Raw genomic sequence first — 57,671 nt, 5'->3', positions numbered from 1 at the left:
GTTTGCACTTGCTTTTCCGAAAAACCCAGCTGCTGCCATTCTGTGGCGCTTAATTCATTTGGATTAAAGTCCGAAAGCGAAGATTTCGTGTCGCTTCTGATTTCAGAAAATGTGTCAGGCGCATTTTCTGTAGCCTGCGTGTTGTTGAAATAAAATAAACCGGCGACCAGAAAAACGCCGGAAGTCGCGAAACCAAGAATATAGTTTTTCGCGGAAGAAAATTGTATTTGTAATCTCATTGGGTATTTTTGGTAAAAATATTATGTTAAATGAATTGCCATACTGCGAGATTCACTTAATTTTTACCGGTGAAAACACCCAATTATTCGGGTTTGTCCGCGAGAGAGTCTTTGAGTTTTATTAATTCTGCTTTTACAAAATTCAGTCGGTCGATCATCGAAACTGTTTCCGAGATCTTGGAATTGGTTGCCAGCGCAACGCGCGCGCCGTCCAGCGTATAACCTTTTTCTTTTACTAAATGATAAATTATCTGCAGATTTTTAATGTCTTCCGGCGTGAAATATCGGTTTCCTTTTTTGTTTTTTTTGGGTTTAATGATCGGAAATTCCTGCTCCCAGTAGCGGATCAGAGAAGCGTTGACATCAAAAGCTTTGGCAACTTCGCCAATGGAATAGTAGAGTTTATCTGGTAAATTAAGTTTCATTTTTCGCTGGTTACCGAGCAAATTTACATAAAATAACGCCGAAAAAATATGCTGAAAATCAGCAATTAATACGCGATTTCTATTTTCAGTTTTTTGTTTTTCAGCCTTTGATTTTCTAAAGTTTTTAAAAGAGCCACCATTTTTTGGCGGTTCACCGCAACGTAAGAAGTTGTGTCTTTCACTTCAATCAAGCCGATATCGTCTTTTTCCAAACCGCCTTTTTTAATCAGAAAACCGACGATATCCACTTTATTCACTTTGTCTTTTTTTCCAGCGCTGATGTAAAGCGTGAGAAACGGCGTTCGCGCGGGCAGTTTGTAGTCTTGCGTAAGTTTTTCTTCGGCAACGGTCTTTTTAATGAAAGGAAAATTTTCGTCTTCGGTCATTATTAAATAGACGAAACCTTTCGCGTTCATTCGCGCGGTTCGTCCGTTTCGGTGAATAAAAGCATCTTCTTTCGGTGGTAACTGGTAATGCACAATCGATTCCACTTCCGGAATATCCAAACCGCGTGAGGCCAGATCGGTGGTGATTAAAATTCGCGAAGAATCATTTTTAAATTTCAGCAGGGCGCGTTCTCTTTCGTCCTGTTCCATGCCGCCGTGAAAGGTTTCGCGCGAAATTCCTTTCTCCTTTAATAAAGCAGAAATCCGGTCCACAGCATCGCGGTGATTACAGAAAATTAAGGTCCTTTTGTTGCCAATTTTACAGAGCAGATGAAATAATGTGTCGAGCTTTTCCTCCGATGTCGTCATCACTTTCCGAAGTTGAAAATCCGGTTTTGATTCCTGAACTTTCAGAAAATCTATTTTTTCCGCGTTTTCAATTCCGGTGAACTTTGGAATTTCTGCCATCGCGGTTGCGGAAGTCAAAATTCTTTGGGAAAGATTCGGCATCGCTTCGATGATGTAACTCATATCATCATGAAAACCGAATTCCAAAGCCTTATCAAATTCATCAAGCACCAAATTTTCGATGCTCGAAGGATCAAAATTTTCATTTTTTAAATGATAGGCTATTCTTCCGGGCGTGCCGATTAAAACCGCGGGTGCTTCGACGAGATTGTTCATCTCAATCTTTTTATCGTGGCCGCCGTAACACACGGTAACTTTAAAATCGCTGCCGATGCTTTTAAAAACCTGTTCGATCTGTAACGCCAGTTCGCGAGACGGAACCAAAATCATCGCCTGAATTTCCGATCTGTTTTTACTTAAATTCCGAAGGACAGGAAGCAAAAAAGCCAATGTTTTTCCGGAGCCTGTGGGCGAGAGCAAAATGATGTCTTTGCTTTTTTCTGCGGCTTTATAGGTGGTTTTCTGCATTTGATTCATGTCCTGAATCTGCAGGTTTTCGTAAATTTTCTGTAAGTCCATTTTGCAAAGTTAAGAGAAAGCTTTGCTAAAAGTGTTTTTTAATTAAAATTGGTGAAGAATTTTACAGGTAAATAAGGCAAATTATCAATATTTGTCGTAATTTTGCACCACTTTTTGTGGAAGCCTTTGGCGAAGTTAAAACATTAACAACTAACATCTTCTGTATTTTTCAATATCCCACATTAAGCCATTGATTGAAATTACAGGATACAAATTTTTTTATTATGTCAGAAACGACAACAAAAGAAGAGGTTCTAATGAACCAAAACGTAGCTCCGGAACAATTCGACTGGGATTCATTTGAATCTGGACTTGATGCTGAATCAAGAAAAGAAAAAAGTGATTTGGAAGAAATTTACAACGGATCGCTGAACAATCTTCAGGACAACGACGTGCTGATCGGAAAAGTTGTAAGACTTACCGACAAAGAAGCGATTGTTGACATCAACTTTAAGTCTGAAGGAGTTATTTCTTTAAACGAATTCCGTTACAACCAAGGCCTTGCAGTAGGTGATGAAGTTGAGGTAATGGTTGACAGGAGAGAAGATAAATCAGGTCAGTTACAATTGTCTCACAAAAAAGCAAGAACGCTTAAAGCTTGGGATAGAGTAAATGAACTTCACGAAACCGGCGAAATCGTAAATGGTTTTGTAAAATCAAGAACCAAAGGTGGTATGATCGTAGATGTTTTAGGCATCGAAGCATTCTTACCAGGTTCACAAATTGATGTGAAACCAATCAAAGATTACGATCAGTTTGTAGGTAAAACAATGGAATTCAAAGTTGTGAAAATCAATCCTGAATTTAAAAACGTTGTAGTATCGCACAAAGCATTGATCGAAGCAGATATCGAAGGTCAGAAAAAAGAGATCATCGCACAGTTAGAAAAAGGTCAGGTATTGGAAGGTACTGTTAAGAACATTACTTCTTACGGTGTATTCGTAGATCTTGGTGGTGTTGATGGTTTGATTCACATTACCGATCTTTCTTGGAGCCGTGTAAACCATCCATCAGAAATCTTAGAAGATGGTCAGGTTGTAAAAGTGGTTATCCTTGATTTCGATGACGAGAAAACAAGAATCCAATTAGGTATGAAACAGTTGGAAGCTCATCCATGGGATGCACTTTCTGCTGATATGAAAATTGGCGACAGAGTAAAAGGTAAAGTAGTTGTACTTGCAGATTACGGTGCGTTTGTAGAAGTTGCGCCAGGAGTTGAAGGTTTAATTCACGTTTCAGAGATGTCTTGGTCAACACACTTAAGAAGTGCAGGTGATTTCGTAAAAGTAGGAGACGAAGTTGAAGCTGAGGTTTTAACTTTAGACAGAGAAGACCGTAAGATCTCTTTGGGTATGAAACAGCTTAGCCAGGATCCTTGGTCTAACATTGAAACTAAATATCCGGTAGGTTCAGAGCACACAGGAATTGTAAGAAACTTTACAAACTTCGGTGTATTCGTAGAATTGGAAGAAGGTATTGATGGTTTGATCTATATCTCTGATCTTTCTTGGACTAAAAAAATCAAGCATCCATCAGAATTCTGTGCAGTTGGCGATAAATTGAAAGTTGTAGTTCTTGAGTTGGATACAGCAGCAAGAAGACTTTCTTTAGGTCACAAACAATTGCAGGAAAATCCTTGGGATAAATTTGAAACCAAATATGCTGAAGGAACTGTACATGCAGGAACAGCAACAGAAGTATTCGACAAAGGAGCTCAGGTTCAGTTCGAGGATGCAGAAGTTGAAGCTTTCTGTCCGTCAAGATTATTAGAGAAAGAAGACGGCTCTAAAATCAAAAAAGGCGACAGCGCAGAGTTCAAAGTGATCGAGTTCAACAAAGAATTCAAAAGAGTAGTAGTATCTCACACCGGCATCTTCAGAGACGAAGAGAAGAAAAACGTGAGAGAAAACACTTCCAACAATAACTCTAATAAATCTACAGGATCTTCAAACAACGAAGAAAAATCCACATTAGGAGATTTAGACGTATTGGCAGAATTGAAAAAGAAAATGGAAGGTAAATAAGCCTTTTCCAAATTCTATATACAGAGCGCCTCATTTTTATGAGGCGTTTTTTTTTGGGCAGCTATTTCCGCCTTCCACTCCCGCTTTTTTGCTCCGCTTCGCTGCGCAAAAAGAGCTCCGTTCAAGTCGGGCTGCAACATCACACCGCAAAAATTCGCCGCTAAAACCATCATTTTTTCCACTTTAACCCAAACACCTTTCATGAACTCTCACCTCCAAAAAGCCTGCTCCTTTGATTAATCTTTTGTGGTTAAAACATTTTCTCCTGGGAAAAAATTCCGCGCTAAAACAACCATTTTTTTCATTTTTACCCAAACACCTTTAATGAACTTTTACCTCCAAAAAGCCTTCTCCTTTGATTAATCTTTTGTGGTTAAAACATTTTCTCCTGGGAAAAAATTCGCCGCTAAAACCATCAAAAATCTCATTTCAACAACAAGTCGTAAATGTAAAGACATTCCCTTAAAAAAAACGCAACAAACCTCCGCCGAACCAAATTATTCACTAATTTTGAAAGCGAAATCCAACAATTATGACAAAAAAATTACTCTCAACATTATTAATATGTTTTGTACTGTTGCTCTTCGGTCAAAAAGTGCCGGAAAATGCAATGCCGGGGAAAGTATTTCCACTCAACACCACAGAGTTTTCTGCGCAAGTTAAAAGCGCAAATTCAGCTAAAGGCAAATCTGATCTTACCATCAAATTGCCGCTGAAAGACGGACGTTTAGAAACTTTTACACTTACCCAAAACGACCTTACGAAAAACACCAGCCTTTCCATCAAAACTTTTGACGGAATTTCAAAAGACGGAAAAACCACATTAAAACTTTCCTTTTTCGGAGATAAAATCAATGCGATTATAAAATCTGCCGACGGATATTTTATGCTGGAGCCGTACGAAACCAAAGCCAACGAATACCGCCTGTACAATATGTTTGATGACCTCGGCGGAAAAGTGAGCTGCGGCATCGATCAAAGTTTGGAGCTGAAAAGCGAGTTTGAGGAAATCAAAAAACAGGCAAGTGTTTTAAAATTAGCTTCTGCGCCTTATTTTCCGTACGGAAATACTTTAAGGAAATTCCGCATGGCGATTGCGACCACGGGAGAATTCACTCAGAAATTCGGAAGTCAGGATAATGCTTTAGCCGAAGCGTTGAATATGCTGAATCTTATCAATCTTGTTTACGAAACAGAATTATCAGTGTCTTTTGTGGCGATTGCGGAAACTTTAAACAAAACTTTAATCTTCCCGAATCCTACTACCGATCCGTTTACCGTGAGTTCTACTTTTGCGAGCGCCAACAATTCGCAGGCAGGTTTTACCACGATGAACAACAACGCAACTTTGCCGTATTCAAAATACGATATTGGGCACACTTTCAATATTATGGAGAGTTCCGAAAGAACTGCGCAGGGGCAGGCCGGTCCGAATCCTTGTACTCCCGGTTCCAGCGCGCGCGCCTGGAGCCAATGGACGGTTTCTATGCCGCGCGGTGCTACTGCCAACCTCATTATTCACGAAATGGGGCACCAGTTTTCAGCCTGGCATACATATAATGCCGTGGGCGGAACTGTAGGTTCAGAAACTTTCTGTACAAACGGTTGGGACAGTACTTCCGCTGTAGAGCCGGGCTCCGGAACCACGATTATGAGCTACGCGAGCAACTGTAAAGTACCGGTAGACCAAACCAATTCCGGCAAAAACCAGCTTAATTATTTCAATGCTAAAAGTTTAGACCAAATCCTCTATTCTTTAGCAAACAGAGCTACCTGTTTCACCACTACACCAACCGGAAATACACCACCAACTGCCAATGCTGGAGTGGATATTGTAATTCCGAAAAATACACCGTTTAAACTAAAAGGTGCAGCCAGCGATAAAGATGGAAACGTTTTAAGTTATACCTGGGAACAGGCGGACGTGGCAACTGCTTCAGACAAAGGTGCTTTTGGTTATACTGTTGTGGGCGTAGGTGGATACACGGCCGTAAACAGTACAACTGCACCGCTTTTCCGTAGTGAACAGACTTTGGAAAGCACCGAGCGAACTTTTCCGAAAATTACGTATATCATCAATAACAATAATATCGCGCCGGATACCGATGCAGAAGCTTTGCCACAAGTAGCGAGAAATATGAAATTTCGCTTTACGGTTCGTGATAACCAAATCGGTGGCGGCGGTGTGGATTCAGATGAAATGGTTGTCCGTGTAGATGCTTCAGGTCCGCTAAAAGTAACTTCGCAAGGCACCGCTTCAACCACTGCTGCGAATAGCGCGATCAACGTAACGTGGGACGTTAACAATACGCAAACCATCAAAGACCAGGTGAATATTTTACTTTCGGTTGATGGTGGCTACACTTTTCCTTATATGTTGAAACAGAATACGGCAAATGACGGTGCGGAATCCGTAACAATTCCAAACGTACCGGGAACCGATAAAGCAAGAATTAAAGTTACCGCGCTAGTAGGTGGCGGTGCCGAATTTTTCGATGTTTCAGCAGCTAATTTTACTGTTACCAATGCGGCGTGCAGCGCCCAGTCAACACTGATCAGTCCAACAACAACGGTAAATACCACAACCGGAAATACCTTTGCTAATTTAAATATGACCGCGCCAACGGTAGGAAACCTGGGGTATTTTGCAACTTCGGCAATAAATGTTTCTACAACCACGGTGGTGCGTACAAGATTGGTGACATATACCGACGAAAGCATGACCACGCCGAAATATCTCGGAAGTGCAAATTCTGTTTTGAAAAGAGTACGCGTTACGAAAACCGGTCAGTACACCATTACAAACAGCGGCAGTTTCCTTATTATGTCGATTTACAATGCTGATCCAACTTCTGCAGTGCGAACCAGTACAGAAGCTTTGGCAAGTTTTGTAGCTTCCAACGCTTACGAAACTACCACGCCGAATACCTACAGCGCATTCAACACCTTAACTGTTACGCTGAACGAAGGTGTGGATTACTACATCACTTTTAATAATTTTTCAAGTGGTGATCCTGCAGCAACTTATAATCTGTCTTTCAGCGGCGACGGTTCTTTCTATGAAGTTACCGATTTTGCGACCACAAGCAACGCGTACACTTTCATCGCGGTGGATGCAAATAACAAAATTGTCGCGCAAAGCCCAACAGCAGATTTCAGAACACTAGTAGGTGGAACGTACACCATTTATGGTCTGTCTTACCTGAAAACCGAAGATCCGAAAACCTTTGTCGGAAAAACCAAAGATGAGGTCTTGATGAATTGCGCCTTAACCAGTGATAACAGTAGAACATTAGTCTTAAGCTGTACCGCGCCGGCAATTACACAACAACCCGTTTCGGTTACCGGAAATATCGGTTCCAAACAGACGTTCACTGTAATCGCAAGCGGACCTGCAACTTACCAGTGGTATAAAGACGGCGTTGCGCTTGCAAACCAAACTAGCAGTACATTAACCATCAACAGCGTTCAGAAAACAGATGAAGGTTCTTATTACGTTGTGGTTTCCAACGCGACCTGTACCGTAACTTCGGATACTGTAAAACTTACGCTCGCGAACATGGGAACCGTAGATCCTGATCAGGCTGAAGATTTTGTGCTGTACCCGAATCCGGTAAAAGATGTTTTGTACATTAAAACATCCAAACCGGCGGACCGAATCGAGATTTACGACATGGCTGGCAGACTTGTAAATGCGCAGGTTCTTTCGTCCGAGAGTATTTCTGTGACGGGGCTGCAGCGCGGCGTATACGTGGTGAAAATCCTGCATAAAAACGAAACGGTGAAAATGCAGAAAATAATTAAAGAATAGTCTAACCCAGAGCCACAGCACGTGGCTCTTTTTTTGTTTATGAACTGAAATGAAAATACTTTTTATCAATTTTTTCCTGCTTTTTTTAACATCCTGCGCAACCGCGCAAAAAACTGAAGATATGCAGATTGTCAAGGAATTTTCTTTTTCAGGTGAAAATTTGTTCAGGGAAATTGAGAAAAAAGCGGCAAAAGTAGAGCAAATAAAAGACATCAAAATAACTTTACCGACGCCGGCTGGCGAGGAAGAGTTTAAGCTGATGGAATACAATCTTGGCGAAAAAAGAGTTCCGGGATTTTATACCTTTCGCGGTGCTTCTGCGGACGGACAGAAAATCCTCACTTTAACCGTAAAACCGAAATCGATGAGCGGGATGATCAGATATAACGCTGAAAATTTCTACATCGAAAAGGTGAAAAACGCTAAAAACAAATACCAGCTTTATTTACCAAAACCGGTTAAAAATCAGGAAAATGACGCTTTGAAATAATTTAAAAAAAAAGTTGCCGTTTTAGCGGCATTTTTTTTTAATAAACTTTGACGTGGCGCCTTTGTAAAAATGAAAAAATTTGGCTGTTTTTGCGGGATTTTTTTTGCGGCGTGATATTGCAGCCAGACTTGAACGAGTTGTTTTTGCGCAGTATAGCGCACAAAAAAACGGGAGTGCAGGCATAAATGAGCTAAAAGCAAAGGCTTTTATCAAAATTTACGAACGTAGTTCAAAGCTGCCTAAATTAATCAGTAAAAGTATTTTCAAAAAAAAGGTGCAAATAGCAGGTAATTTTTTGAAATAAACTTTGGGGTGGAGTTTTGCTAAAATGATTTAGAATTTTTCACCATTGCTATTTAGGAATTTTTAAGGGCTTTAAGGCGGTAATTTCTTTTTTCATCGATAACAGAATTTCTTTAATTCCAATCATATCCAACGGACTTTGGTCGGGTTCTTCGGTATTGATGCTGCATGCATACTCCCAGATTTCTAGGATTTGTGAAAGCTTGATTTCGTACGGTTCATAAAAATCATTATCCGAACTTACCATAATATTTTTTCCGGTTTTTTTGCCCAATCTTTTATAAACCACTCCTTCATTTCGGGTAATGAAAATATAAGTTTTGTTGTTTTTAAGATCATTGATGTTTTCTACATATTTCCCCACGATGAAAGTTCCGTCCTTAAAAGGCGGCATGGAATCTCCGCTTGCCGGAAAAGCGCGGAATTTTCCATTGCGCAGAAAAGGCAGGGAAATGGTCTGAAGTTTCTCAATATATTCCGGGTCGCTGTATCCTTGCAAATAGCCCATTTTGGCTTTTTCTGAGATAATTTCTATCTTATTTTCACCTTTTTCGTCTACGGTAATCGGCAGGATAATCCGGTTGTCTGGCAATTTCATCATTTTTTCCAAAGGGTACTTCCGCAAATCTGTGCCCACCAATAAATCAATGCTTACGCCGTAATATTTCGACACGCGTATCAGGATTTCTATGGGTGGTTCTGTACCGCCATCTTCATATTTAGCGTAGCGCCCGCGCGTGATAAGAAGGGCATCCGCGATCTTCTGTTGCGAATATTTCTGCTGACCTCTCAAATACCGCATATTTTCTGATAAAATTGACATTGCTATAAATTATAGCAACAAATATACATAAATTAGATATAAATTATACTAATTTTGAACCCATGGAAAGAGCGATTGTACATATGGACTTAGACACTTTTTTTGTCTCCTGTGAAAGGTTACAGGAATCTAAACTTCAAGGAATTCCTGTAATCATCGGTGGTGGCGAGCGTGGCGTGGTGGCTTCGTGTTCCTATGAAGCACGTTATTTCGGCGTACGTTCTGCCATGCCCATCAAGATGGCAATGAAGTTATGCCCTGACGCGAAAATCATCCGTGGTGACTACGAACGTTACTCCAAATTCTCCCGCGAGGTCACCGAAATCATTCAGGAAAAAGTTCCGGTTTTAGAAAAAGCCAGTATTGATGAATATTATTTGGATCTTTCAGGCATGGACCGGTTTTTCGGCTGTTACCAATGGACGCAGGAAATTGCCGAAGCCGTCACCAAAAATACCGGTTTGCCCATCAGTTTTGCTTTGTCTACTAATAAAACCGTTTCTAAAATCGGTACCGGCGAAGCCAAACCGCTTGGCAGGTTTGAAATTCCCGCCCACAATGTACATTCTTTTCTCAATCCGCTTTCTGTAAGGAAAATTCCTATGGTTGGCGACGCTACTTTTCAGCTGCTTTCTCGCGTGGGAATTCGTACTATTCAAACTTTAGCAGAAATGCCCGTGCTGGTTTTGCAGCAAATGATGGGTAAAAACGGCAGCGAGCTCTGGAAAAAAGCCAACGGAATTGATTTGACGCCCGTGGTTCCGTATTCCGAAAGAAAATCTGTATCCAGTGAACATACTTTTACCAATGATACGATGGATATTTTCGAGGTGAAAAGAATAATTTCGGGAATGGCAGAAGCTTTAGCATACCAACTTCGCCAGGAGAAATGGCTGACTTCTACGGTAGTTTTGAAGATCCGCTACGCCAATTTCGATACAGAAACCAAACAGTGTAAGATTTCTTATACCTCTATTGATCATACTTTAGCAAGGGTTGCGCTGGATTTATTTGATAAATTGTATAAACGCAGAATGCGCCTGCGCCTCATCGGTTTGCGTTTTACCAATCTGGTGCACGGGACCTATCAGATGAATTTATTTGAAGACAGCGAAGAGTTGATGAATCTCTATCAGGCCATGGACCGCATGAAAAACCGTTTTGGCGAAAATGCACTAGGCCGTGCCTCGGGATTTAAACTAATGTCTTAAAAGAACACCATTTTTTTCATCAAAGGATTTCAAAAAACCTGAAAAAGCCCCGAAAATTTGTTCATCATGTTAGTTCTTGAATCTTGGTTCCACACCAACCTCTAAAATCTAAAACCGTGTTTCTCAATTCCCACACTTATCATAGTTTACGTTACGGCACGCTTTCCGTTGAAGAACTTGTGAAGCAAGCCGCCGAAGCCGGCGTGAAAGAATTGGTTTTAACTGACATCAACACGGTCACCGCGATCTATGATTTTAAAAAAGAATGCGAAAAAGCCGGCATTAAACCTATTGTAGGTGTAGAAATTCGGAAAGAAAAACGTTTGCTTTATATTACCATCGCGAAAGATGAAACCGGGATTGCTGAAATCAACCGTTTGCTTACCAACCACAATTGCGAAGGAGCGGAATTGCCCGAATTTTCGCCGCATTTTGACCAGGTTTTTGTGATTTATACTTTAAGCAATTTCCCAGAAACACTCAATGAAAATGAATTTATCGGCGTTCGGGCAGAAGAACTGAATTTTTTAATCCGGCCGGAATTGAAAAAATTTTCAGAAAAAATAGTCATTTTGCACCCAATAACTTTCAAGACAAAAAAGGAGTTCAATCTGCACCGGATTCTACGAGCGATTGACCAAAATACCTTGATTTCTAAACTTGCTAAAAACGATTGTTGTTCCCGGAATGAAGTTTTTGAACCGGTTTCCACGCTTTTGGAAAAGTTTAAAAGATATCCGAAAATCATTCAGAACACCCGGAATATTTTAGATGTCTGCGTCTTTAATTTTGATTTTAAAACACCGAAAAACAAAATTTGCTTTACCACGGATAAAAAATCGGATGATGTGCTTTTAAGAAAATTGGCTTATAAAGGCCTGAAAAAACGATATCCGGAAAAATCACAAATCGTTCTGGACCGTATGGAAAAAGAATTGCAAGTCGTCAGCGAAATGAGTTTTTCGGGTTATTTCCTCATTACTTTAGATATTGTTAAATACAGTATGAGCCGTGGTTTTTTGCATGTTGGGCGCGGCAGTGGCGCCAACAGCATCATCAGTTATTGTCTGGGAATTACAGAAATTTGCCCCATTGAGCTTAATCTTTATTTTGAGAGATTTCTGAATAAACACCGGAATAATCCGCCGGATTTTGATATTGACTGGAGTTGGCGCGAGCGGGACGAGATTATACAGTATATTTTAGATCGATACGGAAGGGAGCATGTGGCTTTTTGTGGTACCAATGTCGAATTTAAATACCGTTCTATCTTTCGGGAAGTGGGGAAAGCTTTTGGTTTGCCGAAAGAAGAACTGGATGTTTTGGCAAAAAATCCTATGGAGATGCACGACGATAATAAAGTGGTGAAACTTATACAAAAATACGGCGTTTTGCTCGAAAAATTTCCAAACCAGCGCAGCATGCATTCCTGCGGAATAATTATTTCTGAAGAACCTATTACCAATTACAGTGCTTTGGAAATGCCCCCAAAAGGTTTTCCGATGGTGCAGTTTGATATGAATGTGGCGGAAGATATCGGTTTTGAAAAATTTGATATTCTATCTCAGCGCGGTCTTGGAACCATAAATGATACGCTGAAACTCGTGCACAAAAACAGAGGAATCACTATTGATATTCACAACACGCATCTTTTTAAAAATGATAAAAGCTGTAATGATTTTTTAAGCATCGGGAAAACCATCGGCTGTTTTTATATTGAAAGTCCTGCGATGCGCGGATTATTGCGCCGTTTGAAATGTCAGGACTATATCACTTTGGTAGCGGCTTCGTCCATTATTCGCCCCGGCGTGGCGAAAAGCGGCATGATGAAAGAATATATTTTCCGGCACAACAATCCCACGAAATTCGAATATTTTCATGAGGTTTTTGAAGAACAGCTCGGTGAAACGTATGGGATTATGGTTTATCAGGAAGATGTGATTAAGATTGCACTGCATTTCGGTGGCGTATCTGCCAATGACGGTGATGTTTTGCGGCGAGCCATGAGTGGCAAAAGCCGCTCGTTGAAAAAACTGCAGCAAGTAAGAGATAATTTTTTTGAATCCTGCGCCCAAAAAGGTCATCCGGAGCAATTGTCGCAGGAAGTTTACCGCCAGATAGAGTCATTTGCAGGTTATTCTTTCTGCAAAGCACATTCCGCGTCCTATGCGGTGGAAAGCTACCAAAGTTTATATTTAAAGGTGCATTATCCGATTGAATTTATGGTTTCCGCCATCAATAACGGTGGCGGTTTTTACCGTACCGAAGTGTATGTGCATGAATGTAGAATGGGCGGCGGAAAAATTCATAATCCGTGCGTGAACCGAAGTTTATTTGAAACCACGGTTTTTGGTGACGATGTTTTTTTAGGTTTTATGCACATTGAAAAGCTGGAAAGCCGCATTGCGGATTTTATCCCGGAAGAAAGGGCGAAAAATGGTGATTTTACGTCGCTGGAAAATTTTATCAAACGCGTTCCGGTGGGAATTGAAACTTTGCAGACGTTGATTTTTGTGGGTGCTTTCCGCTTTACCGGAAAACCAAAAAATGAGTTGCTGATTGAAGGCAGATTGTTGATGATCCACTTCCAGCCGGAATATCGCCTGCCCGCTTTTTTTGAGACGCCCGTGCCGGAATATCAACTTCCGCAACTAAACCGCAATAAGTTTGAAGATGCTTTTGATGAAATAGAAATTTTGGGATTTGCCGTTTCCTGTAGCCCGTTCGATCTGTTACAGACCAAATTCCGGGGAAAAATAATGGCGACAGATTTAGTGAAATTTCATAAAAAACAGGTGAAAATGCTGGCCTACCTGATTTCGCGCAAACACGTTCCCACCAAGAAAGGAACGATGTTTTTCGGAACCTGGATTGATGTTGAAGGAAACTTTTTCGATACGGCACATTTCCCAGATAATTTACAGAAATATCCTTTTCAGGGTGGCGGCTGCTATTTGTTATTGGGCCAGGTGGAAGTGGATTTTCATTTTCCCACGATTACGGTTTTCAAAATGGCAAAAATGCCCTTTATCCCGGATCCGCGGTATGCAGAAGACAAGGAAAAAAGCTATGAAGTGCACAAAAAAATCAACGAAGATGTAAGTATGACGTGGAGAAAACCTTACCCGCAGGAACATGAAATTGGTTTGCCACGAAATAAAATGGTTTTGAAATAATCTAGAAAAATAAAAAATTGGCCGTTTTAGCGGCAAATTTTTCCTTGAGGAATTTATTAACCACAAAAGATTGTCAAAAGATTGGTTTTTTTGGAAGTAAAAGTTCATTAAAGTTGTTTGGTTAAAAATGAAAAATTTGGCTGTTTTTGCGGCATTTTTTTTCAAAAATAATAAGCTCAAACTAAAAACCAAAAAAATTCCCTTTTAAGCACGAAAAAACCCATCAAAACGAATTGATGGGTTTTTGTATTGTAACCGAAATTACTTTTTGTAAGAAGCGTCTTTAATTCTCGCTTTTTTACCTCTAAGGTTTTTAAAGTAGTAGATTCTTGCTCTTCTAACTTTACCTCTTCGGTCGATTTCAATTTTTTGCAAAGCAGGCAAATTCATTGGGAAAACTCTTTGTACACCTACATCACCACTCATTTTTCGGATGGTAAAAGTTTTGGTAGCTCCAGTTCCTCTGATTTGTAGCACTACACCTTTAAAGAACTGAGTTCTTGTTTTAGCGCCCTCTTTAATCTCGTAGTACACGGTGATTGTATCACCGGCTTTGAATTTTGGGAATTCTTTTTTTGCAATGTACTTGTCTTGCACGTACTGTAATAAATCCATTTTTCTTGTAAAAAAATTTGTTTTGTCAAGCTAAGCAACGTTCACGCCCTTCGTCAGAGGTTGGTTAACAGGCTGCAAAAATACTATAAATATTACTTTCTGCCAACACTTTAGCAAAAAAATCTACACCAGAAAAATTCCCGGTTATTTTGCCATTTTTTTCATTCTCCGCACTTCCTACTTTTTACTTCATTCGTCATCCGTCATCATTCATCCTTTATTCTCTCAACTATCCACTGTTTACAGCGTGTCCCTTACTCGGTCATTACGCGCTCGCTACGCTCGCGCTCCATTCCCTCATTCGGGCCGGGCTCTCCGCTCTATCTTTTTTTTCCGGGTTTTACCCGGCAAAAAAAGGATGCCGCTTCTATCCCTCACGCGGGCAGCACCGCGGTAAATTTCCGCATTTCTGCACCAGGTCTGGGGGAATTCCAAAAAAAAGCGTAAATTTCTACCACAAATTTTCATACTTTCTCATGATCGATAAAAGAGTAAAAAATGTGCAGGAAGCCATTGCCGGAATTAATGATGGTATGACGGTAATCGTGGGTGGCTTTGGCCTGTGCGGTATCCCGGAAAATTCCATTAATGCTTTGGCAGACAGCGATGTTACAGATTTAACCTGCATTTCCAATAATGCGGGTGTGGACGATTTCGGACTCGGATTGCTATTACAGAAAAAACAAATCAAGAAAATGATCGCTTCATACGTCGGCGAAAATGCGGAGTTTGAGCGCCAAATGCTTTCCGGCGAACTTGAGGTGGAACTCACGCCACAGGGAACTTTAGCTGAAAAATGTCGCGCGGCACAGGCTGGGATTCCGGCTTTTTATACACCAGCAGGTTACGGTACTGAAGTCGCTGAAGGTAAAGAAACCAAAGATTTCGACGGTAAAATGCATATTTTAGAACACGCTTTCAAAGCCGATTTTTCCATCGTAAAAGCCTGGAAAGGCGACCATGCCGGAAACCTTATTTTCAAAGGCACGGCGCGCAATTTCAATGCACCGATGGCCGGCGCAGGAAAAATCACCATTGCCGAAGTTGAAGAATTGGTAGAACCGGGCGAACTTGATCCAAACGAAATTCACATTCCGGGAATTATGGTCCAGAGGATTTTCCAGGGTGAAAAATTCGAAAAAAGAATTGAGCAACGCACGGTTAGAAAAAGAGATAATTAAATCAATAAAAATAACGGGCTTTTTGCCCGTTTTTTTTGGTTTTAACCAATTGTACTAACTTTCCTTTCCCCAATCTGCTGTCGCCACATCGCGTAATACAAACCTTTTAAATCTAACAGATTTTCATGCGAACCGGTTTCAATGACTTTTCCGCGTTCTAAAACGTAAATTCGGTCCGCGTGCATAATTGTGCTGAGACGGTGAGCGATCAAAACCGTTATTTGCTCCTTCTGATCAGAAATTTCCCGGATTGTCCTTGTAATTTCTTCTTCTGTAATGCTGTCCAGCGCAGAAGTCGCTTCATCGAAAATCAACAAATGTGGCTTTCGCAGCAAAGCTCTCGCAATAGCAATTCGCTGCTTTTCTCCGCCGCTTAATTTTAATCCACCTTCACCAATCACTGTATTGATACCATTTTCAGCTCTTTCAATCAGCGCCGTGGCGCTGGATTTTTTCAAAGCCATTTCCAAATCTGCTTCGCTCGCGCCCGGACTTACAAACAGCAGATTTTCTTTAATTGTTCCCGCAAAAAGCTGCGTATCCTGTGTTACAAAACCGATTTGGTTCCGCAGCTCATCGAAATCAAATTCATTTCCGTTGATATTGTTGTAATAGATCGCGCCTTCTTTCGGGCGGTAGAGGCCAACAAGCAGTTTCACCAAGGTACTTTTTCCGGCGCCGCTTGGTCCCACAAAAGCGATGGTTTCACCATTTTTTACTTCAAAGGAAATATCATTAAGCGCCTTATAAGTCGCGGATTGATGCTGAAAAGACACTTTATCAAACTTCAGTCTCTCAATTGCCCCAATTTCTTTCGGCAGTTGTGGTTTTTCTTCCGCAGGTTTTTTCATTAAAGTATCGAAATTGTGCAGTGATGCCTGAGCTTCGCGGTAAGAAATAATAATGTTCCCGATTTCCTGCATCGGTCCGAAAATAAAAAAACCGTAAAACATTAAGGACAAATATTGTCCCGGCGTCACGATATTTTTAAAGATCAGATAAAGCAAAGTGAACGTAATCATCTGCTGCAGAAAATTCACCATCGTGCCCTGAATAAAACTCAGCGAACGGATGCTTTTCACTTTCCGCAGTTCCAGACCTAAAATTTTATACGTATTGCTGTTCAAGCGTTTCACTTCCTGTTTCGTAAGTCCCAGACTTTTTACGATTTCTATATTTCTTAAACTTTCGGTCGTGCTTCCAGCTAAAGTATTGGTTTCAGCAACAATGGTTTTCTGGATATTTTTAATCCTTTTACTTAATAAATTGGTGATGAACGAAATAATGAAAATTCCCACGACATAAACCGGCATAATAGACCAATGTAGCTGTATCGCGTAAATGGAGACGAAAATAATGCTGACTAAAATTCCGAAAAATATATTGATAAAGTTGGTAATAAATTTTACCGAATCTTCGCGGACTTTCGTTAAAATAGATAAAGTCTCACCACTTCGCTGATCTTCAAATTCCTGAAAAGGCAGCGCCATGGAATGCTGCAAACCATCGGTGAAAATATTCGCACCGAATTTCTGCGTGATCACATTCACCACATAATCCTGAAAAGCTTTCGCAATTCTACTCACCATCGCAGTTCCGATGAGCAAACCCAAAAAATAAAAAACGCCGTGGTAAACATCGGTGCCGTACAGATAGTCGTTCAGGCTGCGAGCAAGCAGTTTTTCTTTATCGAAAAAGTTCGGGTGCGTCACGAGTTGATCCAGAATATTTCCCGTAATCGCCGGACCAAACAAAGAAAAAACCTGGTTTACAGTCGCCAGAAATAACGATAAAATGAGCAACCACTTGTGCGGTTTTAAATATTTTAAAAGTGTTTTCATCAAAAAATTTGTAGTGCAAAATTAGAGTTATTTATGGATTTGTTTTGGTCACACCATAGATTGTCGCTATACCATTTGTACAACCAACGAAAAAGCAATAAATTGCAGTTCAACTTAAAAACTATGCTCACAAAAGAACAGATCGCCCACAGAATTTCCAAAGAAGTGAAAGAAGGATATTACGTAAACCTCGGCATCGGCATTCCGACTTTGGTTGCAAACTTCGTGTCGCACGACCTTTCGGTAGAATTTCAAAGTGAAAATGGCGTGCTTGGCATGGGACCTTTTCCTTTCGAAGGCGAAGAAGATCCGGATTTGATAAACGCCGGAAAACAGACAATTACCACGCTTCCGGGCGCTTCATTTTTCGATTCAGCTTTTAGTTTCGGCATGATCAGAAGCCAGAAAGTGGATTTAACCATTCTCGGTGCGATGGAAGTTTCCGAAAACGGCGATATTGCCAACTGGAAGATTCCGGGAAAAATGGTGAAGGGAATGGGCGGCGCGATGGATCTTGTGGCTTCCGCCGAAAATATCATAGTTGCGATGATGCACGTAAACAGAGCCGGTGAAAGTAAAATCCTGAAAAAATGCACCTTGCCGCTGACCGGTGTGGGTTGTGTGAAAAAAGTTGTTACCGAACTGGCGGTTCTGGAAGTTACACCACAAGGTTTTAAGCTTCTGGAAAGAGCGCCAGGCGTTTCGGTTGAAGACATTAAAAAAGCCACCGAAGCCGATTTAATCATCGAAGGTGAAATCCCGGAAATGCAATTTTAATCAAATCATTTTGCAATAAAAAAATCCTTCTCAATTTTGAAAAGGATTTTTTTTGGCTTTAAAACGAGGTTTTTTTCGGTTTTAACTCAATTGAATTTTCTGGAAAATCTGCTTAAAAAGGCGGAAAAATTTCAATTATTAATTTTGAAAAAATTTGCCGTTTTATGCCCGAATTTTTTTAATTTAAAACTATTTTAAAATTTCTTTTAAAAACATCAAAGTGTGCTCCCAGGCTCTTTTCGCCATCACCGGATTGTAATCTGCTGATGCCGGATTGGTAAAAGTGTGTTTGGAGTTTGCGTATGTAATAATTTGCCAGTCAGCTTTTCCATCGCGAAGTTCCTGGACCAGCTGTGCGTAATCTTCAGCAGAAACACTTTCGTCTTCTGCGGGATGTTCAACCAAAATTTTCGCCGTTATCGGACCGTTTTTTCTGGTTTTATCTTTCCCGATTCCCCCGTGAATGGAAATCGCGCCAACAACAGGTAAATTTCCGCGGGCGGCTTCCAGCGCGCCGCTACCACCGAAGCAATAACCAATCACCGCAATTTTTTCCGGGTTTGCGCCACTCTTTTTCAATTCCTCCAGAGCAAGCATAATTCGTTTTTGGTACGCTTCGTAATTTTGCTTATAATAACCCGCAGTTTTTGCGGCAGAAGCGTTGTCCGTTGGGATATTTCCTTCACCATAAATATCTGCGATAAAGGCGATGTAACCTTCTTTTTCCAACTCGGCTGCTGCCATTTTTGCTTCGTCGTCAATACCTTTCCAGGCTGGTAAAATCAGCACGCCGGGAAGTTTTTTACCGGCGTTCGAAGTCACCAAACCGTTTAATTTCTGCGCGCCGTCTTTGTACGCAACTTTTTTTAAATCCTGGCTGTACATTTTTCCTGAAATCATAAATAATCCTGCTAATAAGAGTGATCGTATCATAATGGTAAATTTTGTTGAGGATAAAATTACACACAAACTTCCTTTTGTGAGTTGACAATCATCGAAATTGATAAATCTGATGAGAAACATCCCGAAAGTTTTCGGTTTCGTGGTTTAAATTTAAAGCTAATTTTTTAAAATATTTGTAATTTTAAATTCAATTTAAAATCATGGCAAAATATAAAATCCAGAAATCACCGTTCGTCGTTCCAACCACCGACGGGAAACTCATCGAAGAAGTTTGGGGCAATTCCACCGGAAATTCCGGAATTTCCATCGCGCACATGGTGGCGCCGCCAAACTGGAGCGAACCTTTTCAAACGCCAGACTTCGATGAATTTACGTACATCATTAAAGGTAAAAAGCAGTTTGAAATCGATGGCGAAACACTGGTATTGGAAAGCGGACAAAGCATTTTAATTGAAAAGGGCGCGCGCGTTCGTTACAGCAATCCGTTTGAAAATCCGTGCGATTATATCGCGATTTGTCTGCCGGCTTTTTCAATGGAGCTGGTGAACCGCGAAGAATAATTTTTAATTATTAATTATTAATGGTTAATTATTTCCAAAGCTGGTTTTTTTCGAATACAGAATATATAAAATGGTGAAAATCACCAGAATATGCAGGTAATAGGAGTTGAAAACCAAGTCGGTATACTGAATCTGGAATTTGCTTAAAGAAATTAAAATCAAGATTTGCGCGCCGTACGGAATTAAACCCTGAATATAGCAGGAAAAAATGTCCAGCACCGACGCTGAAGCTTTCGGTGAAAGTTCGTATTTATCGGTGATTTCTTTGGCAATTTTTCCGGAAATTAAAATCGAAATCGTGTTGTTGGCGACACAAAGATTTGCGGCGCTCACCAAACCGCCGATGCCGAGCAGCGCGGTTTTCTTCGAAGAAATAATCTTGCTGATTTTATTCAAAAGGAAATTAATGCCGCCGTAATGTTCCACCAAAGCCGCCAGACCGCCCGTAAGCAGCGAAAGAAAGAAGATTTCGGTCATGCTGGTGAAACCTTCGTAAGCGAGTTTTGAAAAACCCATCACATCGAAATTTCCTAAAAAAATGCCCATAATACCGGCAAAAATTGTCCCCGCGAACAAAGTAACAAAAACGTTGACGCCAACCACTGCCAGAACAATTACGAATAAATACGGGACAATCAGTAAGACATTAATTTCACCACTTGGTTGAAAAGACGTCGCTTGAGTTTCGGTATTTAATCCGATAGCAAGCAAAATGATTAAACTGAGCACCGCCGCGGGAATTGCTATTTTAAAGTTTTCGCGGAATTTATCCTTCATTTCACAGCCCAAACTTTGTGTCGCGGCAATCGTCGTATCGGAAATAATGGAAAGGTTATCGCCAAACATCGAACCGGTAAGCAGCGCAGCACCGATTAAACCTAAGGGTGAATTGCTTTTTTCCGCCAGATCGATGACAATTGGCGCCAGCGTGACGATTGAGCCCACCGAAGTTCCGGAGGCAAAAGACAGAAAACACGCGACCAGAAAAACGCCGGCCGGAAAATATTGCGGTGAAAGGTAGGTAAGGCCCAGATTTACAATCGCATCAACACTTCCCGAAGCTTTTGAAACCGTAGCAAAAGCGCCAGCCAAAAGATAAATAATGCACATGGTGAGGATTTTCCCATCGCCACAACCTTTCAGGAAAATATCGGTTTTATCATGAATTTTTCCTTTAAAAATGATAAACGCCGCCGCAATGCCCACCATCGCTGCAATAGGCGAGGGAAAGGCGTAAAAATCATTGTTGTAAATGCCGAAACCGAGGAAACAAGCAACAAAAACAAGCAGTGGCAAAATAGAAATAAAAGAAGCGTTTTTCATTAAAAATTAAAAAGTTGCAGGTGAAAATTGGTAGTGATTATCGGCAAATTTCGCAAAAATATGTTGAATGCCGTTGCTTAAGATAATTTCTTCTGCCCCGATAATGGAATTGTAGCGCGCGGTCTGCTCAAATGTTTTTTCGGTTAACTTGATGTGCGGCGCTTTGCATTCCACCAAAATTTTAGCAACCGTTTTTTCAGTGACGAGCAAATCAATTCTTTTCGTGGTTCCGTTTAAAACCAGCTTTTTTTCCAGAATTAGTGATGACAAATTCCGGCCTTTAATGATGTGGAAATAATGCAGCCAATGTTGTCGTACCCATTCTTCCGGCGTTAGCAGAAGCCAGGATTTGCGCGCCAAATCATAAATAAAAAACTTATCTTTGTCTCTCCTGATTTCAAAGTCAAAGGTGTTTTCAAAACTCAGTTTCGGCAGGTCCATTTATGAAAGAATTAGATTTAATCCTCAAAAATATCAAAAATAAAGAGCTTTTGCCGATTTATTTTTTCCATGGCGAAGAACCTTTTTTCATAGATGTTGCCCTGAAAGCTTTTGAAAACGAGGTGCTTTCGGAAGACGAAAAAGCTTTTAACCAGACCGTCGTTTACGGCAAAGACACCACGTTCAGCGAAGTGCTTTCGCTGGCGCGCCAGTTCCCGATGATGGGCGACAAACAGGTAATTATTTTAAAGGAAGCACAGGAAATAAAACTCACTGAAGCCGAAGCGACAGCTTTAAAATTATACAGCGAAAATCCCGTAGAATCAACACTTTTGGTGATTGGTTACAAATACAAAAAAGTGGATTCGCGCAAAGCTTTTAGCAAAGTGCTGAATCAGAAAAAAATGCTGTTTTTAAGCGAAAAAATTAAAGATTACCACATCCCGAACTGGATTGAAACGGAGTTGCGCTCTTTAAACCTAAAGTCAAAACCAAATATCCCGACTTTGCTTTCGCAATACTTAGGCACCGATCTTTCGCGGATTTCAAACGAACTTCAGAAGCTGAAAATGATTTTGAAAAACGGCGAGATTCTGGACGAAAAAACCATCGAAACGCACATTGGTATCAGCAAAGATTTCAATATTTTCGAGCTCATCAAATCTTTAGGCAAAAAAGATGCGGTGCAGTCGTATAGAATCGCGCATTTTCTGGGGAAATCGGCAAAACAAAATCCCTTTCCGATGATGATGGGAAATTTGTATAATTTCTTTTCCAACCTTATTATTTTCCACACCATGAAAGGTGAAGCACCGCAAAACCAGGCCGCTGCTATGGGAATAAATCCATATTTCATCAAGGATTTTGGCGAAGCTGCACGGTTTTACAACCTGAAAAGCGCCACGCGTATTATTTCGGTTCTGCGCGAAATGGACTTGAAAAGCAAAGGTCTGGGCGCCATCAACATGACCGAAAATGAACTGCTGAAAGAACTGGTTTACAAAATTCTGCACGTGGATCAATACAAGGTGAAATTGTAGTAAAGTATTTTTCGGGCGACTTTATCCGCGCTCCGTTCCCGCTTTTTTGCTCCGCTTCGCTCCGCAAAAGAGCTCCACTCAGCTCGGGTCGCAAAGCCGTCTTTTTTAAAAATATCGGCATAAAACGACAAATTTTTCAGTTTTAGCAAAAGCCGCAATTTTTTAATCATTGAAAAAATTCATCGGTAAATAATTCGGTAACCGAAAATAAATCACGATTTTTGAAACTTTAAAAATTCTACCTCAACCTTAACTTTTATTAATGGAAGAAAATATTTTAGATTGCGTAATTGTAGGTTCCGGGCCTTCCGGTTTTACCGCGGCAATTTACGCTGCCAGAGCAGATTTAAAACCCCAATTATATACCGGCCTCGAACCAGGCGGCCAGCTTACCACAACTACTGAAGTGGATAATTTCCCGGGTTATGCCGACGGCGTTACCGGTCCGCAGATGATGATGGACCTGCAAAAGCAGGCTGAAAGATTCGACACCAAAGTTATCTACGAGATGATTACCAAAGCTGAATTTTCTACGGAGGTTGGCGGCGTACACAAACTTTGGGCAGGTAAAAAAGAAATTCTGGCACGAACCGTAATTATTTCTACTGGCGCAACTGCGAAATATTTGGGTTTAGATGACGAAAAAAAATATTCCGGCGGCGGTCTTTCTGCCTGTGCAACCTGCGACGGATTTTTCTATAAAGGTAAAGACGTCATCGTGGTGGGTGCCGGCGATACCGCAGCTGAAGAAGCGACTTACCTCGCAAAACTGACCAATAAAGTAACGCTGTTGGTTCGTAAAGACCATTTCCGCGCTTCAAAAGCGATGATACACCGTGTGAGCAACACCCCAAATATCGAAGTGAAATTCAACCACGAACTCATCGGAATTCAAGGTGAAAATAACTTAGTAGAAAGGGGAGTGGTGATCAATAATCTTACTCAGGAAAAATCTACGATTGATGTTCACGGAATTTTTATCGCGATCGGTCACAAACCGAACACCGAAATTTTCGCGGGGCAAATCAACCTCGACGAAAACGGTTACATCAATACCATTCCGGGCACAACTTTAACCAATCTTCCCGGAGTTTTTGCAGCGGGTGACGTTCAGGACAGCCATTACCGTCAGGCGATTACAGCGGCTGGAAGCGGCTGTATGGCTGCGATGGATGCGGAGAAATACTTAGCCGGTTTGGAATAAATTTTAGCCGGTAAAAGCAATGAAAAACCTATTTTACATATTCATAGGTGGCGGATTAGGAAGCGTTTTGCGCTTCCTAATTTCGAATTATACCCAAAAGCTGGGGAATTTCAACTCATTTCCGCTCGGAACATTTGTGGTAAATATCGTCGGGTGTTTTTTAATCGGTGTTCTAGCTTCTTACTTTCTGAAAGTTGACAATTACCTCAAATTTCTTTTAATCACCGGTTTTTGTGGTGGTTTTACCACATTTTCTGCTTTTTCTGCTGAAAATTATTCTTTATGGCAAAGCGGAAATTATTCGATGCTGCTGATCTATATTTTTGTGAGTGTGGCGTTGGGATTATTGGCGGTTTTCCTGGGTTTTCAGGTAGCTAAAAATTAATTTTTTCCTTTGACGGTGAGGTGTTTACCACTTTTTTCAATAAAAAATTTGGTCACAAGGGAAAAGCTAATTATATTTGCACCACTGAAAATGAGAAATCACTTTCACTGGAGGAATGGCAGAGTGGTCGATTGCGGCAGTCTTGAAAACTGTTGACTGTAACAGGTCCTGGGGTTCGAATCCCTATTCCTCCGCTGGTTGAGAAACTAGAATACATCAAAAGCCTTTAAATACTAGTGTTTAAAGGCTTTTTTGTATTTAAGGAGGTATCAAATAATACCAAATTAATACAAATCAAAAGGGAGTACCGAGGGGAGTACTTGCAAAATGTAACGAGGTACTCACCGCTCTTTTGCAAATTTATTTAGTACATTCCTTGAAAGTTTACGACCAAAATATTGAAACCTTCAGCTATCTTTTAAACAACAGAAAAACATTACGTGCGAAACGCTGATGAACAAGTTTAAAGTATTGAAGAGCGGACGGTAACCTTAATTTAAGGCTTTACAGATTTTTTTAGTTACCAGTGGGTTTCATCAAGAAGCATAGCGCTTGGTCTGTGCAATTTAATATTGTTTAACTCAGTAATATACGCGTCCTTTCATGATTTTTATTACGTTGTCCGCTTCCATCTTTTTAAAAGTCCGTATTACAGTTTCAATCCGCAGTCCGGTTAAATGTGCTATTTCTTTTCTGGTATAAGGTATTCGGTATGAGTATCTTTTTGTGTTTTCGGGACCCTTTAGATGTTCCAGCAGATTCAGCAGCTGTTGAGTGGCATCTTTAGTGGTTAAACTGTTTAGAACGAGGTAGCTTTGATAAGTGTTTTCTGCAAGATATCGAAGAAACCGAAGCTGTATTTCGAAATTGGATTTTAAAAGCTGCACAAATTGGGCTGTTGGCAGCCTAAATACAGAACATTCTTCCATGGCTACAGCGTTTACAACGTATGCGCCATTAGAAAACAAAAATATTTCACCCACAGAATCCCCTCCAGCATGAATCTTTTGAATAAACTCGCGCTGATCTTACTAAATCAACAGCATGAATAATTATTTGTACAACCCGCGAATTTTACCGGATTATGATATTATAGTTTTTTGCCATTTGCGGTGGGATTTTGTATATCAGAGGCCGCAGCATATTATCAGCCGCCTAGCTGAAACATTTAAAATTCTTGTTGTAGAAGAACCCGTGGAGGTGTACAGCAAAGATAAATCCTATATCACCATTTTTAAAATCCATGAAAACATACACATCTGCAAGCCGCTTGTAAAAGATCTGGGCGATTTGGGTTCATATCTTAAAAAGCATCTGCGTACGACTAACCATCCGGTGGGATGGTTTTATTCACCTGCTTTTGTATCTGTTCTGGAGTCGGTGGACTTTGATATTGTGGTGTACGACTGCATGGATGAACTTAGTCTGTTCAAAGGAGCCTCACCTCATCTAATAAATCAGGAAAAGACACTTCTGGCTGCTGCTGACATCGTGTACGCAGGCGGGAAATCGCTGTACGACGTTAAAGCGACAAATCATCATAATGTGTTTTGTTTTCCAAGTTCTGTAGATGTAGGCCATTTTTCAAATGCAACCGCAGAGAAATTCAATAAACCATTTGACCTTCAACGGATTGGAGAGCCTATAATAGGTTACTACGGCGTCATCGACGAACGTATCGATCTGGACCTTATTCGGAAAACCGCGGCCAGAAAGCCGGAATTTGCCTTTGTAATGATTGGCCCGCTTTGTAAAATTGAAACCAGTGATCTGCCGCAGGCAGACAATATATATTATTTGGGAATGAAAACATACGATGAGTTGCCCCGGTACTTGCATTTTTTTGATTTTGCGATGATGCCTTTCGCCTTAAATGAAGCCACAAGGTATATCAGTCCTACCAAAACCTTGGAGTATATGGCTGCAAATAAACCAATCATTTCGACAAAAATAAAAGATGTAGTTCGCGATTTCAGTTCCTGTATAAATCTGGTATCCGATGAAGCGTACTTTTGCAACGCAATCGACAATCCGGTTTCGGGCTTCGAAAACGCTTATCGTGAGATTCTGGAAAAAACTTCCTGGGATAATACGGTAGAAAAAATGTCTCACATTATTAATAAAGTTTTAGCATGAAAAATTTTGATATTGTAATTATTGGTGCCGGTATCTCCGGAGCTGTGCTGGCAGAGCGGTATGCTGCTCTGGGCAAAAGAGTTTTAATCATTGAGAAGAGAGATCATATCGCCGGAAATTGTTACGACTTTGTAGATCAGAACGGCATTTTAACCTCAAAATATGGAGCCCATTTGTTCCATACCAATGATGAAGACGTGTGGGATTATGTGAACCAATTTTCAGAATGGTATTCATGGCAGCACCGCGTAATTGCAAGAGTGGAGGGTAAAACAGTTCCTATTCTAGTAAATATCACTACAGTGAATACACTGTTTAACCTTCATATGCGAGAGGAAGAAGAAATGCGAACCTGGCTAGAATCCCACCGCATACCTGTTGACGAACCCTCAAACGGCGAGGAGGCAGTACTGAATAAGGTCGGCTGCGTATTATACGAAAAAATGTTCAGGCACTACACCAAAAAGCAATGGGATAAATACCCCGAGGAGCTGCACGCATCAGTACTGGATAGTATTCCAGTTCGTGATAATTTCGATGACCGTTATTTTTCAGACAAGTATCAGGCTCTTCCAAAAGGCGGCTATACCCAGCTTTTTGAAAGAATGCTGAATAATCCTAACATAATGGTGTTACTAAATACAGATTATTTTGAGGTGGAAGACCAGTTGGGCGACTATGACAAACTTTTTTATACAGGTCCGATTGACCGGTTTTTCCGGTTTAAATCTGATTTAACTCAGAAATTAGAATACCGATCTATTAATTTCGTAACAGAACAACTGGATCAGGAGTACTTCCAGGAAAACTCAGTGGTCAATTATCCCGGACCTGAAGTGGAATATACCAGAATTGTAGAATATAAACATTTTGGTAATCAACAGTCAGAGAAAACCTGTATCGTCAAGGAATTTACAGTTGATGAAGGTGAACCTTATTATCCGGTGCCTAACGATAAAAACCAGGAAATTTACGAACAGTATAAGGCAGAAGCAGATAAACTCACCGATGTTTTCTTTGTCGGTCGCCTCGCCAACTATAAGTATTTTAATATGGACCAGGCTTTCAGGAACGCTCTGGACCTGTTTTTTCAACTTGAACGTAAAGATGTTTTGAAACCGGCCAATGTCGCATCAGCGAAATAAGCTATATGGATCTGAAAAGCTCTTTTTCCTTTCTCCTGTTTAAACTTGTTTTATGATTTTGATTTTTTTAAACTGAAGGCAATTTTACATATTGTTACCAAAGTCGGGAAATGGAGCGCCCGCCTCCTTTTTTTATCATGTGATGTAAGTCTCCGGTGGCTGTCTTCAGAAAATTTGCCGTCTTAGAGGCCTATTTTTCAATTTTCCCTTTCCTCGAATTTCCCTAAATTCGTTTTTTACATCAAAAACATGAATGAAAATATTTTAGGTCTCGTCGCCGGCGGCATTACTTCCGTGGCAATGCTGCCCCAACTTCTCAAAGTACTGAAAGAAAAAAATGTAGAAGATATTTCTTTAATGATGATCGCCGTGCTCATAATCGGCCTCTCGCTCTGGGTTTGGTACGGATTTCTGAAAGACGAGCTCCCGATAATTTTGTCCAACGCATTTGCCGTTTTGGTAAATCTTGCCCTTTTAGCGGCTTATTTCCGGTATCGCCAGAAATAGTTTTTACTTATTATTTGGGCAGCTTTATCCGCCTTCCACTCCCGCTTTTTTGCTCCGCTGCGCTACGCAAAAAGAGCTCCGTTCAAGTCGGGCTGCAACCTCGCGCCGCTAAAAATTCCCGCTAAAACAGCCAAAATTCTCATTTTTAACCAAACACCTTTGTTGAACTTTATTTCTCAAAAAAGACCTCTGCTTTGTTTTCTTTTGTGGTTAACAAATTTGGTTCAGGCAAAAATTTCCCGCTAAAATCACCAATTTTTTAGTTTTAGCAAAGCGCCGCAGTGAACCCGTAAATTGCAAATCGAAATCTGAAAATTAAAACATATATTTAGACTTCAAAAAAATAAACATGAAAAAATCCAGCTATTTTATTCTGCCGCTCGCCTTGGCGCTTTTCCAAAGCTGCGCGGTGAATATGTCTTATTCCGGTTCGGCGTTTAAGAAATCCTTCAACTCCATCACCGCCGATGAACTGAAAACTCACCTTTACGTAGTTGCCGGCGACGAAATGGAAGGCCGCGACACGGGAAGTGAAGGCCAGAAAAAAGCCGGCCGCTATCTCATCGGCGAATATCAAAAAATGGATATTTCGCACCCGAAATCCATGACGTCTTTCTATCAGCCGCTTTCCTCGGAAGCGTTGAAAGGACGACGTGTCGCTTTGCCGCCGTCTGACAATATTTTGGCTTTTATTGAAGGCACCGAAAAACCTTCGGAAGTTATCGTGATTTCTGCGCATTACGATCATGTCGGAATGAAGAACGGCGAAATCTATAACGGCGCTGATGACGACGGCAGCGGAACGGTGGCGCTTCTGGAACTGGCGGAAGCTTTTCAAATCGCAAAAAAAGCCGGTAATGGTCCGGAACGTTCAATCTTGTTTCTTCACGTTACAGGAGAGGAACACGGACTTTTAGGCTCGAAATTTTATGCTGAAAACCCGGTTTTTCCTTTAGCAAATACCGTGGCCGACCTTAACATTGATATGATTGGCAGATGCGATGCAGAAAATTGTGGTAAAGATTACGTGTATGTCATCGGCTCTGAGATGCTAAGTACAGAACTCAAAAAAATAAATGAAAAAGCCAATAACGAAACGGTAAAACTGGAACTGAATTACAAATACGACGATCCAAATGATAAAAACCGTTTGTACTACCGCTCCGACCATTATAATTTCGCGAAAAACGGGGTTCCAGTAGCGTTTTATTTTGACGGTATTCACGAAGATTATCACAAACCAAGTGACACACCGGACAAAATTGATTACCAAGCTTTGCAGAAACGGGCGCAGCTGGTTTTTGCAACCGCGTGGGAATTGGCAAACAGAAAAGACAGGATTGTCGTAGATAAAAAATAAAAAAACCTTGAAATAACCGGTAAAAACTGGAAAAATTTCCTGCTTTTTACCGGTTTTTTTAAAAATAGCTTCACCGGGAATCGAACCCGGATCTAAAGTTTAGGAAACTCTTGTTCTATCCGTTGAACTATGAAGCTGAAAATATTGCCGCTTAAAAGCGGCTTTTTTTTGCTTTTGCTTAATATTAAGCACGCCTAAACTTTGCGGCACAAGCGGCGGTGCGACCTTTTAACAGCAGCTTAAAATTTGCTATTGCAGCTTTTCCAGCAAATATTTTCCGGTAAAAGATTGCCTATTTTTCACCAAATCTTCCGGTGTGCCGACGAAAACAATTTCACCGCCATATTTTCCGGCTTCCGGGCCGATGTCGATAATATAATCGGCGGTTTTTATAATATCCGGCTGATGCTCAATCACAATCACCGAATGTCCGAGTTCTATTAATGCCTGCAGCGATTTCAGAAGTTTATTGATGTCATGAAAATGCAGTCCGGTAGAAGGTTCATCAAATATAAACAGCGTTTTATCCGTCGTTACGCCTTTCACCAAAAACGAAGCTAATTTCACGCGCTGCGCTTCACCGCCGGAAAGGGTAGAAGAGCTTTGGCCAAGTTGAAGATAACCGAGACCAACTTCCTGCAGAGGTTTTAATTTGGTAACGATTTTATGTTGATCATTATCGGTGAAAAATTCCAAAGCTTCGTCCACAGTCATGTGCAGCACATCTGAAATATTTTTTTCATCGAATCTAATTTCCAGAATTTCGTTTTTAAAACGCGTGCCATGGCAGGTTTCACATTCAAGATCGATGTCTGCCATAAACTGCATGGAGACGGTGATTACGCCTTCACCTTTGCATTCTTCGCAACGCCCGCCATCTACATTAAACGAAAAATGTTTTGGCATTAAACCCTGCATTTTTGCCAGTTTTTGCTTCGAAAATAAATCGCGGATGTCGTCGTAAGCTTTTAAGTAGGTTACAGGATTCGAGCGCGAAGATTTTCCAATCGGATTTTGGTCGATAAGCTCGATATTTTTAATGAGTTTCGGTGGAAATTCTACTGAGTCATAATCACCTTTTTTACCGCCCATTCCGAGCTGAATCTGAATGTCGGTGGTCAGAATTTCTTTCATTAAAGTTGATTTTCCGCTGCCGGAAACGCCCGTAATCACCGCCAGACATTCAAGCGGAATATCTACATCAATATTTTTAAGGTTATTTTGCCGTGCACCTTTAATGTGAATCCATTCTTTTGGTTTACGGCGCTTTTCCGGAACTTTTATTTCCAGTCTTCCGGTAAGGTATTTCGAGGTTAAAGTATCAGCACTTTCAAGCTCCGTAAAATCACCGGCAAATACCAAATCACCGCCTAGAAACCCGGCTTCAGGTCCGATGTCGATGATGTAATCAGCAGCTTTCATCACATCTTCATCATGTTCTACCACAATAACGGTATTTCCCAAATCACGCAGATTTTTCAATACTTCAATTAAATTTTCGGTGTCGCGCGAGTGTAAACCTATAGAAGGCTCATCTAAAATATAAATAGAGCCAACGAGTGAACTTCCCAGCGAAGTTGCCAGGTTAATTCGCTGACTTTCGCCGCCGGACAAGGTATTTGAAGTTCGGTTAATGGTGAGATATCCTAAGCCAACCTTATCTAAAAATTCCAGCCGCGTGGTAATTTCGTAAAGCAGTCTTTTTGCAATTTCCGCGTCGTGTTTGTTCAGTTTGATGGACTTGATCAATGGTAAAAATTCATCCAAAGGCAGTTCAATCATTGACTGAATGCTGTATCCATCGATTTTTACCCATTTTGTTTCTTCGCGCAGGCGCAAACCTTCACAAGTTGGGCACAGCGTTTTGCCGCGATAGCGAGAAATCATAACGCGGTACTGGATTTTATAGAGATTTTCCTCCAGCATTTTGAAGAAACTGTTAATCGATGGAAAACTTCGCGTTTGGTCGCCTTTCCACAGATAATTTTTCTGATCTTTAGTCAGCTGGTGATAGGGTTTATGAACCGGAAAATCTTTCGCGGTTTTAATGAAATTCCGTTTCCATTCGCTCATGCTTTCACCTTTCCAGCAGGCAACGGCGTCTTCAAAAATGGATAAATTCTTATTCGGAATCACCAAATCTTCATCAATACCGATGACTTTTCCGTAACCTTCGCATTCCGGACACGCGCCGTAAGGATTATTAAAGCTGAAAAAATGCACGTTTGGCTCCATAAATTCTATTCCGTCGAGCTCGAATTTATTCGAAAATTCGGTAATTTTTCCGGTTTCGATGTTTTTCAGTGAACAGTAACCGTGACCTTCGTAAAACGCCATTTGGATGGAATCTGCCAATCTTTGAAGAAAACTCTCATCATTTTCGTAGCTGAAACGGTCTAGAACAAGCTGGATTTCCATATCTTTTTCCGGGATGAAACCGAAACTTTCCAAATCTTCAATTCCGGCGACATTTCCATTGACTTCCAATCGTGTAAAACCCGAAAGTTTCAGCGTGTTGACTTGTTCGGCAAATTTTGAAACTTCAAATTGCAATGGTGAACGCAGCAGAAAAGTCTGGTTTTCATTACTTTCGATGAAATTAATAACATCCGTAACCGAATCTTTTTTAACCTCATTTCCGGAAACCGGCGAAAATGTACGTCCGACACGCGCGAAAAGCAATTTCAGATAATCGTAAACTTCCGTAGAAGTTCCGACAGTAGAGCGCGGATTGCTGGAAATTACTTTTTGCTGGATGGCGATGGAAGGCGCCAAACCTTTAATATCGTCAACTTTCGGTTTTTCTAATTTTCCCAAAAACTGGCGCGCGTAAGAGCTTAAACTTTCTACGTACCGGCGCTGTCCTTCGGCGTAAATCGTGTCGAAAGCCAGCGAAGATTTTCCACTTCCCGAAACTCCAGTAATCACGACGAGCTTATTCTTAGGAATCAGAACATCAATGTGTTTCAGATTGTTAAGGTGCGCGTTTTTTACGTACAGGAACTTTTTTATATCGATATCTGCAGGTGCAATCATGTGTTGAATTAAAGCTTACAAAATTACGGATTTTTTGAGAGAAATATTCTGCGGCAAATTTGGAGTTTAAATATATTTTTGCAATCTTTGTTAGACAAATAAAGTAATAATATCATGAGAAAAATTCTGAATGATCTAATTACACATTTGATGAAAAAAAGATAAAGGTTAAAACAGAAAAAATGCAATGCACGCGCGTTGCATTTTTTTTGCGGCAAAAAGGCCCAATTTTTCTGAAATAAAAATTAATTAAAAAATAGTTGTTTTATTGTCTTTTTCTGAAATATATTTGCCGTCGAAAGTTTATTAAAGCCGCATCAAATAAAGAAAATTGAGCTTTTTATAAAATTAAAAAATTTGCATAAATAACGGCAAAAAAATTTCTATATGAAAAAAATAACACCAACTGTTTTGGCCTTCTTTACCGTTTTTGGAATATCAGCACAGGAAAAAGAAAGCAAAATTGAGCAAGTTACCGTGCAGGGAAAATTTTTGGAACTTCCGGTGCAGAAGGTGAATGAAAACATCACCGTAATTTCAAAAGCTGAAATCAGCGCGTCGCCCGCAAAAAGCGTGGAAGAACTTTTAGCGACAGTTACAGGATTTGACATTCGCCGCCGTGGTGGAAATGGTGTTCAGGCTGATGTTTCGCTGCGCGGAAGCAGTTTTGAGCAGGTTTTGATTTTGGTGAATGGAATCCGAATTAATGATTCGCAGACCGGTCATAATTCCATGAGTTTGCCGTTCGATATTTCCGCTGTTGAAAAAATTGAAGTCATAAAAGGTCCCGCAGCACGGCGTTTTGGTCAGAATGCTTATGCAGGTGTCATCAATATTATTACAAAACCCAGCTCCGAAGATGTGGTGAATATTTCCGGCAGCGGCGGCGATTTCGAAACGTACAGTTTGGGCCTCGGTGCACAGTTCGGGAACGAAAAATTTTCGAATCTTTTTCAGGCAAATACTTCCTCTTCCGAAGGTTACCGTCATAACACTGATTATAAAATTAACCAGCTTTTTTACCAGAATCAATACCAAATCTCGAACGGAAAGCTGAAATTTCAGGCTGGATTTCAGGAGAAAAAGTTCGGTGCTAATGGCTTTTATGCGTCACCTGCCGCGACCGAACAATATGAAGAAACTCAGGCTTCTTTGGTAAGTTTTGGTGTGGAGAAAAAGTACGAGCGCTTTAATTTAAATTCAAATCTGTACTGGCGCAGAGGACAGGATCTATATTTGTTCAACCGTGCAAAACCGGAGATTTACCGCAATATGCACGTCGGAAATAATGTTGGTGCAGAAGTTAACGGCAGTTTTACTTCAACTTTAGGTACAACTGGTGTGGGCGTGGAATTGCGGAAGGAATTTTTATCAAGTAATAATCTCGGCGACCGTGAACGGTTTTTAACACAGGTTTTCTTTGAACATCACTTTTCGTTATTTCAGGAAAAAATGCAGATTTCACCCGGAATTTCCTGGGCGAACTATGCCGGCGTGGGAGATTTTTTCTATCCAGGTCTGGATGTCGGATTTGACATCGATGAAAACAACAAAATTTACGGAAATATAGCCAAAGTAAACCGCATCCCAACTTTCACCGATTTGTATTACGTAAGCAAAACGGAGAAAGGAAATCCAGATTTAAAACCTGAAAATGCGCTTTCTACAGAACTCGGCTATCGTTTTCAAAAGAAAAATTTTCTGGGCAAAATGAGCTTTTTTTCGCGAAATTCTGAAAACTCCATCGATTGGGTAAAAGAAAATGCTGATGATATTTGGCGTGCGGAAAACATCGGAGAGATTAATACTAAAGGTTTTGAAGTGGAAATAAATCAGCGGTTTGACGGTGTATTTTCTGGATATTCTTTAGGTTACACCTACATCGACAGCGCGTTGAAAAATCCGCAGAATTTAATTTCTCGTTATGTATTGGAAAATTTAAAACATCAATTTGTAGCAAAACTGGAAAACCGGGTCTTAAAAAATTTTACAAATCAGCTAGTTTACCGCTATAACGAAAGGGTGACGACCGGAAGTTATCAGCTGCTTGATGAAAAATTCAGTTATGATTTCAAAAATTTAAACCTTTATCTTTTGATTAATAATGTGACGAATACCAAGTATACCGAAACTTTCGGTGTTCCGATGCCGGGCCGCTGGTTTCATGTAGGTTTCACGTATAAATTAGCACTTTAGATAAAAGCAAAAAAAATGCTAATTTTACAGGTAAAATTTACTGAATGTCAAAACGTGTTCTTTTTTTACTCAGTTTCTTAATATTTCTCAGTGTTTCTGCCCAGAAAGAACATATTTCGAGCTATAACGTTATTACCATTGACTATAAAATCAATGATAAATGGTATTCTTATGTTGAAGGTCAACTTCGCGGTATCGAAGATTTTTCTTATCCGGATTATTACGAGCTGAAAGGTGGAGTAGGTTATAAAATCACGCCAAACAACAAATTTTTGGTGGGAATTGGGCGCTACGGGAATTACACTAACCGTTCTTTTGTGAAGGAAGAATTCCGCATTTGGCTGCAGGATATTCAGGATTTGCATTCCGGAAGATTTAAATTTGAAAATCGGGTAAGAGCGGAAAAAAGCTGGTTTTATGAACCAAAAAAAGATGCGACTTCGGACCGGATCCGTTTGCGTTACCGCCTGAACATCTCCGCGCCGCTGAACAGCAAAACTGTAGAACCGGGAACCATTTCCGCCAATGTTTACGATGAAGTTTTCTTCATACCGGCTGATGAAGTTTGGTTTGCACGGAACCGCGTTTTCAGTGGTTTGAGTTACCAGATTGATGACGTTTTTGCGTTGTCTGGCGGCTACCTTTGGCAAAGAGAATTTTCATCAAAAGGCAATAGAAATCTGCACTTTCTCTACCTCGCCTTATCGGTAGATATCGATCCATCAACCTGGAAAAAAAATGATTTGCAGACCGCAGATTAATGTTAGTAACTTTTTAGGACTTCAACTTTTTAGGCGCCGTAATGTTGCATTTTTTCGGGGTTTAATTTATATATTTGTGAAATTAATAATAATTGAGTTTTATGAAATTTATTGTTTCCAGTAGTGAATTGCAAAAAGCCTTGCAAACCGTAAGCGGCGTTATTTCGAACTCGCAGTCGCGGCCTATTCTTGAGAACTTTTTATTTGAAATCGAAAAAGATATCTTGAAAGTTACGGCTTCGGACGGAGAAACAACTTTGATAACTTCACTTGATGTAAAATCTGACGCGGAAGGAAAAATTGCCGTTCCAGCCAAGATTTTTCAGGAATTTGTAAAAACTTACGGGGAACAGCCACTTACACTTTCGATTAAAGATTCGGAAGACGGAAACGGAAAATTGCTCGAAATTTTAGACGAAAAAGATAATTTCGCGGTAGCCCTGGACCACGCTGAAGATTATCCGGAAATTCCGGAATTTGATGCTTCACAAAAAGTAACCATTTCTGCAGGAATTTTATCCGAAGCTTTAAGCAATACTTTATTCGCGACCAGCAACGATTCTTTACGTCCGGTAATGACTGGCGTACTTTTTCAGTTTAAAGAAGATGAAACCAATTTTGTATCTACAGATTCTCACCGTTTGGTGGTTTATAAAAGAACCGATTTAATCAACGCAGAGCCGGTAGAATTCATTATGCCGAAGAAACCGCTGTCAATTTTCAAAAGCATTCTGGCGTCTTCCAGCGAAGATGTTGCGATTGAATTTAATGAAAATATGGCGAAGTTCACCTTCGGAAATAATATCTGGATTTGCCGCCTGATCGATGGAAAATACCCGAATTATTCTGCGGTAATTCCGAAAGAAAATCCGAATGTTTTAACCATCAACCGTAATTTATTATTAAGCTCCATCAGAAGAGCTTCGATTATGTCGAATAAATCTACGAATCAGGTTCGCTTCAAACTTTCGGGGAATATTTTGCACCTTCATGCAGAAGACACCGAATTTGCGAACAAAGCAGATATGCAGATACCGTGTGATTATAATGGTGAAGATATAAATATCGGTTTTAGCTCGAAATTTTTAACCGAAATGCTGTCGGTTTTATCCGCAGACGATATTACCATGAAAATGTCTCAGCCGAACCGCCCGGGAATTATCGAGCCGGTAGACGGTCTGGAAGACGAAGAAAAAATCCTGATGCTTTCCATGCCGGTCATTGGAATGTAAAATTTACAAACAATATTTTTAAAATATACAGATTGAGATTCAATATTTTTGAATCTCAATTTTTTTTTAACCTTCAGAATCACGATATTTGCCACTTTCTTATTTCAAAATTTTAATTGAAATCTGAATTATAATTTACAATTTACAACAGCAATGAAAATCTCTAATAACTGGCTTAAAGACTATATTTCTACGGATCTGAAAACCGAAAAAATTGGTGAATATCTTACCGACATCGGTTTGGAAGTGGAAGGAATTGAACAGTTCGAGTCTGTAAAAGGCAGTTTGCAAGGTATTGTCGTGGGCAAAATTTTAACCTGCGAAAAGCATCCGAATGCTGATAAATTAAAAGTAACTACTGTTGACATCGGTTCCGGAACGCCGTTGCATATTGTGTGTGGCGCACCGAATGTTGCTGCCGGACAAACCGTACCGGTTGCCACCGTTGGAACTACCATTTACAAAGGCGGCGAAAAACTGGTGATGAAAGAAGCCAAAATCCGTGGTGAAAAATCTCAGGGAATGATCTGTGCTGAAGACGAGTTGGGTTTAAGCGACGACCACGGCGGAATTATGATTTTGGATGAAACAAAATATGAAGTCGGAAAAAATTTCGCTGATTATTTTGAATTAAATAGTGACGCGGTTTACGAAATTGGGCTAACGCCGAACAGAACTGACGCAATGTCGCATTACGGAGTTGCGCGTGATCTGAATGCTTATTTATCTACACATCAGATAGCTTCTGATTTCCATAAAGTTGCTGAAAAACCTTTGGTAAGCGAAGGAAATCATTCCTTTAAAATTGAAATAGAAAATAGCGATTTAGCACCGAAATATTTAGGCGCAATCATCGAAAATGTGAAAGTTGAGACTTCACCGGATTGGTTGAAAACGCGTTTGCAGGCGATTGGTTTAAGCCCGATTAATAATATCGTGGACATCACCAATTATATTCTGCATTCCTTCGGGCAGCCGTTACACGCTTTCGATGCTGATAAAATCAGCGGAAAAAAAGTAAAAGTTGGTGTAAGCGCAACAGGCACAAAATTCACAACTTTAGATGGAGTGGAGCGCACGCTGAACGGCACCGAAATTATGATTAAAGACGGAAAAGATACACCCATGTGTCTTGCCGGCGTTTTTGGTGGCGCCACGTCTGGCGTTTCAGATTCTACGAAAACCATTTTTCTGGAAAGTGCTTATTTTAATCCGGTTGGAGTTCGGAAAGGTGCAAAATTTCATGCGCTGAATACCGATGCGTCATTCCGCTTTGAACGAGGCGTTGACCCGAATATGACCAAAATTGCTTTATCGCACGCGGTGAAACTCCTTGAAGAAATTGCGGGCGGAAATCTGGTTGGTGAAATTTTGGAAAATTATCCGACAAAAATTGAAGATCATTATATCATCTTAAGATTTTCAAAAATTGAGCAAATTCTCGGCATAAAAATCCATAAAGAAAAAATTAAAGAAATTTTAAAAGCTTTGGACATCGTTGTTTTAAACGAAATTCAAAACGGGCTGGAAATTTCTGTACCGCCATACCGCGCCGATGTTACGCGTGAAATTGATGTGATTGAAGAAATCATGCGGATTTACGGTTATAACAAAATAGATTTTCCACAAAAACTTTCATTTACGCCGGTAAAATTAAGCTTTAACGATCAGGATGCGTTGGAAAATTCCTGGGCGCGCACTTTGCAAAGCAACGGTTTTTACGAAGCGATGAACAATTCACTCACTTCGGTGAAAGATGAAACCAACGCGGTGAAAATTTTAAATCCTTTAAGCAGCGATTTGCAGTTTATGCGAAAATCTTTGTTGGAAGGTCTTTTGGAAAACGCGGATTATAATATCAAGCGGAAAAATCCGAACATTAAGTTTTTCGAACTCGGAAAAGTTTACCACAAAACTGAGAAATATGAAGAGCGCAAGCAGCTTGCGATTTTAGTTTCGGGCCGCGACGCTTTTGAAAACTGGCTTCAGCCAAAATCCTCTACCGATTTTTACCATTTAAAATCTTATGTGAAAATTTTGCTGGATTCGCTGCCGGTAGAACTTGAAGAAAAAGTGCTAGAAGATTCTCGCTTTTCCGATGTTGTTGAACTTTCTGTGGATGGTAAAACTTTAGCACGTTTAGGTAAAGTTTCACCAGAATTGCTTAAAGATGCGGACATCGACCAGGAATGTTTCTACGCCGAAATCGAGCTTGAATTCGCGCAGCAACTTCGCGCAAAAACCAATCTGAAATTCAAGGACATTCCTAAATTTAATAAAACGCGGAAAGATTTGGCTTTGTTGGTTGATAAAAATATTTCGTATGCTGATCTGTATAAATCCGCGCGGAAAAATCCATCAAAATATTTAAAAAGCATCAATCTTTTTGATGTGTACGAAGGCAAAAATTTACCGGAAGGTAAAAAATCTTACGCGATGAGTTTTGAATTGCTGAATGAAGAAAAAACCCTCGAAGACAAGGATATTTCTGAAGTGATGAATTCTTTAATTAACACTTTCAAAAAAGAATTTGCCGCCGAACTTCGTTCTTAATTCAAATTTAAAATCTAAAGCATCTTTCACTAGGATGCTTTTTTTTGTTGCATTAATAGCCTTCGTTCTCGCTCACTTCAAGATTATTTGCTTAAATTTGACTTACAAAATTTACAGAATGAAAGCATTTCAAAATTTCTCCGCTTTTCAGGTTGTCCGCAATATTTCGCTGGCGGTTGCATTTTCAGCAACAGTTGCGTCCTGTACAACAATGTCTTCTTCAAGATCGAAAGTTGGGACTTCGCAGGCGAATATTACCAATACAAAATGGACTTTGGCTGATGACGTAAAAGGTAAAAAACCGACATTGAATATAGAATCAGCTAGAATCACGGGAAATGGCGGCTGTAACAGCTATTTCGGAGATTTGATGCTGGAGCCGACGGTTGGAAATTTTTCTACAAAAAATATCGGTTCCACTAAAATGGCGTGCGAAAATATGAGCGTTGAAAGCAACTTTTTCAGCATGTTGGGCGAAACTACAAAGTACGTGGTAAACGGAAATACGTTGGAACTTTATAAAGATAATTTACTGCTTTTGAAATTTACGAAACAGTAAATTTTTTAAAAAAAAGGCAATATAACGGCAAAAAAAAAGGAACTCAAATGAGTCCCTTTTTTTTATTCTTCGTCTTCTTCTTCTTCTTCATCATATTTCGCGAGCTCTTCGTCGCACCATTTGAAGGCAGCTTCTACAACCTTGGTTGCTTCATCAGCTACGGTTTCTTCGTCGTCACCGTCGAGGTCATCGAACCATTCAACTTCTTCTTCCTCAACATTCAATACAAATCTTGGATACTCCGTGTGTACCACAAATAAATCTTCAGGAAAATCTGAATTGTCTGCTAATAAAAATTTTGGTAATTTCATTTTTCTTATGTTTAAAACTGGTTCAAAGGTAATCATTTTAATTGAAAACATTTCTGCGAAATTTTCTAAAAATTGGTCGAAATAAGGCCGAAAAAATGTTTTCTAATTTTGCTGAAACTCGTGATTTTTTATTTCAAAAACATTTTAGAAACCTTTTCTGCTTTTTTGCTTTCGGCGTAATCATAGAAGCCTTCACCCGATTTTACACCGAGTTTTCCGGCCGTCACCATATTTACCAACAAAGGATTTGGCGCGTATTTCGGATTTTTAAAACCATCGTACATAACATTTAAAATCGCAAGGCAAACGTCCAAACCGATAAAATCTGCAAGCTGAAGTGGTCCCATCGGATGCGCCATTCCGAGTTTCATCACGGTATCAATTTCTTCCACGCCAGCAACGCCGTTGTACAAAGTTTCGATGGCTTCATTAATCATCGGCATCAAAATTCTGTTCGCTACAAAACCCGGATAATCGTTCACTTCGGTCGGAGTTTTTCCTAAAGTTTTGCTCATTTCGAAAATTTCGTTGAAAGTTTCTTTGGAAGTAGAGTAGCCTTTGATGATTTCCACCAATTTCATAATTGGCACCGGATTCATGAAATGCATGCCGATCACTTTTTCCGGTCTTGAAGTTACCGACGCAATTTTGGTGATTGAAATTGATGAAGTATTGGTTGCCAAAATACAGTTTTGCGGCGCGAGTTCATCCATTTGTTTGAAAATTTTCAGTTTCAAATCGAGGTTTTCGGTGGCGGCTTCTACGATTAAATCAGCGTCGCCGGCAGCATCTTCCAGTTTGGTGAAAGTGGAAATTTGGCCTAAAGTGCCGGTTTTTTCTGCTTCGGTTAAACTTCCTTTGGTGATCATCCGGTCAAGATTTGCGGTGATGGTTTTTAAACCTTTATGCAAAGCTTCATCGGAAACATCTACCAGTTTTACCTGAAATCCCTTCTGCGCAAATGTGTGTGCAATACCATTTCCCATGGTTCCGGCACCGATAACTACAATATTTTTACTCATATTTTTAAGTGATTGAGATTTTAAATTTCTCTTATTTATTTTTAAATTTTACCGGCTTTATAGACCTTTTTTTTGATTATTTTCTAATAGTTTTTGGTGTAGGTTTTTCCCTGAACTAAAAGCTCCGCAGCGCTGTCCGAAGTTTTAAATTTTGTTTTAATGTACGTCCGCGAACCGTCAACGTGGTTGATGAAAACGCCAAAATGCAAATGTGGTCCACTGGAAAAACCCGTATTTCCGCTTAAACCGATGAGTTGGTTTTGCGCCACAGCATCGCCTTTTTTTACGAGCGCACCTTTATATTTCAGGTGTACATAATCCGCGAAAGTGCCGTCGCTGTGCATGACGGTGATTTTATTATTAAACTCCACACATTTGAATTCCGGGCAATTCGCCGTGTTATTGTCAACAACGCTGACCACAATTCCGTCGCGCGCGGCTAAAATTTTGTCGCCAATTTTTAAATCAAAATCAAGCGCTGAAGTGTTCTGATGAGAAAATTTGCCATTATAACCCTGAAAAATTAAATGGGATTCGCCGGTCGGAAAAGGCAGGGAATACACGTGATTCTCATCAAAATTTTCCTGTAAAGAATTTCCGAAATTAAACATCGTGGAATACGAAAACTGGTTGGCTTCGCTCGGTATTATGGTCGTGAGCTTCGCAATTAAGAATCTGTTGGTTTTCGCCGGAATTACCACAATTGATTTGTTTTCCAGACTCGATGTGAAATTTTTCAGTTTAAAATCAAACTGCGCGGACATTGGCATTACTTCATGATTATCGGCGTAAATAAAAACCTCACGATTGATAATTTCATTATAAAACCTGACGTCCCATTTCTGTTGTGAAAACAGAAAAAAATGGCAAAAAAGCAGGTAAAAAGTGAATAGTTTTTTCATTTAAAAGTCATTGCGAGGAATGAGGCATGAATGACGAAGCAATCATCAGAATTAGCATATTAGCATATTTTCAAATTAACTAATTAATCTTACAATTTCCAGCGCCACTTTCAAAGCTTCGGTGCCGTCTTCAAGCGAAACTTCCACTTTTTTATTTTCGGTGATCGCTGTGGCGAAACTTTCAAGCTCATCCAAAATCGCATTATTTGGCTGAATATTCGGATATTCAAAAATAATCTGATTTTTTTTGCCTTCCGCATTTTCGATAATCATATCAAAATCGCTCGGATTTTCCGGTGCCGGCTTCATGCGTATAACTTCAGCTTTTTTCTCCAGAAAATCCACCGAAATATAAGCGTCCTGCTGGAAAAACCTTGATTTCCGCATGGCTTTCATCGAAATTCTAGACGTCGTTAAATTCGCTACACAACCATTTTCAAATTCAATTCGCGCATTGCAGATGTCCGGAGACTTTGAAACTACAGAAACGCCGCTGGCGTGTATGTTTTTCACCTTTGATTTTACAATCGACAGCAAAATATCCAGGTCGTGAATCATTAAATCCAAAACCACCGAAACGTCCGTCCCGCGCGGATTAAACTCCGCAAGCCGGTGAATTTCGATAAACATGGGATTTTTAATATAATCTTTGGAACCGATGAAGGCAGGGTTGTATCTTTCAACATGGCCAACCTGCGCATGAATATTGAATTCGCGGCATTTGTAGAGAAGTTCTTCCGCCTGTTTTAAAGTCTGCGTTACGGGTTTTTCGATGAAGAAATGAATGCGTTTTTCAATCGCCTTCATGGCGTAATCGTAGTGGTAGAGAGTTGGCGTTACAATGTCGAGCATTTCAATTTCTGCCAGCAAATCATCGAAATTTTCGAAATAACGGTAACCGAATTCTTTTTCGAGTTTTCTGCCGTTGTCTGCATCCGCGTCATGAAAACCGATCAGGTCGTATTTTTCGGATTGCTGCAATAATTTGAGATGGATTTTTCCTAGATGCCCCGCGCCAACTAACCCTGCTTTAAGCATAAATTACTAATTTCGGTAAAGATAAAAAAAGAAGTTAAAAGCCAGAAACCAGAAGGTAGAAAATTCTAAATTCTAAATTCTCTTTTCTAAGTTCTAATTCCTATTTTTGCTACATGCAGGATTCTTACGTTCACAAAGGAAAGCGGAAAATATTGGTGGATTATCTCCGGAATAAAATCGGGATTAATGATGAAAAAGTGCTTTCTGCAATTAATATGGTACCGCGGCATCTTTTTCTGGAAAGCGTTTTCGAAGATTATGCGTATGAAGATCGCGCTTTTCCCATTTTGGCGCATCAAACCATTTCGCATCCGTCCACCGTTGCGGAACAAACGGCGCTTCTGGAGCTTAAAGAAAAAGAAAAAGTGCTTGAAATCGGTACCGGTTGTGGTTATCAAACCGCGGTATTGGTTGCTTTAAATGCGACGGTTTACACCATCGAAAGACAGAAAGAACTGCATGAATTTGCTCAGAAAAAACTCCGCGAACTGCGTCTGCGACCAAAATTTCAAAGTTTTGGTGACGGTTTTTTAGGTTTGCCCACTTTTGCACCTTTCGATAAAATTTTGGTTACCTGCGGTGCTGAAGTTTTACCGACGGAGCTATTACACCAACTTAAAATTGGTGGAAAAATGGTGATTCCGTTAGGAAAAACCGATGAACAGATTTTAATGCGATTTACCAAAAAATCTGAACGTGAGTTTGAACGGGAAGAATTTGGTGCCTATAAATTTGTACCGATGTTGAACGATACCAATCATTAAATGAGTAAAATAATCGTTTTCAAAACCAAGCTTGGCAAGAAATTTTTTGTCATAAATTTCGCAATTCTTGCTATGCTGTTATTTTTTTTAATCGCAAAATGGTTTTTCGAAATCGAGCAATCAATATTTATAATAGGTTTAGCATTCTGTACTGGCGCTTTTCTTTATGTACTCACAAGTTTCTTGTTTTTAAAACTAATCATTAAAGGAAACTTTTTAATCGTTTATTGGTTTTTTAATCTATACGAGGTGGATATCAAAACAATTACGACCATAGAAATAGGTAAGACAATGTGGGTCGGCTTTCACAAACACGGAACTGCTACCAAAGGATTAACAATTTCTTCAAAATTCAAGAATGATCTTTACATTACGCCACAAAATGAGGAAACCTTTCTTCATAATTTGATTGAAATTAATCCCAACATCATTTGCAAAAAATATTGAAGTATTTTTGATGAGTGTTCTCTCAGAAATCAAAAATTTGCCCTTTTAACGGCAAATTTTTTTTGTGACCGTTTGGCTAATAAATGTCATTTTATTTAATTTAAAAAAGACTGGGCAAATTCGCTCATTCAAATTATACGTTGTATTTTTGCAAGCGTTCAGATTTATTCTAAATAAAATCAAGCTGTGGCGAAAAAAATACGTCTTCAGCCAAAAAAAATAAAAATTTATTGATTCTCATGAAAAAACTTCAAGATATCATTATTTCGACCAGGACGATGGCGGTTCTCCTTTTAGTTTATGCTTTCGCAATGGCCCGCGCCACCTTTCTCGAAAATGATTACGGAACACCAACTGCAAAAGCTTTGATTTACGAAGCGAAATGGTTTGAAGTTTTAATGCTCTGGCTGATTCTTAACTTTATTGGAAATATTGGACGTTATCGCCTTTGGAGACGCGAAAAATGGCCGGTTTTGGTTTTTCACCTTTCCTTTGTTTTAATTTTTCTGGGTGGTGCAGTAACGCGATACATCAGTTTTGAAGGAATTATGCACATTCGCGAAGGCGAAACTTCGAATGAAATTGTGACCGACAAAAATTTCTTTAAAATTCAAATTGAAGAAAAGGGTGATGTGCTGAATTATCAGGATGTGCCATACATGATGTCGCCACTTCACAAAAATTTTAACGCAAGCTACGATTACCACGGCAAAAAGATTTCCGTGAAAACCGTGGATTATATTCAAAGAAAAAAAGACAGTTTGGTACTAGATCCGGCAGGAACAGAATACTTACACATCGTTTCTACAGGACAAAACGGCCGCGAAAATATTTATATCAAACCGGGCGATTCCAAACTGGTGAACGGAACTTTGGTTTCCTTCAACAGAGCAATTGACGGCGCAGTGGAATTTAATAATACCAACGGAACTTTGCTCATCAAAACTCCGGTTGAGGCAGAATATATGACGATGGCGACGCAGGCAAAAGGAACAACGAAGAAAGATGAATATCAGCCTTTGGTTTTGCGGAGTTTATACACTGTAAATGACCTGAAACTTGTCGTTCCCGAAGGTTTGGCGAAAGGAAAACTCATCGCTTATGAAGGTGACCGTAAAAAAGATAAAGATGTTTCGGATAATTTGCGTGTAGAACTACAAGGGCCAAAATCGAAATTATTGGTTGATTTGCCGGTAGAAAAAGGAAATCCAAACGCGTTTAAACAGGTGACTTTGGACGGAATGAATATTATTTTAGGTTTCGGTCCGAAAGTTTATACGACGCCTTTTTCCTTGAAATTAGATGATTTTGTAATGGAAACTTATCCGGGAAGTTCTTCGCCAAGTGCTTATGAAAGCCATGTTCAGATCATTGACAAAGGAAAACAAACGCCTTACAAAATTTATATGAATCACGTTTTGAACCACGGTGGCTACCGGTTTTTCCAGGCGAGTTTCGATCCGGACCGACAGGGAACCGTACTTTCTGTAAACCACGATTTCTGGGGAACACTGATTACTTACATTGGTTATTTCTTCCTGTTTGGTGGAATGTTTGTGATTTTCTTCTGGAAAGGAACACATTTCTGGAAACTGAATTCAATGTTGAAAAACGTGAGCAAAAGAAAAGCAGCGACCGTACTTTTGGTTTTAATGACGTTGAACTTCAATGCACAAAAAATCGAAACACACGGAACTACCGACGGTTCAGGTGAAATAACACATTCTGCTGATGACGGACACGGTCACGGCGCCGCAGATTTATTGACCGCGGAACCAACACCAAAAAAACCACAAAATTCTTTGGCTTTAAGATCGCCAACGCCAATTACCGCTGATGTGATAATTGCAAAAAATACAATTGATAAAGAACACGCAGACAAATTCGGATATTTATTGGTTCAGAATTACGAAGGCCGAATTGTTCCGATGAACACCCAGGCTTTGGACGTTCTGAGAAAACTGTACAAAAAAGATGCATTCCGCGGAACTGATGGAAAATCACTTACCGCAAACCAGTGGTTTCTATCAATAAATACGGATACTGCAAGCTGGACGATGGTTCCTTTAATTAAAGTTGGAACCAAAGGTGGCGATGAACTAAAGAAAAAAACCAAAGCAAATGAAGAGGGTTACACCGCGTTGATGTCCCTTTTCCCAGCTGATGAAACTGGTGCTTTGCATTATGTTTTAGAAGAAGATTATCAGGAAGCTTTCCGTAAAAAACCGGCAGACCAAACGAATTACGACAAAGAAGTAATTGCTGTAAATGACCGTGTTCAGGCTTTCAATGAGTTTTTCAGCGGACAGTTTATGCGCATCGTTCCGGTACAGAATGATCCAAACAATACGTGGCATTCGTGGTTAGACCAAAATTTCGAACCGGATATGGAATCCCAGAAAGTAATGGGACCTTATTTCAGCGAAGTTTTATCGGCGCAAAAATCAGGAAACTGGGCAAAAGCTGATGCTGAACTTGCAAAACTGGAACAGTACCAAAAAACCTGGGGGAAAAATGTAGTGCCAAGTGAGTCAAAAGTTAAGCTGGAAGTTTTGATGAATAAAGCAAACATCAACTTTTATTTATTGATGTTTTATTCGGTAATTGGTGGTTTACTCTTGCTTTTAGGTTTCATCGAATTGTTTAAACCGAATAAGATTTTAAATAAAACGATCAAAGGATTAATTCTTCTTGGGTTGGTAGGTTATTTTCTTCAATTTTTAGGTTTGGTTGGTAGATGGTATATTTCAGGTCATGCACCTTGGAGTAACGGTTACGAAGCAATTATTTTCATTTCGTGGGTCGGTATAACCGCAGGTTTACTACTATACCGAAACTCGAACGCGCTTATTCCGGCAGCAGGATTTATGGTTGCGGTAATCATGATGGGCTTTGCGCACGGTGGCTCGGCACTTGATCCGCAAATTACGCCGCTTGTTCCTGTATTGAAATCTTACTGGTTAATTATTCACGTCGCGATTATCACCTCGAGTTACGGTTTCTTCGGACTTTCCATGGTGATCGCGATGATTGTGCTTTTCTTCTATATTTTCTCCAACAAAGAGATTTATAAATTACATAACGAAACTACAATTAAAGAATTGACCATCGTTTCGGAAATGTCGCTGACGATTGGACTTTATGCTTTAACTGTCGGTACATTTTTAGGTGGAATCTGGGCAAATGAATCCTGGGGAAGATACTGGAGCTGGGACCCGAAAGAAACCTGGGCGTTTATTTCGGTAATGGTTTACGCATTTGTTCTACACATGCGTTTGGTTCCAGGCTTGCGCGGCAGGTGGGCTTTCCATGTTGCTGCTTTATTCGCCATAAGCAGTATCGTGATGACGTATTTCGGAGTGAATTATTACCTCACAGGTTTGCACTCTTACGCCGCAGGCGATCCAATTCCGGTTCCGGCTTGGGTGTATATCGGCACTGCATTTATGTTTGCACTGGCCATCATTTCTTATCTGAAATACAGAACTTTGAAAAAATAAAAACAAAATCCCGAAAATATCATTCGGGATTTTTTCTTCGCTAAAAAGAATATTTTAAAATCATTTAATATTCCTTATTTTTGGGAAAATAAAATTTTACCTGCATTTTGAGCACTTTTCTTACGATTCTCGGTTTTAATTCTGCCATTCCAACGGTGAATTCTGCGCCTACCGCGCAGTTTCTCGAGATGGACGAACGCAGTTTTCTCATCGATTGCGGTGAAGGAACTCAGGTGCAATTAAGGAAGGCAAAAGTGCGTTTTTCGAAGGTGAACCACATTTTTATTTCGCATCTGCACGGTGACCATTGCTTTGGTTTGCCGGGTTTAATCGCCTCTTTTCGGCTGCTTGGCAGAGAAACTCCTCTTCATGTTTATGGACCGCTCGGAATTAAAGAAATGCTCGAAACCATTTTTCGGTTAAGCGAAACGCACCGCGGTTTTGAGGTTGTTTACCATGAACTTCAAAGTAAGGAATCTGAAAAAATCTATGAGGATAACAGGCTGGAGGTTTTCACCATTCCGCTGAAACATAGAATTTATTGCAATGGTTATCTGTTCCGCGAAAAACCGAAAGAGCGACACCTAAATATGGCAGAAGTTTCCAAATATCCGGAAATTGAAACCTGCGATTACCAAAATCTGAAAAACGGAAAAGATTTTATTTTAAGCGACGGTTATGTACTGAAAAACGAAATTTTAACCAAAGAGCCGTCAAAATCTGTCTCGTACGCTTTTTGCAGCGACACCAGATACACCGAACAAATTTTGCCTTTAATAAATGAAGTTGATGTGTTGTACCACGAATCAACCTTTCTTCATGATTTGAAAGAAATGGCAGATTACACCGGACACACAACCGCGCTGGAAGCCGCTCGAATTGCGCGAAAAGCAAATGTCGGCAGATTGATCCTTGGACATTTTTCAAACCGCTACCACGATTTGAATGTTTTTTTAAATGAAGCACGCGAAGTTTTCCCGAACACCGAATTGCCAAAAGCGCTGCAACCGGTTCAGATTTAATTTTTTTTGAATGGAAAACGCGGAAAAAAATTTTGCTGATGAAGCTTTTTTAAAAGAATTCCTCGACGAAAAAGCAGATTTTTACAATAATACGGATTTTATAAAGGACGACCCAATCCAGATTCCGCATCGTTTTTCATTGAAGCAGGATATCGAAATTTCGGGCTTTTTAACGGCAACAATTTCCTGGGGAAACCGAAAATCCATCATCAATGATGCTGAAAAAATTCTTTCCTGGATGGGAAATTCACCGCACGATTTTATCCTGAATTACACGGAAAGGGATTTTGAAAAATTTAATCATCAGTCGGTTCACCGAACTTTCAACAAAGAAGATTTAAAATATTTTACCGAAAGTCTGCAACGGCTTTACCGGAAAAATTCGTCGCTTGAAGAGCTTTTTTTTCTGAAACTGCACGAAACAAATTTTTACCACAGTTTTGCACGTTTCCGCTCGGAATTTTTTCAAAATGATGAAACGCACCGCAGCATGAAGCATGTAAGTTCCACCTACAAAAATTCGTCCGCAAAACGGCTGATGATGTTTCTGCGCTGGATGGTAAGACAGGACAAAAAAGGTGTAGATTTCGGGCTTTGGCAAAACATCAATCCGAAATATCTTTCCGTTCCGCTGGATGTGCACACCGGAAATATTTCCCGCAAACTGAACCTAATTTCGCGAAAGCAAAATGACTGGAAAACCGTAGAAGAAATGGATCTTATTTTACGTAAATTCGATGCAGTTGATCCCGCCAAATATGACTTCGCGCTTTTCGGTTTAGGCGTTTCCAAAGACTTTTAAAAATGTTGAAAAAATGAAGACGAGAGAAGAAAAAAACAAAGAAAAAGTAGATTTTTTGGTCCGCGTCACCGATGGTGTCATGTGGTGGATTGGCTCCATTCCTTCGCTTATCGTACATTCGGTGTTGTTTTTAACGGCTTTTTTGCTGCCGGTTTTCGGTGTGGTGGAATTTGACAAAATGCTTTTGGTTTTAACCACGGTTTTGTCACTCGAAGCAATATATCTCGCCATTTTCATTCAAATGTCGGTCAACAGAAGTCAGGAACACATTGAAGATTTGAAGGAAGACGTCAATGAAATTCAGGAAGATATTGAAGATATCCAGGAAGACATCGAAGAAATCAGCGAAGATATCGATGATATTCAGGAAGATATCGAAGACATCGCCGAAGAAGAAGACGATGAAGACCACAGTGAGCGCGCTAAAAACGTGATGCTGAAAAGTAATGTAGCGACAAATAAAACGCAGATTACTTCATTAAAATCTAAAATCGCCACGCTGGAGCAGCTTTTAGAAGAACTGAAAAAAGAGGACAAATAACCGCCAAAAAATAAAAACCATTTCAGCATTAAATGGTTTTTTAGTTTACAAGTTTGATTTCCATAGAATGGTGAAATCTATAAAATCTTTCACCGATAATTCTTCCGCTCTTTTTGCCATAAATTCATGATTTAGCAAAGCCTCCGGAATATTTAAAATTTTGAGGGAATTCGACAGTTTTTTCCGTCTTTGTCCAAAACCTGCTTTTACAATTTGCTTGAATAAAATTTCATTTCCTGTCAGACCAGCTTTCGGATTTCTGGTGAGTCTTATAACGCCGGATTTCACTTTTGGTGGCGGATTGAAAACGTTTTCATGAACGGTGAAAAGATATCTCACATCGTAAAGCGCCTGAACCAGAACAGACAAAATTCCGTAATCTTTGGTGCGTGGCACAGCGGCGGTGCGTTCTGCAACTTCCTTTTGAAACATTCCGACCATTTCGGGCACATTTTCGTAAAAATCAATGATTTTAAATAAAATCTGCGAAGAAATATTGTACGGGAAATTTCCGATTATCGAAACTTCACCACCGAAAGTTTCAGCTATATCAATTTTCAGGAAATCGCCTACAAAATGCGCGTCATCCAGCGTCGGATAATTCTTCAGTAAATATTGAATTGACTCTGTATCGATTTCCGCCAGGAAAAGTTCAGTGTTTTTTTCCAGAATATATTTCGTCAGCACGCCCATTCCGGGACCCACTTCCAGCGTTTTGCTTCCGGTTTTATACGTAAGACCTTCTACAATGTTTTTGGCAATATTTTCATCCGTCAGAAAATGCTGACCCAAATGTTTCTTCGCTCTTACGCTCATGGAAGATTTTTTTTGATAATTAAAAAGGCGCTGAAAACCTTTAAATAAAAGGTTTTGCAGAAATGGCTTTAAGTTTTTTTTAACACCTATTTTCCGCGTTTCTCCGCAAATTACGGAAGTTTTTTTCTATTTTAGCAGAAATTTTTTAATTAATGGCTAAGACAGTTGAGGATTTTAACAAGAGACGACTTCGCTCCAGCAATATTACCGTAGTTATCAGCATCGCGTTGGTTTTATTTTTACTGGGTTTGATGGGGCTTATTTTGATCAACGCTCAAAAGTATTCCGATTATATCAAAGAGCAATTGGTGGTTAATGCTTACTTCGATGAAAATTACGACGTAAAGGATTCCGTTAAAATTGTGAAACAGGAACAGGAAGCTTTTAAAAAAATTCAGACTTTAGCACCTGTGAAAAGAGCCACTTATATTTCGCGAGAAATGGCGGCTGAAGAGGCCCGAAAAAGCATGGGAATTGAAAGCAGCGCGCTTTTCGAAGAAAATATTTTCCCGTCTTCGGTTGAAGTTGCTTTGAAACCGGAATATGTTGATCCCGCGAAAATTGATGAAGCCATCAAACAGATAAAATCTACCAAAGGCATCACCGATGTTAAAAATAACAGTACGCTGATGGTGGAAGTTTACAACAACCTGAACAATATTTTAAAATGGATTTTAGGATTTTCTGTGCTGTTTTTAATACTTGCCGTTGTGCTGATTAACAACTCCATCCGCTTGAAAATATTCTCAAAAAGATTCATCATCAAAACCATGCAGCTTGTTGGTGCAAAACGGCGTTTTATATTGAAACCGTTTATCAAAGAAGCCATCATTCTTGGTGTTATCGGCGCGGTTTTGGGCTTGGCGGTTTTGTTTGGCGCTTGGTATTATTTCATCACCCAAATAGGGACACCGTTTGCGCAGGACAATAACCAGCTGATCATTCTGGTTGTTTGCATATTCTTTGGTGGAATTTTAATTACCGTTTTAAGCACTATTTTTGCAACATGGAGATTCTTACGTTCTAATGTAGATGACCTTTATTATTCATAAAATGAGCAAAAAACACCAAAATAACGCCGAAAAAATTTACACCGAACCGGCTAAAGAAAACATCGGTTTCTACTTCGGCCGCGAAAATTACAAATGGATGCTCATTGGGCTTGCTTTGATTTTGCTCGGATTTCTCCTGATGATGGGCGCTGATGCCAATACCGTAGACGGAAAATTCGATCCTAACGCTTGGAACGAATCTATTTTTTCCATCCGCCGAATTCGCATTGCACCGCTGTTGGTGGTAGCAGGTTTCGCGGTAGAAGTATACGCGATTCTTAAAAGAAATAAGGCGTAAAAACACTGAAATTTTCCGTTTTGCCTGAGCTTTAAACTCGGGCAAAATTTTTATAATCATACAATTTTTCATGGATTTATTTAAAGCAATTCTTATTGCAATCATCGAAGGACTTACCGAATTTTTACCGGTTTCTTCCACTGCACACATGATTTTTACCAGTTCACTTTTTGGCATTCAGGAAGATGAATTCGTAAAAATGTTCCAGGTTTCCATTCAGTTTGGGGCCATTCTGGCGGTGGTTTTTCTGTACTGGAAAAAGTTTTTCGATTTCAAAAACATTCACTTTTATTTCAAACTCGCGCTTGCGGTAATTCCGGCGCTCGTTTTGGGGAAATTATTTGATGATAAAATTGAAGCTGTTCTCGGTGATCCCGTTCCAATAGCGATTGTATTGATTTTGGGTGGCGTCGTTTTGCTTTTCATAGACAAACTTTTCAAAGTTCACACGGTGGACGACGAAAAAGACATTTCGTATAAAAGCGCCCTGCTCATCGGATTTTGGCAATGTCTGGCGATGATGCCGGGAACCAGCCGAAGTGCCGCCTCAATTATCGGCGGAATGCAGCAGAAACTTACGCGTAAAGCAGCTGCCGAATTTTCGTTTTTTCTGGCTGTTCCTACCATGCTGGCGGTTACGGCATATTCTGTCTTTTTAAAAGACTGGAATCATGCCGGAGCCACGCAAAAAGGGTACGAATTGCTTATGCAGGGCAACAATTTGATGCTCTTCGCGGTCGGAAATATTGTGGCGTTTATCGTGGCGGTTTTGGCAATTAAATTTTTCATAGGCGTACTTACAAAATACGGTTTCAAGCCTTGGGGCTGGTACCGCATCATCGTGGGAATAGTGCTTTTAATTTATTTTACGCAGTTTCAGTAGATTTTTTGGGCAGCTTTTTCCGCCCTCCTTTCCCTCCCGATTTTACATCGGGATCCACTCAGGTCGGGCTGCAGATTTCGCTTTTTTAGCTATTATTTTTTAAAATGACAGACACTGATTTTTTAGAAGGCCAAATCATTCTCCTCGACAAACCGCTGGATTGGACGAGTTTTCAGGCGGTAAATAAGTTGAAATACAAACTGAAAAGCGAATTCAACCTGCCGAAAAAATTCAAGATCGGCCACGCCGGAACTTTAGATCCTCGCGCTACGGGACTTTTAATCGTCTGCACCGGAAAATTCACCAAAATAATCCCCGAAATTCAGGACGCACCAAAAGAATATCACGCCGAAATAAAAATCGGTGTACAGACCGAATCTTACGATACCGAAAAACCGGAAATTTTTCCTCAAGACATTTCCGGTATTACCGAAAATCACATTACCGAAACTTTAGCTAAATTTATCGGTGAAATCGACCAGAAACCGCCGGTTTTCTCCGCCATCAAAATTGATGGAAACCGCGCCTATGATTTAGCGCGCAAAGGAAAAGAAGTCGAAATGAAATCCCGAAAAATCACCATCAATTACATTGAAAATATTGAAATTGATTTACCGTTTGTACGTTTCACCGTAGGCTGTTCCAAAGGAACTTATATCCGCAGTTTGGCCCACGACATTGGTCAGGAATTAGGCGTCGGCGCGTATCTGACCAATTTAAGACGAACCAAAATCGGTGAATATTCCATCGAAAACGCCAGCTCCGAATATTTGGAAAATGACTACAGTTTTCAGAACTTTAAAAAGTAAAAATTTCAAGGTCAAAAAAAATTCGCCGCTAAACTCAGTAAATTTTTAATAATGGATCCCGAAAAAACCAGAATAAATAAATACCTCTCCGAAGTAGGTTTTTGCTCGCGCCGCGAAGCAGACCGTCTTTTGGAGCAGGGTAGGATCACTATTAACGGCGTGGTTCCGGAACTCGGCACCAAAGTTTCCGACGAAGACGAGATTTTTGTAGACGATAAATCCATCCGCAAAACCGAAGACGAGCACGTCTATATTTTGCTCAACAAACCTGTCGGAATCGTGTGTACCACCGATACCAAGCGGGAACGGGATAATATTGTAGAGTTCGTCAACCATCCAAAAAGAATTTTCCCCATCGGAAGACTGGACAAACCCAGCGAAGGCTTAATTATTTTAACCTCAGACGGCGATATCGTGAATAAGATTTTGCGCGCCAGAAACAATCACGAAAAAGAATATATAGTGCGTGTAGACAAACCGATTACGCCCAAATTTTTAATGCAAATGCGCGGCGGAATCCCTATTCTAGGCACCATGACCAATAAATGTCTGGTGGAGCAAATCGATAATTTATCTTTTCGGATTATTCTCACCCAAGGGTTAAACCGACAGATCCGCCGGATGTGCGAATTTTGCGGCTATGAAGTGAAAAAGCTGAAACGCATCCGTATTATGAACCTCAAACTCGATCTTCCTGTTGGAAAATGGCGCGACATCACACCAGCTGAAATGGCCGAGCTGGAAAGACTTCTGCAAGATTCCGACAAAACCATCTAATATTTTTCTTTTAAATAAAGATAAGCTGTCAGATATTTGTTCAGCCTTTTCAAATCTCGTTCAGTAAGCGGCTGCGTAAATCGTTTCAGGTCCATATTATCTTCCAAATCATAAAATTTCACCGTCACCGCAAGTCGTGATTTTTCAATTTGGCGAATAAAATCCGTGTAATCCATATCCGAAGGTGATTTCGTGAGACATTCAATCGCGAAGACGATATGGTTAGGAAAACCTTCAGCCAAAAGGTAATCCAGCGTAATTTCCGGGCAGTCTTCAATCACGTCGTGCAATACACCAACGATTTTTTCATCGTACGTTTTCCCGGAATTCATCACTCGAATTACATGACCAATGTACGGCGTACCAAATTTATCGGTTTGGCCTTTGTGTGCTTTCTGCGCTATTTTTATGGCTTTATTCAGCATTTCGGTTTTAGTCATCATCTGTAAATTTCTGAAGTACTAAAATAAAAAAATGCCGTTAAAAGAGCATATTTTTTCTTTTTTATTCTTCCACAACAGTGGATTCTGCGGCGTTGGTTTGCACTGATTCAACACCGTTTTCGAGTCCGCTTAGTGTTTCATACATTTCGCTGGTTCCCAGGACTTGGCCGTTGGACGCTTTTAAGGTGAAATAAAATTTGCCGTTCGGAGCGGTAATTTTTTCAAATCGCCCAGTGTTTACGGCGTTTTTCTTCACCGATTCGATGCCGTTTTGGCAGGCAGTTTTAGATTTATAGCTTTCGCTGGAGAGAATGACGTGGCCGTTTCCGGCCTTCAGATTAAAATGGTAGGCACCATTTTTTCTGGACGAAATAATAAATTTTCCCATGGTTGTGTTTTTTGTAATATAAAATTACAAATATAAATTCCACATTTGGTACTTTTTTTTGCTTTAAAGCACTGATTTTACGGGGCTTAAAATAAGCCTATTAATTTTTTAAATTTTGCCGCGTTTGCAATAGGACTTTTTCTGAAAGTTAAAAAACAAAAAAAATGGGCTTTTAATGGTAAATTTTTTTAAATTTCAGAAACGCGGATTTTTATTAAAACAGAAAAAAATGCCGTTTTAGTTCCCAAAAAATATTTATTTGTTTTTACTAATTTTACCAGGTTAAATTTCCCGCCATGAATTTATCACCGGAAGGCCAAAAACTTTTTAATAAACTGATTTCTGAGATGTTGGATGACGGCTTTGTGAAGGTGAGCGACTATACTTTTTACAAGAAAATGGGAAATATGACGGTTTCTTTAGGCGACCACACGCTGAAATTAATTCATCAGGGAAAATGCTACGGCATTATTCCGGAGCGCGAATTTCTGAAACTTTCGAATGGTTTTGAACCGATTTTGTCTCAGGTAAAATATCTTCTGGCTTTTGCGATGCGCCAGGATATGAACCGTTTTATGAACTTTCTCTCCACTTATTTTCTGAATTAAAAGCAGCTTTTCTTTTAATTAATGGAAAATTTATTAGCTGCTATTTGGGTATTTTTTTTCAAATTTCTGGAAAGAGAAATTTTACTTTTCTACAGCGACCAAATATTCCGGATCTTTGATGATATTTACATCAATCACCGCTTCGGCATTGTTTAAAAGCCGTATGCAATCGGCGCTGAGATTTTGCAAATGCACTTCTTTGCCAACGCCGCTGTATTTTTTAGTTAAAGTATTCAGCGCTTCAATCGCCGACATATCTGCGACGCGCGAATCTTTGAAATTGATGACAACGCGCTGCGGATCATCCTCAATTTTAAATTTCTCCGAAAAAGCCATCACCGAACCGAAAAAAAGTGGTCCGTAAATGTCGTAATGTTTAGTGCCATCTGCATCGAAATAGGTGCGCGCACGAATTCTTTTAGCACTTTCCCACGCAAATACCAATGCGGAAATAATAACGCCAACAAGCACTGCCAAAGCTAAATTGTGTAGAATTACCGTGATTACCGCGACCAAAATTCCCACAAAAATATCGTGTTTCGGCATTTTATTTAAAATCCTGAAACTTGCCCATTCAAAAGTTCCAAGCGCAACCATAATCATCACACCAACCAGCGCTGCGATCGGCAAACGCCCGATTACTGGCGCCCCGAAAAGAATGATGAGCAAAATGGTAACAGCGGCAATAATCCCGGAAAGTCGCGCGCGGGAACCGGCAGATAAATTGACGAGCGTCTGCGCAATCATTGGGCAGCCGCCCATCCCGAAGAAAAATCCATTAGCAATATTCGACGTTCCCTGCGCGATGCATTCGCGGTTTCCGTTTCCGCGTGTACCGGTGATTTCGTCGACTAAATTTAGAGTTAAAAGTCCTTCCGTGAGACCAACTGCCGCAAATATAAGCGAGTATGGCAGAATCACCTGAAAAGCTTCGAGGTTAAATGGAATATTCGGGACGTGAAAAGGAGGAAAACCGCCTTCAACAGAGGCAATATCCTGTACCGTTTTTGTTTCAATACCAAAAATGACAACCAGGGCAAAAACGACAATTATTGCAACAAGTGACGCCGGAATTTTCTTTGTGATTTTTGGAAATAATACGACAATCGCAATCGTTAAAGTCACCAAACCCAACATGATATATAATGCTTCGCCTTGCAGCCAGGAAAAAGTGCCGTTGGAAATCACTTTAAACTGGTCGAGCTGCGACATGAAGATGATCACCGCCAGACCGTTAACAAAGCCGTACATCACAGGCTGCGGAACGAGGCGAATGAACTTGCTGAATTTAAAAATGCCTATTAAAATCTGGATGATTCCCGCTAAAGCTACGGCTGCAAAAACATATTCGAGGCCGTGGGAACGCATGAGCGCTATGAGCACAATAACCGTTGCACCGGCGCCGCCGGAAACCATGCCGGGTCTGCCGCCAAAAACTGCGGTGATTAAACCAGCGATGAAGGCCGCGTACAATCCGACTAAAGGCGGAAAACCTGCTAAAATGGCAAATGATAGCGACTCCGGAATCATGGTCATAGCAACCGTTAAACCCGCTAAAATTTCAGTTCGGTAATCTATTTTTTGAGAGAAATCAAAAAGATTGAGTGCTATTTTCATG

Annotated in this window: 52 protein-coding genes and 2 tRNA genes (1 of these 54 running past the window's edge); 34 read left to right on the top strand and 20 right to left on the bottom strand. The window is 40.1% G+C overall.

Going from position 1 to position 57,671, the window contains the following annotated elements; all coding sequences use genetic code 11:
- From BMZ55_RS03570 to BMZ55_RS03560, 3 genes are all read right to left on the bottom strand, one after another.
- Positions 1–239, bottom strand: the 5' end (the start) of a protein-coding gene (locus BMZ55_RS03570) for a ComEA family DNA-binding protein (protein ID WP_089818698.1). Its footprint begins 1,186 nt before the window's first position; 239 of the gene's 1,425 nt are visible here — the first part of the coding sequence; it begins with the start codon at positions 237–239; the stop codon falls past the left edge of the window.
- A gap of 83 nt (positions 240–322) precedes the next feature.
- Complete coding sequence (locus tag BMZ55_RS03565) at positions 323–664, bottom strand: MerR family transcriptional regulator (protein ID WP_089819416.1); 342 nt, start codon at positions 662–664, stop codon at positions 323–325.
- 65 nt (positions 665–729) lie between these two features.
- Positions 730–2,037, bottom strand: coding sequence for a DEAD/DEAH box helicase (locus tag BMZ55_RS03560; protein ID WP_089818696.1), 1,308 nt, complete (start codon positions 2,035–2,037; stop codon positions 730–732).
- Positions 2,038–2,261: 224 nt separating this feature from the next.
- On the opposite strand from BMZ55_RS03560, the gene rpsA reads away from it, so the two are divergent.
- From rpsA to BMZ55_RS11260, 4 genes are all read left to right on the top strand, one after another.
- Positions 2,262–4,061, top strand: coding sequence for a 30S ribosomal protein S1 (rpsA, locus tag BMZ55_RS03555; protein ID WP_089819414.1), 1,800 nt, complete (start codon positions 2,262–2,264; stop codon positions 4,059–4,061).
- 532 nt (positions 4,062–4,593) lie between these two features.
- Positions 4,594–7,872, top strand: coding sequence for a reprolysin-like metallopeptidase (locus tag BMZ55_RS03545; RefSeq protein ID WP_089818692.1), 3,279 nt, complete (start codon positions 4,594–4,596; stop codon positions 7,870–7,872).
- 121 nt (positions 7,873–7,993) lie between these two features.
- Positions 7,994–8,362 carry a hypothetical protein gene (locus BMZ55_RS03540; RefSeq protein ID WP_143068740.1) on the top strand — a complete coding sequence of 123 codons (369 nt, stop codon included), beginning with the start codon at positions 7,994–7,996 and terminating at the stop codon, positions 8,360–8,362.
- Between the two features lie 79 nt (positions 8,363–8,441).
- Positions 8,442–8,666 carry a hypothetical protein gene (locus BMZ55_RS11260; protein ID WP_143068739.1) on the top strand — a complete coding sequence of 75 codons (225 nt, stop codon included), beginning with the start codon at positions 8,442–8,444 and terminating at the stop codon, positions 8,664–8,666.
- Between the two features lie 48 nt (positions 8,667–8,714).
- Here BMZ55_RS11260 and BMZ55_RS03530 read toward each other — a convergent pair whose 3' ends face one another.
- Positions 8,715–9,488 (bottom strand): XRE family transcriptional regulator, encoded by a 774-nt coding sequence (locus BMZ55_RS03530; RefSeq protein WP_089818686.1) that lies wholly within the window; start codon positions 9,486–9,488, stop codon positions 8,715–8,717.
- Positions 9,489–9,550: 62 nt separating this feature from the next.
- Between BMZ55_RS03530 and dinB the strand changes: the two genes are divergently transcribed.
- Positions 9,551–10,699 carry a DNA polymerase IV gene (gene dinB / locus BMZ55_RS03525; protein ID WP_089818684.1) on the top strand — a complete coding sequence of 383 codons (1,149 nt, stop codon included), beginning with the start codon at positions 9,551–9,553 and terminating at the stop codon, positions 10,697–10,699.
- 116 nt (positions 10,700–10,815) lie between these two features.
- Positions 10,816–13,875 (top strand): DNA polymerase III subunit alpha, encoded by a 3,060-nt coding sequence (locus BMZ55_RS03520; RefSeq protein ID WP_089819412.1) that lies wholly within the window; start codon positions 10,816–10,818, stop codon positions 13,873–13,875.
- A gap of 261 nt (positions 13,876–14,136) precedes the next feature.
- On the opposite strand, the gene rplS is transcribed toward BMZ55_RS03520, so the two are convergent.
- Complete coding sequence (rplS, locus tag BMZ55_RS03515) at positions 14,137–14,490, bottom strand: 50S ribosomal protein L19 (RefSeq protein WP_039344120.1); 354 nt, start codon at positions 14,488–14,490, stop codon at positions 14,137–14,139.
- A 476-nt stretch (positions 14,491–14,966) separates the two neighbouring features.
- Here rplS and BMZ55_RS03510 point away from each other — a divergent pair, with 476 nt between their 5' ends.
- Positions 14,967–15,671: a CoA transferase subunit A gene (locus BMZ55_RS03510; protein ID WP_089818682.1), complete on the top strand. Its 705-nt coding sequence runs from the start codon at positions 14,967–14,969 to the stop codon at positions 15,669–15,671.
- Positions 15,672–15,712: 41 nt separating this feature from the next.
- Here BMZ55_RS03510 and BMZ55_RS03505 read toward each other — a convergent pair whose 3' ends face one another.
- Positions 15,713–17,512: an ABC transporter ATP-binding protein gene (locus BMZ55_RS03505; RefSeq protein ID WP_089818679.1), complete on the bottom strand. Its 1,800-nt coding sequence runs from the start codon at positions 17,510–17,512 to the stop codon at positions 15,713–15,715.
- A gap of 123 nt (positions 17,513–17,635) precedes the next feature.
- On the opposite strand from BMZ55_RS03505, the gene BMZ55_RS03500 reads away from it, so the two are divergent.
- Entirely contained in the window at positions 17,636–18,289 is a 654-nt protein-coding gene (locus BMZ55_RS03500) for a CoA transferase subunit B (RefSeq protein WP_089818677.1), read from the top strand.
- Positions 18,290–18,478: 189 nt separating this feature from the next.
- Here the strand turns inward: BMZ55_RS03500 and BMZ55_RS03495 are convergent, their stop codons facing one another.
- On the bottom strand, positions 18,479–19,222 hold the full coding sequence (locus BMZ55_RS03495) for a dienelactone hydrolase family protein (protein WP_089818675.1): 744 nt from the start codon (positions 19,220–19,222) through the stop codon (positions 18,479–18,481).
- Between the two features lie 170 nt (positions 19,223–19,392).
- On the opposite strand from BMZ55_RS03495, the gene BMZ55_RS03490 reads away from it, so the two are divergent.
- On the top strand, positions 19,393–19,752 hold the full coding sequence (locus tag BMZ55_RS03490) for a cupin domain-containing protein (protein ID WP_089818673.1): 360 nt from the start codon (positions 19,393–19,395) through the stop codon (positions 19,750–19,752).
- A gap of 24 nt (positions 19,753–19,776) precedes the next feature.
- Here the strand turns inward: BMZ55_RS03490 and BMZ55_RS03485 are convergent, their stop codons facing one another.
- Both BMZ55_RS03485 and BMZ55_RS03480 read right to left on the bottom strand, forming a co-directional pair.
- Positions 19,777–21,075, bottom strand: a complete 1,299-nt coding sequence (locus BMZ55_RS03485; RefSeq protein ID WP_089818671.1) for a Na+/H+ antiporter NhaC family protein — start codon at positions 21,073–21,075, stop codon at positions 19,777–19,779.
- Positions 21,076–21,081: 6 nt separating this feature from the next.
- Positions 21,082–21,516, bottom strand: coding sequence for a type I restriction enzyme HsdR N-terminal domain-containing protein (locus BMZ55_RS03480; RefSeq protein WP_089818669.1), 435 nt, complete (start codon positions 21,514–21,516; stop codon positions 21,082–21,084).
- A 2-nt stretch (positions 21,517–21,518) separates the two neighbouring features.
- Between BMZ55_RS03480 and holA the strand changes: the two genes are divergently transcribed.
- The 4 genes from holA (at position 21,519) to BMZ55_RS03455 (ending at position 24,339) form a co-directional block, all read left to right on the top strand.
- Positions 21,519–22,556 (top strand): DNA polymerase III subunit delta, encoded by a 1,038-nt coding sequence (gene holA / locus BMZ55_RS03475; RefSeq protein ID WP_089818667.1) that lies wholly within the window; start codon positions 21,519–21,521, stop codon positions 22,554–22,556.
- Positions 22,557–22,818: 262 nt separating this feature from the next.
- Positions 22,819–23,760, top strand: coding sequence for a thioredoxin-disulfide reductase (gene trxB / locus BMZ55_RS03465; RefSeq protein WP_089818664.1), 942 nt, complete (start codon positions 22,819–22,821; stop codon positions 23,758–23,760).
- Positions 23,761–23,779: 19 nt separating this feature from the next.
- Complete coding sequence (crcB, locus tag BMZ55_RS03460) at positions 23,780–24,145, top strand: fluoride efflux transporter CrcB (protein WP_039344139.1); 366 nt, start codon at positions 23,780–23,782, stop codon at positions 24,143–24,145.
- 109 nt (positions 24,146–24,254) lie between these two features.
- Positions 24,255–24,339 (top strand) — tRNA-Ser (locus BMZ55_RS03455).
- Positions 24,340–24,726: 387 nt separating this feature from the next.
- Here the strand turns inward: BMZ55_RS03455 and BMZ55_RS03450 are convergent.
- Positions 24,727–25,158: a Crp/Fnr family transcriptional regulator gene (locus BMZ55_RS03450; protein WP_262493333.1), complete on the bottom strand. Its 432-nt coding sequence runs from the start codon at positions 25,156–25,158 to the stop codon at positions 24,727–24,729.
- A 31-nt stretch (positions 25,159–25,189) separates the two neighbouring features.
- Here BMZ55_RS03450 and BMZ55_RS03445 point away from each other — a divergent pair, with 31 nt between their 5' ends.
- The 4 genes from BMZ55_RS03445 to BMZ55_RS03430 all read left to right on the top strand — a co-directional run bounded on the left by BMZ55_RS03445 (position 25,190) and on the right by BMZ55_RS03430 (position 29,293).
- Entirely contained in the window at positions 25,190–26,281 is a 1,092-nt protein-coding gene (locus BMZ55_RS03445; protein WP_089818659.1) for a glycosyltransferase, read from the top strand.
- Entirely contained in the window at positions 26,278–27,426 is a 1,149-nt protein-coding gene (gene glf, locus BMZ55_RS03440; protein WP_089818657.1) for a UDP-galactopyranose mutase, read from the top strand. The genes BMZ55_RS03445 and glf overlap by 4 nt, the downstream gene beginning before the upstream one ends.
- A gap of 249 nt (positions 27,427–27,675) precedes the next feature.
- On the top strand, positions 27,676–27,933 hold the full coding sequence (locus BMZ55_RS03435; RefSeq protein WP_039344141.1) for a SemiSWEET transporter: 258 nt from the start codon (positions 27,676–27,678) through the stop codon (positions 27,931–27,933).
- Positions 27,934–28,282: 349 nt separating this feature from the next.
- Positions 28,283–29,293 carry a M28 family metallopeptidase gene (locus tag BMZ55_RS03430; protein ID WP_089818656.1) on the top strand — a complete coding sequence of 337 codons (1,011 nt, stop codon included), beginning with the start codon at positions 28,283–28,285 and terminating at the stop codon, positions 29,291–29,293.
- Positions 29,294–29,358: 65 nt separating this feature from the next.
- On the opposite strand, the gene BMZ55_RS03425 is transcribed toward BMZ55_RS03430, so the two are convergent.
- Both BMZ55_RS03425 and uvrA read right to left on the bottom strand, forming a co-directional pair.
- Positions 29,359–29,430 (bottom strand) — tRNA-Arg (locus BMZ55_RS03425).
- A gap of 112 nt (positions 29,431–29,542) precedes the next feature.
- Positions 29,543–32,329: an excinuclease ABC subunit UvrA gene (uvrA, locus tag BMZ55_RS03420; protein ID WP_089818654.1), complete on the bottom strand. Its 2,787-nt coding sequence runs from the start codon at positions 32,327–32,329 to the stop codon at positions 29,543–29,545.
- Positions 32,330–32,716: 387 nt separating this feature from the next.
- Between uvrA and BMZ55_RS03415 the strand changes: the two genes are divergently transcribed.
- The 5 genes from BMZ55_RS03415 to BMZ55_RS03395 all read left to right on the top strand — a co-directional run bounded on the left by BMZ55_RS03415 (position 32,717) and on the right by BMZ55_RS03395 (position 39,630).
- On the top strand, positions 32,717–34,525 hold the full coding sequence (locus BMZ55_RS03415) for a TonB-dependent receptor plug domain-containing protein (protein WP_089818652.1): 1,809 nt from the start codon (positions 32,717–32,719) through the stop codon (positions 34,523–34,525).
- A gap of 44 nt (positions 34,526–34,569) precedes the next feature.
- Positions 34,570–35,286, top strand: a complete 717-nt coding sequence (locus BMZ55_RS03410; protein WP_089818650.1) for a DUF2490 domain-containing protein — start codon at positions 34,570–34,572, stop codon at positions 35,284–35,286.
- Positions 35,287–35,387: 101 nt separating this feature from the next.
- The gene (gene dnaN / locus BMZ55_RS03405; protein WP_089818648.1) at positions 35,388–36,518 is read left to right on the top strand and encodes a DNA polymerase III subunit beta; all 1,131 of its coding nucleotides are present in this window, start codon (positions 35,388–35,390) and stop codon (positions 36,516–36,518) included.
- Between the two features lie 153 nt (positions 36,519–36,671).
- Positions 36,672–39,071: a phenylalanine--tRNA ligase subunit beta gene (pheT, locus tag BMZ55_RS03400; protein WP_089818646.1), complete on the top strand. Its 2,400-nt coding sequence runs from the start codon at positions 36,672–36,674 to the stop codon at positions 39,069–39,071.
- Between the two features lie 118 nt (positions 39,072–39,189).
- On the top strand, positions 39,190–39,630 hold the full coding sequence (locus BMZ55_RS03395) for an META domain-containing protein (protein WP_089818644.1): 441 nt from the start codon (positions 39,190–39,192) through the stop codon (positions 39,628–39,630).
- 62 nt (positions 39,631–39,692) lie between these two features.
- Here the strand turns inward: BMZ55_RS03395 and BMZ55_RS03390 are convergent, their stop codons facing one another.
- The 4 genes from BMZ55_RS03390 to BMZ55_RS03375 form a co-directional block, all read right to left on the bottom strand.
- Positions 39,693–39,941, bottom strand: coding sequence for a hypothetical protein (locus tag BMZ55_RS03390; RefSeq protein ID WP_089819410.1), 249 nt, complete (start codon positions 39,939–39,941; stop codon positions 39,693–39,695).
- 128 nt (positions 39,942–40,069) lie between these two features.
- Positions 40,070–40,963, bottom strand: a complete 894-nt coding sequence (locus BMZ55_RS03385) for a 3-hydroxybutyryl-CoA dehydrogenase (protein ID WP_089818642.1) — start codon at positions 40,961–40,963, stop codon at positions 40,070–40,072.
- A gap of 83 nt (positions 40,964–41,046) precedes the next feature.
- Positions 41,047–41,865 (bottom strand): M23 family metallopeptidase, encoded by an 819-nt coding sequence (locus BMZ55_RS11530; protein WP_089818640.1) that lies wholly within the window; start codon positions 41,863–41,865, stop codon positions 41,047–41,049.
- Between the two features lie 75 nt (positions 41,866–41,940).
- Positions 41,941–42,903: a Gfo/Idh/MocA family protein gene (locus BMZ55_RS03375; protein WP_089818638.1), complete on the bottom strand. Its 963-nt coding sequence runs from the start codon at positions 42,901–42,903 to the stop codon at positions 41,941–41,943.
- A gap of 113 nt (positions 42,904–43,016) precedes the next feature.
- On the opposite strand from BMZ55_RS03375, the gene BMZ55_RS03370 reads away from it, so the two are divergent.
- From BMZ55_RS03370 to BMZ55_RS03345, 6 genes are all read left to right on the top strand, one after another.
- Positions 43,017–43,667 (top strand): protein-L-isoaspartate(D-aspartate) O-methyltransferase, encoded by a 651-nt coding sequence (locus BMZ55_RS03370; protein WP_089818636.1) that lies wholly within the window; start codon positions 43,017–43,019, stop codon positions 43,665–43,667.
- The gene (locus tag BMZ55_RS03365; RefSeq protein ID WP_089818634.1) at positions 43,668–44,114 is read left to right on the top strand and encodes a PH domain-containing protein; all 447 of its coding nucleotides are present in this window, start codon (positions 43,668–43,670) and stop codon (positions 44,112–44,114) included. It abuts the gene before it with no gap.
- A 239-nt stretch (positions 44,115–44,353) separates the two neighbouring features.
- Complete coding sequence (gene ccsA, locus BMZ55_RS03360; protein ID WP_089818632.1) at positions 44,354–47,614, top strand: cytochrome c biogenesis protein CcsA; 3,261 nt, start codon at positions 44,354–44,356, stop codon at positions 47,612–47,614.
- Between the two features lie 107 nt (positions 47,615–47,721).
- Positions 47,722–48,636, top strand: a complete 915-nt coding sequence (locus tag BMZ55_RS03355) for a ribonuclease Z (protein WP_089818630.1) — start codon at positions 47,722–47,724, stop codon at positions 48,634–48,636.
- Positions 48,637–48,646: 10 nt separating this feature from the next.
- Complete coding sequence (locus tag BMZ55_RS03350) at positions 48,647–49,438, top strand: TIGR02757 family protein (RefSeq protein ID WP_089818628.1); 792 nt, start codon at positions 48,647–48,649, stop codon at positions 49,436–49,438.
- A 13-nt stretch (positions 49,439–49,451) separates the two neighbouring features.
- Complete coding sequence (locus BMZ55_RS03345) at positions 49,452–49,979, top strand: coiled-coil domain-containing protein (protein WP_089818617.1); 528 nt, start codon at positions 49,452–49,454, stop codon at positions 49,977–49,979.
- A gap of 45 nt (positions 49,980–50,024) precedes the next feature.
- Here the strand turns inward: BMZ55_RS03345 and rsmA are convergent, their stop codons facing one another.
- The gene (gene rsmA, locus BMZ55_RS03340) at positions 50,025–50,795 is read right to left on the bottom strand and encodes a 16S rRNA (adenine(1518)-N(6)/adenine(1519)-N(6))-dimethyltransferase RsmA (protein WP_089818615.1); all 771 of its coding nucleotides are present in this window, start codon (positions 50,793–50,795) and stop codon (positions 50,025–50,027) included.
- A 152-nt stretch (positions 50,796–50,947) separates the two neighbouring features.
- Here rsmA and BMZ55_RS03335 point away from each other — a divergent pair, with 152 nt between their 5' ends.
- The 5 genes from BMZ55_RS03335 to rluF all read left to right on the top strand — a co-directional run bounded on the left by BMZ55_RS03335 (position 50,948) and on the right by rluF (position 54,614).
- Complete coding sequence (locus BMZ55_RS03335; RefSeq protein WP_089818613.1) at positions 50,948–51,847, top strand: cell division protein FtsX; 900 nt, start codon at positions 50,948–50,950, stop codon at positions 51,845–51,847.
- Position 51,848: 1 nt separating this feature from the next.
- On the top strand, positions 51,849–52,145 hold the full coding sequence (locus BMZ55_RS03330; protein ID WP_084060876.1) for a DUF3098 domain-containing protein: 297 nt from the start codon (positions 51,849–51,851) through the stop codon (positions 52,143–52,145).
- Positions 52,146–52,215: 70 nt separating this feature from the next.
- Complete coding sequence (locus tag BMZ55_RS03325) at positions 52,216–53,028, top strand: undecaprenyl-diphosphate phosphatase (RefSeq protein ID WP_089818611.1); 813 nt, start codon at positions 52,216–52,218, stop codon at positions 53,026–53,028.
- Between the two features lie 104 nt (positions 53,029–53,132).
- Positions 53,133–53,837, top strand: a complete 705-nt coding sequence (gene truB, locus BMZ55_RS03320) for a tRNA pseudouridine(55) synthase TruB (protein WP_089818609.1) — start codon at positions 53,133–53,135, stop codon at positions 53,835–53,837.
- Between the two features lie 51 nt (positions 53,838–53,888).
- Positions 53,889–54,614: a 23S rRNA pseudouridine(2604) synthase RluF gene (rluF, locus tag BMZ55_RS03315; protein WP_089818607.1), complete on the top strand. Its 726-nt coding sequence runs from the start codon at positions 53,889–53,891 to the stop codon at positions 54,612–54,614.
- Here the strand turns inward: rluF and BMZ55_RS03310 are convergent.
- A complete protein-coding gene (locus BMZ55_RS03310) occupies positions 54,611–55,054 on the bottom strand; it encodes a phosphohydrolase (protein WP_089818606.1) in 444 nt (147 codons plus the stop codon). The two genes, rluF and BMZ55_RS03310, sit on opposite strands and share 4 nt — an antisense overlap.
- Positions 55,055–55,118: 64 nt before the next feature.
- Positions 55,119–55,445 (bottom strand): YegP family protein, encoded by a 327-nt coding sequence (locus BMZ55_RS03305; protein ID WP_089818605.1) that lies wholly within the window; start codon positions 55,443–55,445, stop codon positions 55,119–55,121.
- A gap of 296 nt (positions 55,446–55,741) precedes the next feature.
- Here BMZ55_RS03305 and BMZ55_RS03300 point away from each other — a divergent pair, with 296 nt between their 5' ends.
- Positions 55,742–56,053 (top strand): hypothetical protein, encoded by a 312-nt coding sequence (locus tag BMZ55_RS03300; RefSeq protein WP_089818604.1) that lies wholly within the window; start codon positions 55,742–55,744, stop codon positions 56,051–56,053.
- An 81-nt stretch (positions 56,054–56,134) separates the two neighbouring features.
- On the opposite strand, the gene BMZ55_RS03295 is transcribed toward BMZ55_RS03300, so the two are convergent.
- Positions 56,135–57,670 (bottom strand): SulP family inorganic anion transporter, encoded by a 1,536-nt coding sequence (locus BMZ55_RS03295; protein ID WP_089819408.1) that lies wholly within the window; start codon positions 57,668–57,670, stop codon positions 56,135–56,137.
- Position 57,671 lies beyond the last annotated feature (1 nt).

Origin of the sequence: Kaistella treverensis (assembly GCF_900114045.1) — a bacterium.
In the GTDB taxonomy this organism is placed as follows: domain Bacteria; phylum Bacteroidota; class Bacteroidia; order Flavobacteriales; family Weeksellaceae; genus Kaistella; species Kaistella treverensis.
This window is presented reverse-complemented; position numbering and strand designations above follow the sequence as displayed.

Bases quoted from the DNA above. Each gene is read 5' to 3' on its own strand.
- BMZ55_RS03565 (WP_089819416.1), bottom strand. From the start codon at position 664: ATGAAACTTAATTTACCAGATAAACTCTACTATTCCATTGGCGAAGTT.
- BMZ55_RS03560 (WP_089818696.1), bottom strand. From the start codon at position 2,037: ATGGACTTACAGAAAATTTACGAAAACCTGCAGATTCAGGACATGAAT.
- rpsA (WP_089819414.1), top strand. From the start codon at position 2,262: ATGTCAGAAACGACAACAAAAGAAGAGGTTCTAATGAACCAAAACGTA.
- BMZ55_RS03545 (WP_089818692.1), top strand. From the start codon at position 4,594: ATGACAAAAAAATTACTCTCAACATTATTAATATGTTTTGTACTGTTG.
- BMZ55_RS03540 (WP_143068740.1), top strand. From the start codon at position 7,994: ATGCAGATTGTCAAGGAATTTTCTTTTTCAGGTGAAAATTTGTTCAGG.
- BMZ55_RS03530 (WP_089818686.1), bottom strand. From the start codon at position 9,488: ATGTCAATTTTATCAGAAAATATGCGGTATTTGAGAGGTCAGCAGAAA.
- dinB (WP_089818684.1), top strand. From the start codon at position 9,551: ATGGAAAGAGCGATTGTACATATGGACTTAGACACTTTTTTTGTCTCC.
- rplS (WP_039344120.1), bottom strand. From the start codon at position 14,490: ATGGATTTATTACAGTACGTGCAAGACAAGTACATTGCAAAAAAAGAA.
- BMZ55_RS03510 (WP_089818682.1), top strand. From the start codon at position 14,967: ATGATCGATAAAAGAGTAAAAAATGTGCAGGAAGCCATTGCCGGAATT.
- BMZ55_RS03505 (WP_089818679.1), bottom strand. From the start codon at position 17,512: ATGAAAACACTTTTAAAATATTTAAAACCGCACAAGTGGTTGCTCATT.
- BMZ55_RS03500 (WP_089818677.1), top strand. From the start codon at position 17,636: ATGCTCACAAAAGAACAGATCGCCCACAGAATTTCCAAAGAAGTGAAA.
- BMZ55_RS03495 (WP_089818675.1), bottom strand. From the start codon at position 19,222: ATGATACGATCACTCTTATTAGCAGGATTATTTATGATTTCAGGAAAA.
- BMZ55_RS03490 (WP_089818673.1), top strand. From the start codon at position 19,393: ATGGCAAAATATAAAATCCAGAAATCACCGTTCGTCGTTCCAACCACC.
- BMZ55_RS03485 (WP_089818671.1), bottom strand. From the start codon at position 21,075: ATGAAAAACGCTTCTTTTATTTCTATTTTGCCACTGCTTGTTTTTGTT.
- BMZ55_RS03480 (WP_089818669.1), bottom strand. From the start codon at position 21,516: ATGGACCTGCCGAAACTGAGTTTTGAAAACACCTTTGACTTTGAAATC.
- holA (WP_089818667.1), top strand. From the start codon at position 21,519: ATGAAAGAATTAGATTTAATCCTCAAAAATATCAAAAATAAAGAGCTT.
- trxB (WP_089818664.1), top strand. From the start codon at position 22,819: ATGGAAGAAAATATTTTAGATTGCGTAATTGTAGGTTCCGGGCCTTCC.
- crcB (WP_039344139.1), top strand. From the start codon at position 23,780: ATGAAAAACCTATTTTACATATTCATAGGTGGCGGATTAGGAAGCGTT.
- BMZ55_RS03445 (WP_089818659.1), top strand. From the start codon at position 25,190: ATGAATAATTATTTGTACAACCCGCGAATTTTACCGGATTATGATATT.
- glf (WP_089818657.1), top strand. From the start codon at position 26,278: ATGAAAAATTTTGATATTGTAATTATTGGTGCCGGTATCTCCGGAGCT.
- BMZ55_RS03435 (WP_039344141.1), top strand. From the start codon at position 27,676: ATGAATGAAAATATTTTAGGTCTCGTCGCCGGCGGCATTACTTCCGTG.
- BMZ55_RS03430 (WP_089818656.1), top strand. From the start codon at position 28,283: ATGAAAAAATCCAGCTATTTTATTCTGCCGCTCGCCTTGGCGCTTTTC.
- uvrA (WP_089818654.1), bottom strand. From the start codon at position 32,329: ATGATTGCACCTGCAGATATCGATATAAAAAAGTTCCTGTACGTAAAA.
- BMZ55_RS03415 (WP_089818652.1), top strand. From the start codon at position 32,717: ATGAAAAAAATAACACCAACTGTTTTGGCCTTCTTTACCGTTTTTGGA.
- BMZ55_RS03410 (WP_089818650.1), top strand. From the start codon at position 34,570: ATGTCAAAACGTGTTCTTTTTTTACTCAGTTTCTTAATATTTCTCAGT.
- dnaN (WP_089818648.1), top strand. From the start codon at position 35,388: ATGAAATTTATTGTTTCCAGTAGTGAATTGCAAAAAGCCTTGCAAACC.
- pheT (WP_089818646.1), top strand. From the start codon at position 36,672: ATGAAAATCTCTAATAACTGGCTTAAAGACTATATTTCTACGGATCTG.
- BMZ55_RS03395 (WP_089818644.1), top strand. From the start codon at position 39,190: ATGAAAGCATTTCAAAATTTCTCCGCTTTTCAGGTTGTCCGCAATATT.
- BMZ55_RS03390 (WP_089819410.1), bottom strand. From the start codon at position 39,941: ATGAAATTACCAAAATTTTTATTAGCAGACAATTCAGATTTTCCTGAA.
- BMZ55_RS03385 (WP_089818642.1), bottom strand. From the start codon at position 40,963: ATGAGTAAAAATATTGTAGTTATCGGTGCCGGAACCATGGGAAATGGT.
- BMZ55_RS11530 (WP_089818640.1), bottom strand. From the start codon at position 41,865: ATGAAAAAACTATTCACTTTTTACCTGCTTTTTTGCCATTTTTTTCTG.
- BMZ55_RS03375 (WP_089818638.1), bottom strand. From the start codon at position 42,903: ATGCTTAAAGCAGGGTTAGTTGGCGCGGGGCATCTAGGAAAAATCCAT.
- BMZ55_RS03370 (WP_089818636.1), top strand. From the start codon at position 43,017: ATGCAGGATTCTTACGTTCACAAAGGAAAGCGGAAAATATTGGTGGAT.
- BMZ55_RS03365 (WP_089818634.1), top strand. From the start codon at position 43,668: ATGAGTAAAATAATCGTTTTCAAAACCAAGCTTGGCAAGAAATTTTTT.
- ccsA (WP_089818632.1), top strand. From the start codon at position 44,354: ATGAAAAAACTTCAAGATATCATTATTTCGACCAGGACGATGGCGGTT.
- BMZ55_RS03350 (WP_089818628.1), top strand. From the start codon at position 48,647: ATGGAAAACGCGGAAAAAAATTTTGCTGATGAAGCTTTTTTAAAAGAA.
- BMZ55_RS03345 (WP_089818617.1), top strand. From the start codon at position 49,452: ATGAAGACGAGAGAAGAAAAAAACAAAGAAAAAGTAGATTTTTTGGTC.
- rsmA (WP_089818615.1), bottom strand. From the start codon at position 50,795: ATGAGCGTAAGAGCGAAGAAACATTTGGGTCAGCATTTTCTGACGGAT.
- BMZ55_RS03335 (WP_089818613.1), top strand. From the start codon at position 50,948: ATGGCTAAGACAGTTGAGGATTTTAACAAGAGACGACTTCGCTCCAGC.
- BMZ55_RS03330 (WP_084060876.1), top strand. From the start codon at position 51,849: ATGAGCAAAAAACACCAAAATAACGCCGAAAAAATTTACACCGAACCG.
- BMZ55_RS03325 (WP_089818611.1), top strand. From the start codon at position 52,216: ATGGATTTATTTAAAGCAATTCTTATTGCAATCATCGAAGGACTTACC.
- truB (WP_089818609.1), top strand. From the start codon at position 53,133: ATGACAGACACTGATTTTTTAGAAGGCCAAATCATTCTCCTCGACAAA.
- rluF (WP_089818607.1), top strand. From the start codon at position 53,889: ATGGATCCCGAAAAAACCAGAATAAATAAATACCTCTCCGAAGTAGGT.
- BMZ55_RS03310 (WP_089818606.1), bottom strand. From the start codon at position 55,054: ATGACTAAAACCGAAATGCTGAATAAAGCCATAAAAATAGCGCAGAAA.
- BMZ55_RS03305 (WP_089818605.1), bottom strand. From the start codon at position 55,445: ATGGGAAAATTTATTATTTCGTCCAGAAAAAATGGTGCCTACCATTTT.
- BMZ55_RS03300 (WP_089818604.1), top strand. From the start codon at position 55,742: ATGAATTTATCACCGGAAGGCCAAAAACTTTTTAATAAACTGATTTCT.
- BMZ55_RS03295 (WP_089819408.1), bottom strand. From the start codon at position 57,670: ATGAAAATAGCACTCAATCTTTTTGATTTCTCTCAAAAAATAGATTAC.